Raw genomic sequence first — 57,671 nt, forward strand, 5'->3', positions numbered from 1 at the left:
TATGCCTTCGGTCGCGCAGAACTCCAGCGTTCCGGAGGTGAAACCGTTCCCCCCGCCGGCCCGCGTGTTGAACAGGACGCCCGCCTCCACCCAGTCCCGCCGGGCCAGGCTCATCTCGAGTTGGTCGACCACCAGCGGAACGTCCAGGTGGGCCCGGAGGAAGGCAATCTGCGGACCGCTCATGTTCGACACGCCGAACTGCCGGACCAGCCCCTGGGAACGCAGACTTGCGAAGGCCTCGGCGATCTCCTCGGGGTCGGCGAGAGGGTCAGGCCGGTGCAGGAGGAGCACGTCCAGGACGTCCGTGCGCAGCCGGACGAGACTTTCCTCGACCCGTCGCAGGATGCTCGCTCCGCGCAGATCGTAGTGTCCGGGTCGCTCGCCGTCGGGCAGACGGATGCCGCACTTGGTCTGCAGGACGATGCGCTCCCGCAGTCCGGGCGTCCGGGCGAGCACCTCACCGAAGACGGCTTCCGACTTGCCGTACCGGTAGATGTCGGCGTGGTCGAACGCCGTGATCCCGGCGGCCAGGGCCGCCTCCATCGCGGTCTCGGCGTGCTGGATGTCCTCGGCCGTGTACGGACGGCTGTCCCACCCGCCGCCCAGGCCCATGCAGCCGTACAGCAGCCTGTGGTCGCGTATGTCGGTCTGTGCTGGCATGACAAGTCTCCCTGGAGCGTGGGGCGGAGGAACGACGCGGTCAGGCGCGGAGGGTGTCGGCGAGCATCTCGGCGACGGCCAGGACCGGCAGCTGGGTGTTGGCGGCGGGCACGGTCGGCAGGATCGAGGCGTCCGCGATCCGCAGGTCCGCCACGCCGTGGACCGCTCCTCGCGCGTCCACCACCGCCTGCGGGTCGTTGGCCGGGCCCAGGGCGCAGGTCCCCACAGGATGCCAGTAGGTGCCCACCCGTGAGCGAAGGTCCGCGTCGGACAGCGTGTGGGCCGGTGGCCCCCCCGCGGGCGCCGCCAGCGGCCGCAGTGCCGCTGCCAGTTCCGCCACCTTCCGCAGCCCCGACCTCAGCACCGCCGCGTCGCGGCCGCCGGGGTCGGTCAGGAACGCGGGGTCGATCTCGGGGGGTTCCAGCGGATCGGCCGAGCGCAGCCGAAGGTGCCCACCGGAGACCGGCTTCATCAGGAAGGCGGAGATGCCTGCCTCGTACTGCCCGGGCGGGAGCTTGCCGAACAGCGGCGGACCGGCCGTGGGCAGCAGGTGCAGGTCCCACGCTCCGTCCGGACAGTACTCGCTGGCCGCGCGCACCAGCATGCGGCTGACATACAGCTGCCCGTCCGCTTCCTTGGCCGCCAGGGCCGCGTTCAGCTGGGGCGTGGGGGACAGGGGCACGAAGACACCGGGTTGGTCGGACAGGTTGGCGCCGACGCCCGGCAGGTCCGCCTCGCACCGGACGCCGATCTCCTTGAGGTGCGCGGCCGGCCCGATGCCGCTGCGCAGGAGCACGGCGGGCGAGCCGTATGTGCCGCAGGCCAGTACGCAGGTGTCAGCGGCCAGCGTCGTCCGCTCACCGTCCACCACGATCTGCACACCGCGTACCCGACCGTCGCGTACGACCAGCCGGTCCACCAGAGCGCGGTCGACGATCGTCAGATTGGGCCGCGACCGGGTCGCCGCGTCCAGGTACGCGAAGGCGGCGTTGAAGCGCCGCCCGTCCACCGCGTTGAGCAGGGGGCGGCCGTACCCCGGCGCACCGGGGCTGCCCATGTCCACCTCGGGGTAACCGAGTTCGCCCGCCGCCGCCAGCGCGGCCGAGGCCCAGGCGGACAGTTCCTCGTCCGGTCCCGTTCGCAGGTCCATGCGTTCCACGGCACGGCGCCGGTACGGCTCCAGCGCCCGGGCCGACCACGGTTCACCCCCGGCGCGTGTCCACTCGGCATGGTCGGCGAACGAACCCCAGGTGTTCCAGGCGCCGTTGATGCACGAGGAGCCGCCGAGGACGCGGGCCCGGATGCGGTAGAACGCGGTGTGCCGCTCCCACACGTCGTCGCGGGGCAGGGCGCGGGCGTCGCGCAGCTTTCGAGGCCACTCCTCCTGCACCGGCCCGTAGTCGGGGCCGGCCTCCACCAGGCACACCGACCGCCCGGGGTCCTCGCTGAGGCGGGCCGCCAGCACGCATCCGGCCACTCCGCCGCCGAGGACCACGACGTCGTGGCCGGACTGAATGGGTGATCTTGTCATCGTCGCTCCGCTGAGGTGTCGTCGGGGTACGGGCGGGAGAGGTCGCAAGGGCGTGATGCGCCGGGCTCAGAGCGGCCGTACGCCGAGTTCGGCGAGGAGCAGGTGGCGTTCGACGTGCCGGGCGGTGACTGTATCCGCGGCCGCATGCCAGCGCCGTACGGCCGTACGCAGCGCCGCGGTGTCCGCGCGGCGCAGCGCCGCGACGAAGTGCTCCAGGCCCTGCCCGCCGCGCGCCTCCTCGGGAGTCGGCACCGGGCCGGCGGCGGTAGCCCTCGCCGCGACCGGCTCGCCCGTCAGCGCGGGGACGAACTCCGGGGAGAACAGGGTGGACAGTTCCGCCCGGCGCTGCGGACCGGTCAGGGTTCGCAGCATCTTCACGGTCAGGGGCTCCTCCTCGTGTCCGCGCGGCGATCCCCATGAGGCGATGTCCGCGGCGGGCAGTGCGCTGAAGGACGCCAGCAGGGCCAGTCCCGACGCGGCAGGGTGGCCGCGCAGCACCTGACCGGCCCGGGCGCACCAGCGTGCCAGCCGCTCCGCTCCGGCGGGATCCGGTACGCCGGCCGGGGGCAGCGCCGCGAGCAGGATCCGCCAGCAGTCCAGATGGATGTCCAGGAGGGACTCGCCGAGGGCGGCTCCCTCCTGTTCCTGTTCCTGTTCCTGGGCGGCCAGCGCGGGAAGCACCTCCGTGTACAGCAGCCGTACGATCCGATGCGGGGTGCGCTGGACCCGCCAGCAGTCCTCATCGGCGTGGTCGGCCAGCACTTCCTCCACCGCGACCGGTTCCGCCGCGAGACCCGTGCGCACGCCCCCGTCCTCCGCCTCGAAGTAGTAGAGCTCGTCGAGGTGTTCACCCGGCCGCAGCGGGCCGGACAGCCGCTCCACCTCCGCCAGCACCTCGTCGCTGCGCGCCAGCAGCGCCGTTCGGTCTTCGGGCGCCGGGACGGTCGCGTACGGCTTGATGCGGTCGAGCTCCCGGGAGAACGCCTGGAGCAGGAACGGCGTGGTGAGCCGGTGGCTCATCGGCAGTCCCAGGTAGGGGAAGACCGCGCAGGTGCGGCAGGCGGGCCGGTGCCCGACCTCCTCGTCGCGCACCCGGAGCAGCTCCGGGTCCCGCACCAGGTCCCGGTACGGCCGCTCCGGGGCCAGCGAGGCGTCCCATTCGTGATAGCAGGGCAGCATGACCCGGCCGTCCGGACCGACGGTCAGTATGCGGGAGTTGGCCCCGCAGGCGGTGACCGTCGCCGGGTCGAGGGTGCGCAGATGATGCAGGAAGGCCAGGTTCACCAGGGTGCGCGGGGCGTACCTCTGCTCCGCGACCCGGTTCAGCAGCAGCGACGACGGAACGGTGGGCGGCGGTTCGGCCGTGGCGGCCGCGGAATCACGGCCGTTGACCGCCGCCAGCTTGAGCATGCGGACCGAGCCGGCCGGGCGTACCTCGCTCTGCGCGGCGAAGTAGCTGAACATGGGGGCCAGGTAGACGTCCACCTCGTGCCGTTGCGCGTAGGCGACCACGTCGTCCAGCTCTCCGACGTTCTGGTCGGTCACCACGCAGATCAGCTTGAGGTTGTCCGCCCCGTCGGCCCGCAGCTTCTCCACGAGGGTGAGCGTGCGGTCGAGCGTGTCGGTGCCCCGGATTCGGTGGTACCGCTCGGCGCTGAGCGTGTCCAGGGAGATGTTCAGCGTGTCGACGAGCGGCACGACCTCCGCGGCTTGCGGGGCGAAGCGGATCGCGTTGGTGGTGAGTTCCACGGTCATGCCCAGGTCGCGGGCGTGCCGTACCGCCGTGGTCAGTTCGCGGTGCAGGGAAGGTTCGCCGCCGGTGATGTCGAGATAGGTGACGCCCAGTGCGGCGAGTTCGTCCAGGCAGCGGCGCAGCCCGTCGGCCGTCATCTCCTGGTGGCCGTCGAAGACGGGGTCCTGCCAGACGTTGCAGTACCCGCAGCGGGAGTTGCAGCGGAAGGTCAGATACAGCCGGGCATGCCGAAAACGCGTGGGCGCTGTGGCCACGTGAGGCTCCTCGTACGGGTACGGAATCAGACGGCCGGAAAGGCGGCGAACACGGGCGCCAGCAGGCGCGCCCCTTCGCGCACCCCCCGGACGGTGACGTCTTCGGTGGCGGGCAGGGTCGCGAGCAGTTCGCTGCCGAGACAGGTGTTGACCGGGCGGGAGGCGTAGCGCGTACGGGCCCGCGGCACCGGTGTCACCAGGTCCGCCGGTACTCCCAGCGCCCGCGCGACGACGCCGGCCCACTCGGCCCGCGTGACGCGGTCGGGCCCGCCCAGGTGCAGCACCGGGGGCAGCGGATGCCCGGCGTGAAGGAGGGCAGCCGTCACCTCGACGACGTCGTCCAGCAGCACCGGTGTCGTCCACTGGTCGTCGGGGGCCTCGACGCGCTCGCCGCGGCGCAGACGGTGGGCGCAGGCGGCGAAGAAGTTCAGCCACTTGCCCGCGTCGGCCGCCTCGTGGCCGTAGACCAGACTGACCCGCAGCACGACGGCCCCCTCGGCCTTCGCGAGCAGCGCTTCCTCCGCCGCCAGTTTCGCCCGGCCGTAGGCATTCGCCGGTGACACGGGGGTGCCTTCGGTCGGGTGGGCCGCCTCGCCGCCGAAGACGTTGTCGGTGGAGATCATGACCATCCGCGCGTCGGGTGCCAGGGCGGCGAAGGTGTCGGCCACGGCGACGTGCGCGGCCCGTGCCTCGTCCGGGTGGTCCTCGCACCAGGTGACGTCGGACGGCCCGTGCACCAGGACCACCCGGCCGGGGCGCAGACGGTCGAGCAGCCGCCGGCAGGCCCTGGCGTCGGTGGCGTCCAAGGCGCACCAGCGGGCCCCGGACGCATCGGCGGGCACGGCGGGCGGGCGGCGCGAGACCAGGGTCACCCGCTCGCCGCCACACGCCAGCCGCCGAGCGGTCGCGGTACCGATGAGGCCGCTGCCCACGACGAGGGTGTCCTCACCGGTCATGACGCTCCCTGTGCGAAGGGGACCGGTGCGCGGTCCGCCAGCAGACGCCCCACGCCGATCAGTCCGTGGTCGTCGTCGGCGACCCCGAGCGACACCATGGTGTCGACCTGCCCGGGAGCGAGACCGAAGCAGCCCAGCCGCAGCAGCTCCGCCACCAGCAGGCGCCGGTACGGCTCTCCGACCGCCAGGGCGAAGCCGCCCACCAGGATGTAGCGGCACACCCCGATCGAGGCGAACACCCCGCCGATCGCCTGGGCCAGGGGGGTCATGGTGGAGCGCAACACCTCCGTGGTGAAGGGATCGCCCGCACGGACCGCCTCGGCGATGGCCCGGTTGTCGACGTGCTCCGGCCTGCCCCCGCACAGCGCGCCGAGCCGGGAAGCGCGGAACGCTGCCCCTTCGGCCCGTGCGGCCCGGTGTGTCGCGGCCAGCACGCCGCGCCCGGAGGCTATGGCGCCCAGGTGTCCGCGGCCGCCGCAGTCGCACAGGGGCGCGTCGGGGGAGGGGTCGCAGACCCAGTGGCCCAGCTCGCCGCCGTGGCCGTCGGCGTCGACGAGGACCTCGCCCCCGCGGAACACCTTGTTGCCGATGCCGGAGCTGACGGTGAGCAGGCAGACGTCCCCGGGTTCTTCGGCGGCGTACCGCCAGGCCGCCGCCGTCAGGTCGTTCACCACGACGGCCGGCGCGCCTGTGCGTTCCGTCAGCAGTTCGCCCAGCGGCAGGGGTTCGCCACGCCGCCCCCAGATGGTGGGGGCGGCCAGTACCAGCCCGGCGGCTGTGATCGGCCCGGCGAAGGCCACGCCCAGTGCCCTCGCCGGTCGTCCGCCCGTGTGGGCGCCGACCTCCCGCACGATCTGTTCCACCACCCGCTCCTGGAGCACGGGTACCGGTGCGCCGGGGTCGCGGTGCATTCCGTCGACGGGCACCCGCCGCACTCGGGACAGGGCGCCGGTGGCGGGGTCGTAGCTGCCCACCCGAAGCGTGGTGCCGCCCACGTCCAGCACGGTGAAGCCGTCGTCAGCCCGCACGCCGCTCACCCGGTTCCTCCTCCGCTTCCTCCTCGAAGACCAGCAGCCGCAGGTCCCGCTCACCGTCATTGAGCAGACCGTGCTCACCGTGGGGGTCGTTGACGACGACGTCGCCGGGGCCCACCCGGAACTCCTCGCCGTCCCGGTGCATCAGGCCGTCGCCGTCGAGCACGATGTAGGTCTCGCGTTCGGCGCCGTGCCGGTGCCGGCCGATCGACGTGCCGGGCGGCAGGACGGCCAGGTCGATGAAGTGCGCGCCCGGGCCGCCGGGCCGCCGGGCGAAGACGCGGTGGGCGAGGATCGTGCCGAGACCGCCGTGGTCCCGCTCCTTGCCGGCCAGCAGGTCCCGCAGGTTGACCACGGCCTCAGGCATCGTGCCGCTCCCCTTCCACCGCGAGCGCCTCCAGTGCGGCCGTCAGAACGTCCCCGGGCACGTCCTGAAGTTCCTCCACGAAGGCCGCCTTGCCGATGGCCGTCGGTACGACGAGGTGCAGTTTGCGGCCCCGGCGTTCCCAGGAGGCCCGCAGGGCCCGGGCCATCAGCTCCGGTGTGCAGGTGCCGGGATCGAACACCGGCAGTCCGATGTGCCGCAGCAGGCGGACGATCCGGTCGCAGGTCTCCTCGTCGGCGAGGCCGAGCAGCCGGGCCAGGTGCGCGGAGAGCGCCATGTCGACGGCGACCGCCTCGCCGTGCTCCAGGCGGTGCCCGCCGCCCGTCTCGACGACCGGGCTGAAGGTGTGGCCGAAGTCGACGAGCCGGGCCAGGTCGTGTTCTCGGAGGTTGGGGCAGAGCTCCTCCATCATCAGACGCATCGATGTGCGTAGAACGTAGGTCTCCAGGTCCCCGTGCGCACCCGCCCCGGCACCGGGGCGACGGAACGCGTCAGGGTGCCGTTCCAGGGTCCGGAACAGGTCCGCGTCCAGGATCACAGCCATCTTCACGATCTCGGCGAGCCCGCAGCGGATCTCCCGGTGCGGGAGCGTCGTCAGGAAGGCGGGGTCGTTCAGGGAGGCGTGCGCCGGGTGGTAGGCGCCGAACATGTTCTTCGTCTGCAGGGCGTTGACGCCCGTCTTGACGCCCACGCCGACGTCGACCTGACCCACCAGGGTGGTGTTGACCTTGATGTAGCGCACACCCCGGGCGTAGATGGACGCGGCGAAGCCGACCACGTCGGCGACGATGCCGCCCCCGACAGCGAGCATCACGCCGTGCCGGTCCAGCCCGTCCGCCTTGGCGAGCGTGCAGACCTGTTCCGCCGCACCGAGCGTCTTGCGGTGCTCACCCGTGGGGATGACGTGCAGGGTCCACTGACCGGGCCGGGTACGGGCCTGGAAGTAGGCGCGCAGCCGGTCGCCGTACAGCCTTTCGACGGTGGGGCCGACGAAGACCACCACCCGCCGGCCCTCCAGGCAGTCGGCCAGCAGCGGGTTGTGCGGATCGAGCACCCCGGAGGTGAGATCGACCCGGTAGCGGGTGCCGTCCGGTGCTCTCAGGTCGAAGCCGCCGGGATCCTCGCGGACCCCTGCCGGCGGATGGTCGACCCGCTCAAGAACCTGGCCTGACATCTGTCTCCTCAGTCTTCTCACGATGCCGCAGGAGGTCTGCGAACACCCGGGCGAGCGCGGCCGTCAGGGGCCGGCCGGGGAGGTCCTCCAGCGGTACGGGACGTCCCTGCGCGTCACTCACGGGCAGCCGCCAGTTGGGGTGCACCGAGGACGTGCCGGGGATGTTCTGGGGTCTGCGGTCGCCGGTCATGTCCGGCAGCCATACGCCGAGCAGCCGTGCCGGGGTGCGGCACAGGAAGCGGTGCAGCGCGACGACCTCGCCGTCCGCGTCGGGCAGCAGCCCGAGCCTTTCCAGTTCGGCCAGCCAGCCGTCGCGTTCGACGGCGGCCTCGGCCTTTTCCTCCTCCTGCGGCCGGGTCAGCAGACCCAGACGGGCCCGCAGCTCGATGTGCTCGCCGCTGAGCCAGGCGGCGGTCGTGGGCAGGTCGTGCGTGGTGAGGGTGGCCAGGCAGTCGCGCCGCCACTGCTCGGGTGGAAGCGGCCCGTGCCGGCCCTGCGACCCCCCGAGGTACTCGAAGCGCTGCACGGACGTGCCGAGGATCCCGCGCTCGTCGAGCGCGGTGCGCACGCCGGCCTCGACCGTGCCGAGGTCCTCGCCGATGACGGCCGCACCGGCCATGTGCGCCTCCAGTGTCAGCACGCCCAGCATCGCCTCGGCGTCGTAGCGCACGTACGTGCCCTCGGAGGGCGGCCGGCCCTCGGGCACCCACCACAGGCGGAACAGGCCCATCACGTGGTCGATCCGCAGGGCGCCCGCGTGCCGCAGTCCTGCCCGCAGCAGCCCGGCCAGCGGCCGGTAGCCGGAGGCGGCGAGCCCGTCGGGCCGCCACGGCGGCTGTCCCCAGTCCTGACCGTGCGGGTTGAAGTCGTCCGGCGGCGCGCCGACGCTCATGCCCGCGGCCAGGCAGTCCTGCAGCGCCCACGTGTCGGCACCCTCGGGCGCCACCCCGACGGCCAGGTCGTGGATCAGGCCGATGCCCATGCCCGCCTCGACGGCCGCCGCCTGCGCGGAGGCGAGCTGTTCGTCGGTGAGCCAGGCGAGCCGGCGGTGGTAGTCCACCTCGGCAGCCATCTCGCGCCGGGCGCGCGCCACGGCCGGGGAGCGCGCGTCGCGCAACTCGGCCGGCCAGGACCGCCAGGCCCCGCCGTACACCCCGGCCAGCGCGCACCAGGTGGCGAAGTCGGTCAGGTCCTCGCCCTCGCGTGCGACGAACCGCGCGAAGGCGGCGGCCCGCCCCGGCGGCAGCGGCACGTCGCACACCGCGCGCATCGCCTCGTGCTTGAGCGCGCGCACCGTCTCCCGGTCGATGAGCGCCTCGCCGCGCAGGACGCCCTCGTTGAGGGCCCGGGCCCGGGCGGCGCACCGGTCGGCGGTGCGCCGCGCCTCACCTGTGAGGTACGCGTACTCGGGTATCGCCTCGACCCTGAGGTGCAGGGGGTCCGGGTAGCGGCGCGAACTCGGCCGGTACGGCGACGGGTCCGGCAGGGGACCGGGCTCGACGGCGTGCAGCGGACCGAGCTGCACGAAGTCCGCGCCGAGACAGCGCCCCGACCAGGACGCCAGTTCCGCCAGGTCGCCCAGGTCGCCCATGCCCCAGGAGCGGTGGGAGAGGACCGAGTACAGCTGGACGAGGAGCCCCCAGTGCCGGCCGGATGGCACGGGCAGCCGTTCGGGTACGACCAGCAGGGGGACGGACGCGCGGCGCCCCGGAGCCTCGGCGTGCAGGACGTGGCGGCCGGCCGGCAGCGAGCCGGACAAGGAGGCGGAGCCGCCCCCCTCCAGTGCCACCTCGGTCGTCGCGTTTGCGGGCAGGGCGAGGCGTGGCACGGTGCCGCCGCGCACGACGACGCACTCGGGCAGCAGCCGGGCCGCCGAACGCTCGCGGTGGGCCGCGAGGGCTGCGCGGGCGGCCGCCTCGCCGCCCGCGTCCACGCCGCAGGCGGCGAGCACCGCCACCAGGGTGTCCGCGGACACCTCCACCCGGTGGCCGCGGTCGGTGGTGTAGGCGGTGGATATTCCGTGAGCGCGGGCCAGTTCGCGCAGGACGGCGGTCACAGGTCCTGCTCCGCGGTGCCGAAGAGGCGTTCCAGGACGACGGCGACGCCGTCCTCCTCGTTGCCGGGCGCGATCTCGTCCGCCATGGCCCGCAGCGCCGGATGAGCGTTGCCCACGGCCACCCCGTGCCCGGCCCACGCCAGCAGCGGGATGTCGTTGGGCATGTCGCCGAACGCGATGGTCTCGGCCGCGTCGCAGCCGAGCAGCCGCGCCGCCCGCTCTACGCCGGCTGCCTTGGTGGTACCGGGCGGCAGGACCTCGACCATGCCCTGCACCGAGTGCACGACGGTGACCTCGGCCCCGCACAACTCCCGTGTCACCGCCTCCACTTCGTCCTCCGGGACGCTCGTGTGGTGCAGAACCAGCTTGTCGATGGGGTCGGTCCACAGCAGCCCGCGGTCGGTCGTGACGTCCCAGCCGTGCCGGACGCGTTCACCGAACCGGGGAGTGACCTTGAAACGGCTCAGTGGCGGTGCCGTCACCACGCCCAGTTCCAGCTCCCCGAGCGCGGCCTCGACACGTTCGACGACCCGGCGTGCGACGTCGAGGTCGAGCGAGGCCGAGCTGAGCAGCCGGTCGGCCCCGGCGTCGTAGAGTTGGGCGCCCTGGCCGCACACGGCGAGACCGCGGTAGCCGAGGGCCGCCAGGTACTGCTTGCAGGCGGCGGCGGGCCTGCCGGTGACCACGAGGTGCCGGGCTCCTGCCGCGGCAGCCGTGGCGAGGGCGCGCAGGGTGCGCTCGGAGACGGTCTGGTCGTTGCGGAGCAGTGTGCCGTCGAGGTCGGTTGCCACGAGCCGGTACGGCGGGGAGCCGGCCGGGGCCTCGATCGGTACGGTGTCCCATGTGACGCGCCCCGACGCCAGGGTGAGCATGACGAGCAGGCGGTGACCGACGGGCGGACGCTCCACCACCCCCCGGAAGACGCCCTCGCCCACCGGAGTCAGGGGAGCCAGGACGACTCCGCTGCCCTCGGGCACGGCCTCGTCCGAGGCGATTGCTTCCGCCAGGGACTCCCGATCCGTCGGGCGGCCGGCCGCACCGGGCACCGCCACCTCCACGTGCCGCGCCAGCGGGTGCCGGTACTCGACGTGCACCTGGCCCGCCCGGTGGCTGCGCGCCCGGCACCGGTCGCGCAGCCGCGTGGCCCACTCCTCCCGCCCCGCCGCCCGCGCCGTCTCGGTACACCGGGCGACATCGGCCCGTGCGTAGGCGGTCTCGAAGAGACGCTCGAAGGCGGTGTCGTCGAGGGGTGCGCAGCGACCGTAGGCCGCCGTGTCGCCCAGGGCCGCGGCAGACCGGGCGATCAGTTCCCGGTGCTCGGTCCAGGCGGCGGCGGGCAGGGCGTCGAACCAGCCGTACCGGATCGCGTCCTCGGCCGGGAAGGGCGTGTGGCGTCCGCGCAGGACGTCCATGAAGGCCGCGAGCCGCCGGTCGGCGCTGCGGCCCCAGGTGAACTGGCGTGCGGAAGAACGGGAGTTCGCCGACAGTCGGGCATGTTCGTCGGGGGCCGCGTGCCGCAGCGCCGCGGCCTGGCGTATGCGCTCGGCCAGCGCGCGGGCGAGGTCCGGGTCGTCGTCGCGGAACGAACCGGGCAGCGCGAACCCGGTGGCCCGCGGATCGTCCGCCGGAAGGGCGTGTCCGAAGTGCGTGGTGACGCTCTGCGCGGTGGCGATCGGCACCGCGCCGCACGCCATCGCCTCCGCCTGGGCTATGAGGAACCCGTCGAGCTCGAACTTCGAGGGAAAGACACAGAAGTCGGCACAGGCCGCCTGCTCGAACAGTGTGTCCTCGTCGGCGAGAGACCAGTCCAGGTGGATGCGGCCGGGGTGGCGGTCGGCGACGCTCTGGAACCAGGCGTTGCCGACAGGCCCGGCCTGCCCGCCTCCGCCGGTGGCGAAGCGCAGCAGGAAGACGGCCTCCGTGCCGCCGGTCAGGACTTCGTCGATGGCGCGTACCAGTTCCACCTGCCCCTTGTGGTGTACGGCGTACCGGGCGGCGTGGTAGAAGACGGGCAGTTCGGGGTCCAGGCCCAGGGACCGCAGGACCGCCGCGCGGTCCACGGACCCCGGGTCGCGCGCCAGCCAGCTGTCGGATATGCCGCAGCCCCCCATGAGCAGCTTGTGCGCCTGCTCGCGCAGCAGCCGGGACACCGGCAACGTGTGGAACAGGCGCTCGAACGGGGTGTCCCGGAAGGTGCTGTAGTAGTCGCGCTGGCCGGGCGAGACGAAGTCGACCAGGTCGGCGTGGGCCAGGATGAGCGGCATCAAGGCGATGTGGTCCGGCCCGTGTTCGACGTGCATGCGGGTGCCGGCCAGCACCCGCGCCATGGTCGCCTCCGGGCTGTCCTCGGCGGGCAGCGGATCCTCGAACGCGTCCAGGTCCGCGTGGACGCCGAAGAGCTCCAGCAGGCGTTCCACCTGCGGGCGGTACACCTTCTGTGTGACGGGCGCGTTGGCGGCGATCGTGCTCACCGTCCGCAGTGACGGGTCGCCGGACAACAGGACCGGCAGCAGGTAGTGGTAGTACGGCTCGAAACCGTGCACCACCGCCTCCTCGCCCCGCAGGTACCGCTGGACGAAGTGGGCTCCCGCGACCTGGAACACCAGCGGTTTGAAGAAGGCGAGATCCCTGCCCTCGGTGCCGGGCGGCGGGTACAGCCGGTCGGGCAGCAGGTCCAGGCAGGTGTCGGAGAGGAAGTACACGTCGACGCCGTCCAGCCGCAGCCGGTGGGCGCGGGTGGTCAGCTCCAGGACGATCTCGGCCGGGTGGTCCGGCCACGCCTTGGGGTCGAGCACCAGCGGAACCCGGTGCTCGTGGACGTAGGGCAGTTCCTCGATGGGATGGTCCCGCCGCAGCGTGTCGAGGAGCCCGTGCGCGGGAGTGACCAGCGAGACGCGGTGGCCGCGCGCCGCGTACTCGCGCGACAGGTTCCACACCAGCGGGGAGAGCCCGCCGCGCATCAGCCGGTTGTCGAACCCGCCGCACTCGAAGGCGAAGTGGATGACGTGCACGCCGATCACCCGCTCGCCATGGCGCGCGCACTGGCCGCCCGCAGCCCCGGCAGGTCGATGAACTCCGTGTGGGTGCCCACGCTGCCGCACACGAACGCCCCGGCCACCGAGCCGGCCAGCACGCACTCCTCCAGGGACCGGCCCTCGAACAGGGAGTGCAGGAACGCGGTGACGAACGCGTCCCCCGCGCCGTTGCTGTCCACGACCGGCCGCTCGGGCCGTACGGCGGGGAAGTGGCGGATCGTGTCGTCACCGCGTACCAGCAGGTGGCAGCCGGCGGCGCCGTCGGTGGCGACGACGAAGCGGGCCCGGCCCTCGTCGATGATCGCCCGCAGGACGCCGGGCAGCCGGTCCTGCATCGCCGCGGCGCTGAGGAAGACGTAGTCGGAGTTGAGGGCGTAGTGACGGTGGTGCGGGTTGTGCCCGTCCCAGTCGTGCAGGTCGGTGGAGCTGGTCACGCCCAGGCGGTGGACGTCCTCGTACATGTCCTGGTTGTGGCCGATGATCGACAGGTGGACGTGCGCCGACCGCTCAAGGAAGGGCAGGTAGAAGTCGCGGGGCAGCCTGAGGCCGGCGGGGTGACGGCCGTCGTAGAAGGAGAAGCGGCGGCCCTGCGGGTCCACCAGGTTCGCCGAGCGCGGCGTGCCGTGCGGCGAGACCAGATGGCTGAAGTCGAGGCCGAGGCGGGCGTAGTGCTCCAGCACCATGCGGCCCTGCGGGTCGTCGCCGAGGAAGTCGACGAACTTGGTCCGCAGGCCGAGCGCGTGCCAGCCCAGGGCCACCCCGTTGCCGGTGTGCCCGACGTAGTCCCGCAACGGCTCCACGAAGACGGAGTCGCCCGGCGGCACGCGCAGCTCGTCCACCCGCACGATGGTGTCCACGCCGACGCCGCCGACGACCAGGACGTCGTAGTCGGCCGGGCGCCGGTCCTCGTCGGGGCGGTGGTGTTCGGTCAGGGTCATGCGCTCACTCCTTCGGCAACCTGCTGGATCTGTCCGTCCTCCAGGACGACCGCCCCGTCGATGTCGGCGCCGGGCGGTATCACCGCGCCGGGCAGCACCACGCTGCGTCGCACCCGCGCGCCTGCGCCGACCCGGACGCCGGGGAAGAGCACGCTGTCCGTCACATGTCCGGCGCTGACGAGGTCCGACGGGACGACCGACGCGCGCACCCCGGGTGCGTCGGCGACCCAGCGGCGTCCGACCGCGGGCCGTACCGTCCTGGGCATCAGCCCCACGGGCAACGGCGGCCGCGGCCCCGAGGCGAGGGCCAGGTGCGCCCGGTGGTAGCGCTCGACGGTGCCGATGTCCTCCCAGTGCCCGTGCACCTCGTGGCCGCGGATGTGCTCCCCGCCCGCGAGCATCGCCGGGATCACATCCCGGCTGATGTCGTGCTGCCAGTCGGTGCCGTCCAGTTCCGTCAGGTACCGGCGCAGCACGGCGGCGTCGAAGACACAGAACGCCGCGAACACCAGGTCCGAGGTGGGGTGCTCGGGCTTCTCCGTGAACTCGGTGAGCCGGCCGCCGCCGTCGAAGCGGACCATGCCGAACAGGTGCACCCAGCGCGGGTCGATGCGCTGGTACGTGATCGTCAGCGCCGCGCCCGAGGCCCGGTGGGCCTCGACCAGGGGGCCGTAGTCGTACCGGTAGACGTGGTCGGCGTGCAGGACGAGGACCTGCTCCGTGCCCTCGGCGAAGACGTACTGCGCCTTGCGGACCAGGGCGTCGGCGGTGCCGCGTTCCAGCGGCCAGGTTCGCTGCGGCAGTTGGGCGGGCAGTTCCCGGCCCCGGTAGGCGGCGTCGTACGGCCCGAAGTGCACCCGGAAGCCGGGTCCGCTGTTCCACACCCGGTGCAGGTCGTCCATCAGCAGCCGCTCCTCGTACTGGGACAGCAGCAGCACCTCCGGCAGGCCCGAGGCGCGGGCGTTGGCAAGGCTGAAGTCGATCAGCCGGCAGGTGCCGCCGTAGGGGACCAGGGGCTTGAGCCGTCCCGTGCCGAGGGGACCCATGCGGCGTCCCTCGCCGCCGGCGAGCAGCACCGCGCGTACGGCACGCAGGTCAGCCATGACGCACCTCGTCCCAGGTCACCCGGCCACAGGACAGGGTGAGCAGCAGCCGGCCGTCGGCGCTCGGAGCGTCGCCCGCGAAGACACCCGGCCCGGTGCGTTCCAGGGTGCGCACATCCGGCAGGGCCCGGGCCGAGCCCCGCCGGGCCTCGACCACTTCCACCCGTTCGGCGTGCGGCAGTCGGTATTCGAGCCGCCCTCCGGGCAGGACGCGGGCGCGTTCGCGCAGCCGGGCGGTCTCCTCTTCGGGCACCGCCCCGGGGAGGCGCTCGAGGACCCGCTCGCAGGTGGCGAAGTCGGCACGCTGCCACGCGGCGCGGAACATCCGCACGGCGGCGTCGGCGTCGAACGTGACGCGGCGCTCGTAGGCGGTGATGTCCCCGTGCTGGATTGCCGCCTCCGGTGGGACCAGGTCGTCCGCGAGGAGGTCGAACCAGCCCTGGCGCAGGGCCAGTTCGGTGGACAGGGTCGCGGGCTGGCCCTGCCACAGCCGCGTGAAGGCTGCCAGGTGCAGGTCGGCGCAGTGGTCCCAGGTGAACACCCGGGCCACGGTCGCGGCCCGTTCGGACAGCTCCCGGTAGCGGCCGGGATCGTGCGTCCACAGGGCCGCCGCCTGCCGGATGCGGTCGGCGAGGGCGGAGGTCAGCAGCTCGTCGTCCTCCGCGAAGGACCGGTTCACGGCGAATCCGGTGGCCGTCCCGGGGCCGTCGGCGTGCCGGAAGTGCTCCATGCCGCGCTGGTCCGTGGCGATCGGCACCGCGCCCGCGGCCATGGCCTCGCCCTGGGCGATCAGGAAGGTGTCCATCTCGAACTTGGAGGGGAACAGCGCGAAGTCGCAGGCGGCCGCGAGGGAGAAGACGCGCTCCTCCTCCACGCGCTCCCACTCGAAGTGCAGCCGGTCCGGGTGGCGCGCGGCGACCTCGTGGAAGTACGGGTCGTCGATGCCGTTGCCGGAGATGCAGCGGATCACGAAGTTGGCCTTGAGGCCCTCGCCCAGCACCCGGTCCGCGGCCCGCATCAGCTCCACCTGCCCCTTGTGGTGGACGGCGTAGCGGGCGTTGTGGAAGAACGTCGGCAGCGCGGGGTCGAGGCCGAGGTCGCCGAGCACCCCCGCCCGGTCCACGTCGGCGGGGTCCCAGGCCAGCCACTGGTCGGAGATGGCGCAGCCGCCGACGAACATCTTGTGGGCGTTACGGCGCACGACGTCGGCGATCGGCAGCCGGCGGAAGAGCGACTCGAAGGGGGTGTCCCGGAAGCCCGCGTAGAAGTCGAGCTGGCCGGGGGAGAGGAAGTCGATCAGGTCGGCGTGGTCGGCGGTGAGCTCGTAGATCGCCACATGGCCGGGCGGGTAGGTGTAGTGCAGGTGCGTGCGCTGCTGGTACTGCACGACGGCCGCGGGCGCGTCCGGCTCGGGCTCCGGGCCGGGCAGCTTCACTTCCACCCCGAGCAGGTTGAACAGCCGCTGCACCTCGGGCGCGTACACCTTCTTGCCGATCGGCATGTTGCTCTGCACGTTGCTGACGACCATCTTCGTCGGGTCGTCACGCAGGGCGGCCGGGAGCAGATAGTGGTAGTACGGCTCGTGTGCGTGAACGACGGCCCTCTCGTCGCCGAACCAGGCGCGCAGGAACCGCACACTGTCCACCTGGAACACCAGCGGCTTGAAGAACACCAGGTCGCGGCCCTTGGCCGAGTAGGGCGGGTAGAAGGTGTCCGGCAGCCGGTCCAGGTACTCGTTGGCGAGGAAGTACAGGTCCACGCCGTCCAGGCGGATGCGGTGGGCCGTGGTGCGCAGCGCCAGGTCCACCTGCTCGGGGAAGCCGTCCCAGACGCGGGGGTCGAGGGCCACCGGCAGCCGGTAGGTGTCCTCGTAGGCCAGGTCCTCCACCGCGTAGCGCCGGCGCAGGTCGTCGAGCCTGCCGTGCGCGGGGGTGACGATGGAGACGGTGTGGCCGCGGGCGGCGAACGTCCTGGACAGGTTCCACAGGTACACGGACGTGCCGCCCTGCAGGAAGGTGTGGTCGAAGCCGCAGCACTCGAAATACGTCTCGATGATGTGCATCCTGGGCGCGTTCACGACGCGGTCATCTCCTCGCGGGGGTGGTCGGGGCGGGGGAGGCCAGCGCGAGCGCGTGGCGCAGGTCGATTGCGGCGTGGTACGGGCGGGCGTGGTCGTGGTTGTAGGCCAGCTCGTGCAGGAGCCGGCGCAGGTACAGCAGCCGCCGCAGCGGACTGTCCGGGGTCCCTCCGAGCAGTAGACGCAGCACGTACTCGCGCCACGCGTCGGCGGTGCGGAAGACGCGTTCCAGCACGGCCCGCCCCGCCGGCGGCAGAGCGGGCGCGCCGTCGAGGGAGCCGTTCATGGTCTCGGCCGGGTCGATGCCGAGGCGGCGGGCGCTCTCGAAGGCGGCCTCGTCGGCCGCGAAGTACTCCAGCGCGCGCTGCACGGCTACGAGGTCCTGCAGCGGCGACTGCGCGGCGTACCCAGGTCCGTCCGCCGGCAGGGCGGGCGTGGACAGGTCGATGACGCTCATCCGCCAGGTGCCGTCGCTCTCCTCGGCGCACAGCAGGTGTGACAGGTGAAGGTCGCCGTGACAAGGACCGGCTCCCGGAGCTGTGGGCCGGCCCGCGAAGTCGTCCCGCAGCGCCAGGAGTTCGACCTCGATGGCGTCGAAGGCAGCGCGCCGGGCCGCGTGGGGGAGAGGAGCGTCGCGGGACAGGAGGTCCAGGCGGGCCGAGGCCCCGGCCAGGGCCTCGGCGACGGGGTAGCCCGTGGCGGGGGAGCCCAGGCGCGCCGCCAGGTCGCGGTGGAACGCACCGAGGAAACCGGCCGCGGCCCGCATCTTGCCTTCGAGCGGCCGCAGATGATCGCGCACGAGCCGGTCCGGTACGGCGCTGTCGGTGAGCCGCGGCCAAAGGGAGCGCAGGTTCGCCCGCAAGGGCGCGTCGATGCCGTGCCCCGGTGCGTGGCGGTACAGGACGCCCACCGGATGCCGCGTGCCGTGGACGGGGTCCGTGTATGTGCAGTCCCCCGCCCACTCGGGAGTGTGCCCGCTGCCGCTCATCAGGCGCAGCACCTCGGGCTCGTGGACGGCTCCGCCCAGCCGCCGGTACGTCTTGTGGAGGTACGGCGCGCCGCCTATGCCGACCAGGGACAGCGAGTTGGACGACCAGCCCTGATCGAAGGGCAGCCACCGCACCTCTTCCGTCGGTGCAAAGGGCGCCCGGCGGAAGTCCAGGTATCCGCCGCCTTGGGTGCGCAGCCGTGCGCCGGCGAGTACCCGGCGCACGGCTGCGAGTCCGAAGGTGCTGTCGCCCCGGGCCTCGGTGAGCGTGCCTGACGGCGCCCTGTGCACGGGGACGAAGACCCGCTCGCCCGAGGCGGGGCCACCGACGGCGACCACGACCAGCAGCAGCTCCTCAGGGCCCAGCTCGGCGTGGTCGGCCACTTCGTAGCGCTGGGCGGCGCGCAGGTCGCGCGGCAGCCAGTCCGCGGTGCGCAGCAGCGGTTGGAGAAGTTCGTCACGGATCACCGGCGTGATCAACTCCCGGTCATTTCATAGGCGTTGACGCCCCGCCGCCAGACGGTCAGGGCGAGGGCGAGGGCACCGGCCGTCACCAGCGGCAGCCAGCGCACCAGCCCGGTCGTGCCGGTCAGCAGGTAGACGCACGGCACGTAGGAGGTGAAGGCGAAGGGCAGCACCCAGGTCAGCAGGGCGCGCAGCGAGGGATGGTAGATGTCCAGCGGATAGGCGGCGAACTCGGACACCTGGTTCGCCGCGTACATCGACGGCAGGCTGGTCACGGTCCAGAAGGACAGGGAGGCGAACAGCAACTTCACCGAGGTGTGGATCAGGGCACCGCACAGCACCAGGAACGGCGCGACCGCCCACTGGAGCGGGGTGAGACGCAGTCCCAGTCGACTGCCGGACCAACCCACCAGGGCCGCACCGACGGCCAGTTCACCGAGCCCGTCCGGGTGGAAGAAGCGCTCCGACAGCAGGGAGAAGAGCGGGTTCACGGGCCGGATCAGATAACGGTAGAACTCGCCGCGCTGCACCAGTTTGCGGCCCAGCTCCCACAGTTGGTCGGTGAAGAGGTGGTCCAGTCCGCGCGGCAGCAGGGAGAAGCCGAGCAGGAACAGCACCTGGTGCACGGTCCAGCCGCCCACGACGGGAACCTGGCGGAAGACGAGTCCCACCACCGCGGTCTGCAGGCCCACTCGTACCAGGAACGCGCCGGCCCCCAGCAGGAAGTCCACCCGGTACGCGCTCAGCCGGTGCAGCCCGACCCCGCCGAGGAAGAAGGCCAGCCGCACATGGCGGCACAGCGAACGGGTCATCCGCCCAGCACCTCCAGACGGCTCAGACAGGCCCGCCACAGGGCCGCACCGATCAGGGTGAGCCCGGCCACCCAGCCGATCTGCCGGGCGAGCACGTCGGCCGCGCCTGCGATCCCGTCGTACCGGCCGAGCAGCAGGGTGAGAGGGCCGTCGACCATGCCTCTGAAGGGGAGTACGGACGCCACGGCCGCGAGCGGCCCCGGCATCAGCGCGAGCGGCACCAGCTGGCCGGCGAAGAAGGCGACCACACTCTGCTTCACCATCCGCACCCCCCAGGTGTTGGTGGTGACGAACCCGGTCATCCCGGTCAGCAGGTTCACGAGAAACGCGAGCAGGACGGAGAGCACGGTGGAGACCAGGAAGAGCAGGGCGTCCACGGGCCTGGGCACGGTGAGCGGCACGAGCAGCGGGAACAAGGCCAGTACGGGCAGGCCGACCAGGACGGCGTTGGCCGCGACGACCGGCAGGCAGGCGAAGAACCGCACCACCGGATAGCTGACGGGCCGGACCAGCATGACGGCGACGTCACCGCGGTAGACCTCGGCCGCGACCTCGTCGTCCACCCGGTTGGCGTGCAGGACCTGCAGCACCTGCGCCATCAGCAGGTAGGTGGTGATGCCCTCGGTGGTGAATCCGCCGGGACCGCCGCCGTGCGGGGATTCCGCGTACACGGCCCGCCACAGGAAGACGGTGACCGCCGCGCCGGCCGCCGCGGTGACCCCGGTCGTGAGGAACGTCGATCGGTACTGGAGGAGGGACTGCAGTCCGCTGGTGGCGAAGGGCAGGTAGTGCCCGACGCGAGCGAACGGTCCACGGCGCGGTGGCCTGTGCGGCGCGTATACGAGGTCGCCGCTCATGCCGCACCCTCCGCAGCCGGTGTCCCGGTCGCGACCGGACCGTTCCGCCCCCCGCCGTAGATCCGGCGCAGGACGTCCTCCAGATCGGGTTCGGGCGCGTAGCAGTCCGACAGGTCGAAGTGGTCGAGCAGGAACGCGAGCACCTGCCGCGAGGTGAACCGGTCGACGGGATAGTCGACCCGGATCCGGCCGTCCTCGGCGTACGACGCGGCCACGCCGGGCAACCCCTGCTCGATACGGGCACAGGCGCGCCCGGGATCCGGACCGTCCCGGTGGTCGAACACGACGGACCGCCGCTCGGCGGTGCGCAGCAGGTCCCGGATGCTCCCCTGGTGCACCACCCGTCCCCGGTCCACGACCAGGGCGCTGTCGCAGATCGCGGCGATGTCCGCGATGTCGTGGCTGGTGAGGACGACCGTCGTGCCCAATTCCCGGTGGACGTGGTTGACCAGGTGCCGCACCGCGTCCTTGAGCATCATGTCGAGGCCGATGGTCGGCTCGTCCCAGAAGACGACCGCCGGGTCGTGGAGCAGGCTCGCCGCGATCTCCGCCCGCATCCGCTGGCCGAGGCTCAGCTGGCGCACGGGTGTGGCGCCAAGGGCGTCGATGTCCAGCAGTTCCCGGTACAGGGCGAGGTTGCGCCGGTACACGGCGTCGGGCACGTCGTAGACGCGCCGCAGGATCCGGAAGGAGTCCGGCACCGACAGGTCCCACCACAGCTGACTGCGCTGGCCGAACACGACCCCGATACCGCGGGCGTTGGCCTGCCGGTGCCGGTAGGGCTCGATACCGCGCACCAGGCAGCGTCCGCTGGTGGGCGTCATGATGCCGGTGAGCATCTTGATCGTGGTGGACTTGCCGGCCCCGTTGGCGCCGATGTAGGCCGTCTTCGAGCCGGCGGGGATCGTGAAGGAGACGTCGTCGACCGCCCGGACGACCCGGTGCTCGCGGGTGAACAGGGTCGACAGACTGCCGACCAGGCCCGGCTTGCGCTCGGTGAGCCGGAACTCCTTGACGAGGTGCTCCACGACGATCACGTCAGCACCCGTTCCATGGCCTGCTCCAGGAGGCCGACGCCCTCGTCGAGCAGGGGCTCGTCGATGGTGAACGGCGGCGCCAGGCGCAGGATGTGCCCGCCGAGGGCCACTCTGAGCCCCAGGTCGAGAGCGGTGGTGTACACGGCCCGCGCGATGTGCGGAGCCGGGGTGCGACTCTGCCGGTCCGTGACGAACTCCAGCCCGTACAGCAGCCCCAGGCCGCGTACGTCACCGAGGTTGTCGAAGCGGGCCGCCAGGGCGGACAGTCTCTCGTGGAGCACCTCGCCCAGCGTTCGGACGTGTTCGAGGAGGCGGTCGCGTTCGACGACCTCGAGGGTGGCCCTCGCCGCCGCGATGCCGAGCGGGTTGCCCGCGTACGTCGATGCGTAGGCGCCTGGTCCCGAGGCCGCGGGATGGTGCAGGAGGTCTGCCCGTCCGGCCAGGACCGCGAAGGGGAATCCGCTGGCCAGGCCCTTGGACAGGGTGGCGAGGTCGGGCTGGACGCCGAACTGCTCGCTCGCCAGGAACGTCCCCGTCCGGCCGCCGCCGGTCAGTACCTCGTCAGCTACGAGGAGCACCCCGTTGGTTCGGCAGGCGTCGGCGATCTGCTCCCAGTAGCCGGGAGGCGGTACGACGACGCCGGCGGCGCCGAGCACCGGTTCGAAGACCAGCGCCGAGACGTTCGGCTTGTCGGCGATGTGCCTGCGCACCAGCGAGGCGCAGCGCAGCCCGCACGAGGGACGGGTCAGCTCGAGGGGGCAGCGGTAGCAATAGGGCGAGTAGCCCAGGACGCTGTTGCCGGCGAACGCCTGGTGACCGAGGTCCCAGTGCACCAGCATCCGCGCGCCCATCGTCTTGCCGTGGAAACCTCCGCGGAGGGCGCCGATCCGGTTGCGGCCCGGCTCGGCGGTCGCCTGCACCACACGCAGGGCGGCTTCGACCACCTCCGCGCCCGTCGATAACAGGGCGTAGGTGTCGAGCCGCTCGGGTAACAGCCGAGCCAGCAGTTCCAGCAGCGCGGCCCGGTCGGGGGTCGCCGAGTCGTGCACGTTCCACAGCCGTCTGGCCTGCGCGGTCAGTGCCTCGACGACCTCGGGATGCCCGTGCCCCAGGGACTGGGTCAAGGTGCCCGCCGCGAAGTCCAGGTATTGGTTGCCGTCGAGATCGGTGAGGACCGGGCCACGCCCTTCGGCGAACACCCGGCGCCCCACGGCCGCTTCCTCGGAAGCGCCTGGCGCCAGATGTCCGGCCTCACGCTCCAGCCGCTCCAGCTGGTGACGACCTGTCACTGCTGCTCCCCCGTACTCGGTGCGAACTGCCGTGCATCGCCCTGCCGTTGAGCGGGGCCGGGAGTGAGTCAAACATCAACCGGACGCCGACTGCAAGGAATTGCTGAAATTTTCAGAGCTACTTTGCGTGCTGCGGGGGTCTCTGCTGTGATCGGGGCATCGGGCGCATGCGGAGGACCCGACGTCGTGGGGGTGCGTGGGTGGGAGGGGGCGCCTGACCAGGTTGAAGTGCGGCCCGGCCCTTGTCGGGCGTCCATGCCGCAGACGTTGCCGTAGCTTCTGGCTGCTGCCCGCCCCGTGGTGTCGAGGGTGTCGGCTGCGAGAAGGGCCGGTCGCAAGGAGGGGTCGGCTGTGAGGAGGAGTCGAACAGGACACTCCGGCCCGGACGGCCGGGCGCGTAGGGGTGCGGCTCGCGGACCCCCCGGCCGACGGGCCGGAGTTCGTTGAAGGTAACACCGCTGAAATACTTGCGAAAGAGATTTCACAAGTCCTCCCTCACCTCTGGCTGCGGAACTCTTATTTCTGCGGCGGGGGTTGACCCGAGGTAGGTGGCGCCGTACGGTCTCGACCGAAAATTCTTGCTGCAAGAATCAATGAACGGCTGTCTCTGGCATGGCGCGTTGTCACATGAGGCTGTTCTCCGGATCACCCCACTTCCGAACTGGAGACACCATGGCCAGAAAGACCGTGGCCGCTGCACTCGCCCTGCTGGCGGGAGCCGCTGCGGCCGTCACGGCACCGACGCCGGCGCGGGCAAGCGCGCCCGGCGACAAGGACGTCACCGCGGTGATGTTCGAGTGGAACTTCGCCTCCGTAGCGAAGGCCTGCACCGACGAGCTGGGCCCCGACGGGTACGGGTACGTCCAGGTCTCCCCGCCCAACGAACACATCCAGGGCACCTCGTGGTGGACGGCCTACCAGCCCGTCGGCTACAAGATCGGCACCAAGCTGGGCGACCGCTCGGCGTTCAAGAGCATGGTCGACACCTGTCACGCGGCGGGCGTGAAGGTGGTCGCCGACACCGTCATCAACCACATGGCGAACGCCTCCGGCACGGGCAGCGCCGGCTCGTCCTTCAGCAAGTACGACTACCCCGGCACCTACACCGCCGCCGACATGGACGACTGCACCACGACCATCACCGACTACACCAATCGCTGGCAGGTCCAGCACTGCGAGATGGGAGGCCTGCCCGACCTCGACACGGGGGAGGAGTACGTCCGCAAGACCATCGCGGGCTACCTCAACGACCTGCTCTCCCTCGGCGTCGACGGCTTCCGCGTGGACGCCGCCAAGCACATCGCCGAGGACGACCTGGCCGACATCAAGTCCAGGCTCAGCAATCCCGGCGTCTACTGGAAGCAGGAGACCATCGGGGCCGCCGGGGAGGCGGTGCAGCCGCCGGAGTACTACAACACCGGTGACGTCCAGGAGTTCCACTACGCCTACGACCTCAAGAGGGTCTTCACCAACGAGAAGCTCGCCGAGCTGAAGAACTTCGGCGAGGCATGGGGTTACGTCTCCGGCGACAAGGCGTCCGTCTTCGTCACCAACCACGACAGCGAACGCAACGGAGGCACCCTCACCTACAAGGACGGCGCCGACTACACCCTCGCGCACGTCTTCATGCTGGCCTGGCCCTATGGCTCACCCGATGTGCACTCCGGCTACGCGTTCACCGACAACAACGCCGGCGGGCCGAACAACGGCCAGGTGAACGCCTGTTACACGGACGGCTGGAAGTGCCAGCACGCCTGGCGCGAGATCGCGAGCATGGTCACGTTCCGCAACAAGGCCGCCGGTGCGGCGGTGACCGACTGGTGGGACAACGGCAACAACCAGATCGCCTTCGGCCGTGGTGACAAGGCGTACGTCGTCATCAACCACGAGGGCTCCACGCTGACCCGCACTTTCCAGACCTCCCTGCCCGCCGGCAGCTACTGCGACGTACAGAGCGGCAAGGGCGTCACGGTCGACTCGAACGGGCGGTTCACCGCGACCCTGGGCGCCGAGTCGGCCCTCGCCCTGCACGTCGGGGCGACGAACTGCGACACCGTCACCCCGACCGCTCCCGCCCCCGCTCCGGCCGCCGGAGCCTCGTTCAACGTCAACGCCACCACGCAGTGGGGTCAGAACGTCTACGTCGTCGGCGACAACCCCGCCCTCGGCAGCTGGAACACCGCCAACGCCCCGAAGCTCGACCCGTCGGGCTACCCCGTCTGGAAGCTCGACGTGCCCATGCCCGCCGGGACGTCGTTCGCGTACAAGTACATCCGCAAGGACGCCTCCGGCAACGTCACCTGGGAGAGCGGGGCCAACCGTACGGGCACCGTGCCCGCCGGCGGCCAGGTCACGCTGAACGACACCTGGCGCAACTGACCGCCGTCCCTGACGTATCGAGGTCGCCGACCACGGACGGCGAACGCGGTACACGGACCGCCCGGCCCGTAGCGCCGGTGCCGGGCGGTTCCGCGGCCCGTGGCGCGCGATGTCCCGTCCCTTCCCACACCCGAGATCCCGAGGAGAAGTGTCACGTGGTCGGCAGAACCCTGCACCACTTATCCGCGCCGGCCATCGCGCTGTGCCTCATGGCCCTGCCCCCGCTGACGTCCCGGGCGACGGCCGACGGACCGCCCCCACCGCCCTCGGACGCCCGTCTCGCGCAGGAACCGATCCGTCCGGCCGCGAGCAGGGAGCAGTTCTACCTGCTGCTGCCCGACCGGTTCGCCAACGGCTCGACGGCCGACGACCGCGGAGGATCGACCGGGGACCGCACGGTCACCGGATACGACCCGAGTGACAAGAACTTCTTCCAGGGTGGCGACCTCAGAGGCGTCATCGACCACCTGGACTACATCAAGGGCCTGGGCACCACCGCCATCTGGCTCGCACCCGTGTTCAAGAACAAGCCGGTGACGGTCCGCGACGGCAGGGTTCTGGCCAACTACCACGGCTACGCCATCACCGACTTCACCCGTGTCGACCCGCACTTCGGCACCGAGGCCGATCTGTCGCAGCTGATCGACAAGGCCCACGCCAAGGGCATGAAGGTCTTCTTCGACGTCATCACCAACCACACCGCCGACACGATCGACTACGCCGAGAAGCGGTACGGATACCGCAGCAAGGGCGCCTACCCGTACCTCGACACCGAGGGCCGTCCCTTCGACGACACGGCCGGCATGCACCAGGCTGACGCGGCCGGCGCCCCCTACACGCCGCGGGTTTCCACCGACCCGCGGGACCGCAAGGTGCCCGACTGGCTGAACGACCCGGCCATGTACCACAACCGCGGCAACTCCACCTTCGCCGGGGAAAGCGCCCTGGACGGCGATTTCATGGGCATGGACGACCTGTGGACCGAACGGCCCGAGGTCGTGCACGGCATGGAGAAGATCTACGAGAAGTGGGTCCACGACTACGGTGTCGACGGCTTCCGGGTCGACACAGCCAAGAACGTCGACATGCCCTTCTGGACCCAGTGGGCCACCGCCCTCGACAAGTACGCGGCACGGCACGGACGCCGCAACTTCTTCCTCTTCGCCGAGGCGTTCTCGGCCGACGCGTCCCTCACCGCCCCCTATGTCACCCAGGGCCGGCTCGACGCGACGCTGGACTTCCCGTTCCAAGCCGCCGCCCGCAACTTCGCCTCACGGGGCGGCCCCGCCGACGACCTCGCCCATGTCTTCGTACAGGACTACCGCTACAGCACGGACAAGACCAACGCCTACAGCGAGGTCACCTTCCTCGGCAGCCACGACATGGGACGCATCGGCACCTTCGTCACCCAGGACAACCCGGGCGCGAGCGACTCCGAACTGCTGCGGCGCGACCGTCTGGCCCACGAGCTGATGTTCCTCTCACGCGGCAACCCGGTGATCTACTCCGGCGACGAACAGGGCTTCACCGGCTCCGGCGGTGACGTGGACGCGCGGCAGACCATGTTCGCGTCCCAGGTCCCCGCCTACCGGGACGACGACGAGATCGGCACCGACCGCACGGCCGCCTCCGACGCCTACGACCCCACCCACCCGCTCTACCGGGCCATCGCCGCCCTCTCCCGGCTCACCCGGAGGCACCCCGCGCTGCGGGACGGCGTCCAGACCGAACGCTGTTCCCAGGGCTCCGTGTACGCCTTCTCCCGTACCGATGTGCGCAGAGGACGCGACTACCTCGTGGCGTTCAACAACGCGACCGAGGACACGGCCGTCACCCTGCCCACCGGTTCGGCGGACGTGGCGTTCCGGGCGGTGTACGGTGCCGCCGGACGCGTGCAGAGCGACGCCGGCGGGAAGATCACCGTGACCGTTCCGGCGCTGTCGTCGGTCGTGTACGAGGCGGCACGGCCGCTCGCCCCGCCCACGACCGCCCCCTCCGTGGAACTCCACGCGCCGGAAGCGGGCGCCACCGGAACCGTCGAGATCTCCGCGGACGTCACCGGCGGCGCATACAACAAGGTCGTCTTCGCCGCCCAGACCGGTGACGGTGCCTGGCGGACACTCGGCACCGCCGACCACGCCCCGTACCGCATCACCCAGACCATCGCCGCCTCCGTCCAGGCCGGCACACCGCTCAGATACAAGGAGGTCGTCGTGGACAGCGTCGGCCGGACGGCGAGCGCCCTCGCCACCACCAGCTCGGGACAGACATCACCGGTTGGGGAACCGACGGCTCAGCGCCACTGGGCGGTCGTCCACTACGGGCGAGCGGACGGCGACAACACGGGTCTGCGTCTACGCACGGCCGACGGCCAATCCGCGGACTTCGTCGGCCGGGACGCCTACGGAGTCTTCGCCTGGTTCACCCCGCCCGAGGGCTCCACCCACGTCTCTTTCACCGTCGAGAAGGACGGCACGGCCGAAGGCCCCGAGCGTGTCCTCGACTTCGCCGCGGCACCGGAGGCATGGACCGAACAGGGGAGCGCGACGGTGACACGGTCACGGCCCCCGGACGCCTACCCGGCACAGGATCCGGCGAAGGCGATCATCCATTACCACCGCGACGACGGCGACTACGAGGGCTGGGGTCTGCACGCATGGACCGGAGCGGCGCACCCGCCGGAGTGGAACGAACCCGTCCAGCCGGTGGGCCGGGACTCCTTCGGCCTGGTCTTCGAGGTACCGCTCACCGACCACGCGGACTCCCTGAGCTACCTCCTGCACCGGAAGGAGGAGAAGGACGTCCCCACGGACGAGACGCTCGACTTCTCCCTCTACGGACACGAGGTGTGGCGCCTGGCCGGCGATCCCGCCTACCTCACCCCGTCCCTCGGTGGCGCGTTCGGCCTGGACCTCGGCACGTCCGCCGCGACCTGGCTGGACGACACCACCGTCGTGTGGCGGGGGACCGGCGCCGGGGTCGCCAGTCAGCAACTCGTCTATGCGCCGGACGGCGGCGTCAGCCTTGAGCACGGGTCCCTCTCCGACGAGGGCCGCTGGCTGCGCCTGGTCCCCGCCCGGCTGACCGACGCCCAGCGGGTCGCCCACCCCGAGTTCTCGGCCTACCAGGCCTTCACCGTCGACCCACGCGACCGCGGCCGTATCGCCGAGGCCCGGACGAGCCGGCAGGTGATCGCCACCCAACGAGGGGCGGACGGCGCCCTGCTGGGCGCGACCGGCGTGCACCTGCTCCCCACCACTGCGACAGCGCACTGACCGAGAGGAACGAGCAGCACAGTGACCACCTCATCCACCGCCTCCGGCGACCGGGACGGCCGACCGGCCGACGGCCGCATCCCGCAACGCACGGGACGCCGTCCGGGCGCCCTGCCCCGCGTTGCCACCGCGGCCGTCACCACCGCCCTCCTCGCCACGGCCCTGCACACGGCCGAGCCTGCGAGTGCGAACGGCCGGCACCCCGCTCCGCCGTCGAACGGCGCACTGGCCGCGGTGGCGGCCCGTCACGACATGACCCGCGAACAGTTCTACTTCCTCCTGCCCGACCGGTTCGCCAACGGCTCCACCGCCAACGACCGCGGAGGACTGACCGGGGACCGCTCCGCCACCGGCTACGACCCCACCGACAAGGGCTTCTACCAGGGCGGGGACCTCAAGGGGGTGATCGACAAGCTGGACTACATCAAGGGACTCGGCACCACCGCGATCTGGCTCGCCCCGATCTTCAAGAACAAGCCGGTGCAGGGCAACGGCGAGAGCGCCGGCTACCACGGCTACTGGATCACCGACTTCACCCGGGTCGACCCGCACTTCGGCACCAACGCCGACCTCACGGAACTCATCCGCAAGGCCCACGCCAAGGGCATGAAGGTCTTCTTCGACGTCATCACCAACCACACGGCCGACACCGTCACCTATGCCGAGAAGACCTTCGGCTACCGCAGCAAGGGCGCCTACCCCTACCTGGACACCGAAGGCCGCCCCTTCGACGACAGCAAGGGCATGCACAAGGTCGACGCGCGCGGCCTCCCCTACACACCTGAGGTCGCCCCGGCCGAACGGGGCGCCAAGGCTCCCGCGTGGCTGAACGACCCGACGATGTACCACAACCGCGGTGACTCCACCTTCGCCGGCGAGAGCAGTGAGTACGGCGACCACACCGGTCTGGACGACCTGTGGACCGAACGGCCCGAAGTGGTGCACGGCATGGAACAGATCTACGAGAAGTGGGTCCGGGACTTCCGCGTCGACGGCTTCCGCGTCGACACCGTGCGCAACGTCGACATGGCCTTCTGGACCCAGTGGGCGACGGCGCTCGACGCTTACGCCGCGAAGAAGGGGCGGAAGAACTTCTTCGTCTTCGGCGAGACGTTGTCCTCCGACCCCGCCGTCACCTCGCCCTACGTGCGGCAGGGCCGGCTCGACGCCACACTGGACTTCCCGCTCCAGGACGCCATCCGCCAGTACGCCTCCCAGGGCAGGGCGGCCGACCGGCTCGCCGGCGTCTTCGCGCAGGACTACCGCTACACCACCGACAAGGCCAACGCGTACGAGGAGGTGACCTTCCTCGGCAACCACGACATGGGCCGCATCGGCGGCTTCCTGCTCAAGGACAACCCGACGGCGGACGGCACCGAACTCCTGCGACGGGACCGCTTCGCCCACGAGCTGATGTTCCTCTCGCGCGGCAACCCGGTGATCTACTCCGGTGACGAGCAGGGCTTCACCGGCGCCGGGGGCGACAAGGACGCCCGCCAGACGATGTTCGCCTCCCAGGTCCCCGACTATCTGGACGACGACGAGATCGGCACCGACCGCACGGCAGCCTCCGACGCCTACGACACCTCGCACCCTCTCTACCGCGCGATCGCCGCACTGTCCCAGCTCACCCGGGAAAACCCCGCGCTGCGCGACGGAGTCCAGACCGAGCGATACGCCAAGGACTCGGTGTACGCGTTCTCCCGCACGGACACCCGCCGACGCAGCGACTACCTGGTCGCGTTCAACAACGCCTCCGCGGCGAGGACCGTCAAGATCCCCACAAACTCCCCCGAAATGGCCTACCGAGGGCTGTACGGCACGACCACCTCGGTGACCAGCGATACGGACGGTGGCGTCACGATCACCGTTCCGGCGCTGTCCGCCGTGGTCCTGAAGGCGACGAAGCGGCTCGGCACTCCGGCCGCACCGCCCGCCCTCACCCTCCGGGCGCCGGCGCCGGGCGCGACCGGGGACGTCGACCTCTCCGCGGACGTGAACGGTGGAGGGCTGAACCGTGTCGTCTTCGCCGCCCAGGTGGGCGACGGACCTTGGCGCACCCTCGGCAGCGCCGACCACGCTCCCTACACGGTCACCCAGCACCTGCCCGACACGGTGAAGCAGGGCACCCAGGTGAGCTACAAGGCAGTGGTGGCCGACCTCGCGGGCCGCACCGCGAGCGCCTTCGCCACGACCACGGTGGGGCGGCCCCCAGTGGCGCAGCCGCCGAGCGCGGTTCACCGCGACTACGCGGTCGTGCACTACCAGCGCGCGGACGGCGACTACACCGGCTGGAGTCTCACCTGCGCGGGTCGGTCGACCGAGTTCACCGGTCGTGACGCCTACGGCGCCTTCGCCTGGGTCAAGCCGGAGGAGGGCGCCAAGGCCCTGACGTACACGGTGACCGCCAATGGCGCCGCCGACGGCCCGCAGCGCACCATCGATCTGGCCAGGACGGGTGAGGTGTGGATCCGGCAAGGCACCGACGGCCAGTCGGAAACCGCACCGGAAGGCGTGTACCCGGCCCCCGACCCGACGAAGGCCGTCATCCACTACCACCGGGCCGACGGCGCCTACGACGGCTGGGGTCTGCACACCTGGACGGGCGCCAAGAACCCCACCGACTGGTCGGCGCCGCTCACGCCGGTGAAGAAGGACGCGTTCGGCGTGACCTTCGAGGTACCGCTGGCCGAGGGCGCCACGTCGCTCAGCTACATCGTCCACAAGGGCGACGAGAAGGACATCGCCGCCGACCGGTCGCTGGACTTCGGCACGTACGGCAAGGAGGTCTGGCTGATCGGCGGCGACGCCGGCTACCTGCTGCCTACCTCGGGCGGCGCCCCTGACCTGGACCTGGGTACGGCGCACGCGCGGTGGATCGACGCGGACACCGTCGTGTGGAAAGTGAAGGCCACCGACTCCACCAGCCGGCAACTCGTCTACAGCCCGCACGGGGGCATCACGGTCAAGGACGGCGCTTTGTCCGACGAAGGCCGCTGGCTGCGGCTCGTCCCCGCGAAGCTGACGGACGCACAGAAGGCTGCCCACCCGGAGCTGGCGGACGAGCCGGCGTTCACGATCGACCCCCGGGACCGCGACCGCATCCCGGCCGCGCTGGGGAGCGCACAACTCATCGCGACCCAACGGGCGGACAACGGCGCACTGCTCGCCGCCACGGGAGTGCGGCTGCCCTGACCCTGGGGCGACGTGCGGCAAAGAGCTTGCGAATATCAGCAAGAATCTTCAACAGGGCCGACGAGGACTCGCGGAAGCGAGGCTCGGGGCCGGCTTGGCTGATGTCCGGTCTCTGTGCCAGGGGTCTCGTCCGTCGCATGCCACGACGGCGGGGCCCTTTGGCGTTCGATGGCCCCTGCGCTGCAATTCTCGCTTCTGTAGTCCGACTTGAGCCTGCCTTCGTCCCGCGGCGTGCACAGGTAACGACCTGGGCGCGTCGAGGCGATCCCTGGCGCACCGGTCTTGCCGGACGGGCAACACCCCCCTACTGGCCGGTGCTTGGCGCCACCTGGCACGATGCGATCATGACGCAGGACATACAAACCCACGGAGAGGCGCTCGTCGCCGCCGCCCGAGCCGGCGACTCCGAGACCGCCCGCCGGCACACCGATTTCTTCGTGCTGCGCAGTCACGTGGACGAAGGCATCCCGTACTGGGAGCAGGCCGTGGCGGCCGGCGACGCCTTCTCGCATTACACCCTTGCTCGGTACCGGAAGATCCGGGGTGATCGGCAGGCCGCGGAAGCGCTCTACCGCGCCGTCGCCGACCGCCACGCCGGATGCGCCTACGGGCTCGGCGTACTGCTGCGCGAGGACGGCAATCCGGAGGCCGCCGAGTGGTTCCGCCACGGCTGGGAGCAAGGACGCCACCTCGATTGCAAGATCGAGCTCGGCAAGCTGCTTGCGGCCGAGGGACGACTCGACGAGGCGTCGAAGTTTCTGATGAGCGACATCGATCTGGGCGACATCGCGGTCTTCCGCTGGGTTCAGCTCTTCGAGTCGATCCGCGAGGACTTCGACGGTGTCGCGGCGGGTCTCGACGCCGCCGAGGCTGCCGGGGACGGCGACGCCGCCGCGGAGGCGCTGCGCCCGCTCTTCGCCCTGGAACAGCACTTCCGCGACTACCCGGGTCTGACGACCGAGGCCGCCGGTTACTACCGCAGGGCTTCGGCGCTCAGCGCATCCGCCCGCGTGGACCACGCTGTGTTCCTGACGGAGACCGGAGGCGAGGCGTCCTGGGCCGAGGCCCGCGGCCTGCTGCTCCAAGCCCACGATGAGGGCTACGAAGGCGCCTCGTACGTCCTCGGTGTCCTGCACGAGCAGCGCGGCGACCTCGGGGATGCTGAGCACTGGTACAGCCTCGCGGCCGCCCACGGGCATCAGGCGGCTCAGTGGAACCTCGGGCTCCTGTGCAAGCGGCAGCGGCGGTACGAGGAGGCCGAACGCTGGTTCCGGGAGGTCGGCGAGGACGACGAGGGCGTCGTCGAGCAGCTCGCCCGGATCGCCGCGATCCGAGAGGGTGGCACCGTCGCGCCCGGCAAGGACCTGCGCCGACTGCCAAGGCTGCGCGAGCGAGCCGAGGCGGGCGACGTGCACGCTTCGTACGCGTACGGGAAGATCCTCGGCGACTGGGGCGGCGCGGACGACCGCCACCTGGTCCGCTGGATCGAACCCGCCGCGCTGGCCGGGGACCCGCAGGCGGCGTACGACCTGGCGGAGCTGTACGGCGCGCTGCGCAGGCCCGCGCTGCGCGACCAGTGGTACCGGACAGCCGCCGAGGCGGGCCACCATGGCGCGTGCAACCAGATGGGGTGGCTCTCCGAGTACCACCGGGACTACCAGGAGGCCGAGCGCTGGTATGTGCGCGCAGCCGGTGACGGGTCCGCGCTGAACGCCATGCTCGCGGGCAAACTGAAGGCGCAGCGCGGCGCGTACGCCGAGGCGGAACCGTTTCTCCGCATGGCCTGGGAAGAAGGCGGCGACGCCGCCTACAGGACGGAGGCCGCCGGCTACTACGGTCTCGTCCTGCACCGGCTGGGCCGCCTCGCGGAAGCCATCGAGCCGCTGCGGACCGCCGTCGCACGCTGGGACGACGACGTGAGCGCCCGCTACAGCCGGGACGACCTGAACGTACTGTCCCGGACGGTCGACCCGGAGGAGGAACTGGCGAAGGTGGAGGCGGCGCTGACGGCGTGACCCCGTCGGCTGGACGGTCTGCGGGCATCCGGAGCGGACGTCCGCGGCACGAATGTCTTGTATGGGGACGTCGGTCTCGACCTCGTGGATGCGCAGGTGCACGCCGTTCAGCTCCTCTCATGCGTCTCGGTGGTGGAGGACCAGCGCGACCGCCCCGGCCTCCGTCGGACGGAGCTGGGGCGGCACGGAGCGTCCGTGACGCCGGATAGGGCGGTCGGAACTCCGGAGGACGGCGGTCTGGCGCCGAGGAGGCACCGGCGTGGGTGTTGACGGTGCTGAGGTGCGCGGCGCGGTCGGCGCCCTCGCCTCGGAATCGGGAGATGGCACTCAGGGCAGCCGCGCCACCCTCGCACAGGGACAGGTCCGAGCCCGGCTGCCAGGGCTGATACCGGGGGTCCCACCCGAATTCTGCTCAATGAAACCGCTGGTCGAGTGTGACGTGAGGTGCGCCAAGGCCACGGGCCGTCCAGACGCGGTATCACCGGGGTTGCTGCCCGGCAGGCGGGGATGCAAGGCACCGAGTGCTGGGCGCAAGACCACTTGCTTCTGGTGCAGGCAGCTTGGGCCTGCCTTGCAGTCGAAGGCCCGAGTCAGTGGAGCAGGCCGCCCACAGCGTTCACCTAGGGCTCCACTCGATGTGTACGACTCCGCTCGCCTGGCGCGACTCCCTGGGTGCCCCGGATCGCAACGTCAACTTCGTCGAGCGTCACGCCGTCGAGGTGACTATGGTCTCCGAGCGCCTCGGCAGGTTCACGCCGGCGGCGCGTGACAATGTTCGCCTGGCCCGTCGCCGGGCGAGCCGCCGGGTCGTTCAGGGCCTGCGGCCGTGGAAGGTGCGGCGCAGGTCGCTCACCCAGGCTTCGGGGTTCTCCCAGGGGATGAAGTGGCCGCCTTGGTCGTGGGCGTTGACGTTGACGTGGTTGAACCAATCGGCCTGCGGACCGGTCTTGAACGCCCGGACGCGTTCGTCGGCGGTGTGGATGCCGGGCGGGTTCTCGTACGTGACGAAGGTGAGGCCGACCGGGGCCTGAACGGCCGGGGTGCGGTCGTGTGCGGGGACCCAGGGGTAGCGGTTGGCGTTGGCGTAGTAACGCATCGACGTGGCGATGGAGTTGTTCACCCAGTAGATCGTGGCGTGGGTGAGCAGGTCGTCCTTGGTGAAGACGGATTCGAGGTCGCCGCCGTTGTCGCTCCAGGCGTTCCAGCGCTCCAGCAGCCAGGCGAGCAGTCCGGCGGGCGAGTCGCTCAGCCCGTGGGCCAGGGTGGCGCCGTCGAGCATGTGCACGGCGACGTGGGACGCCCAGCGGCGGTCCAGCTCGATGATGCGGGCGCGGACGTCGGCGGGCTGGTCGTCGGTGAGGGGCCGATTCCGTGCGAAGTCCCAGGCGCGGGGGCCGGTGAAGAAGTCGAGCGGCAAACCTGAGCCGATGTGGATGCCGTACAGCTCGTCGGCGTACTTGTGGCCGAGCTGGCTGGAGACGATACCGCCGATGTCGCAGCCTCCGGCAGCGTACTTCTCGTAGCCCAGGGTCTCGGTCATCATGGTGTGCCAGAGGTCGGAGACCTTCCAGAAGTTGACGTCCGGAAAGCCGGTGAGCGGGCCGGGGAAACCGAAGCCGGGCAGCGACGGCGCGATGACGTCGAACGCGTCGACGGGGTCACCGCCGAACGCGGCCGGGTCGGCGAGCGGGTCGATCACCTTCGACCAGTGCCAGAACGTCCACGGCCAGCCGTGGGTGAGGATCAACGGAATCGGGCGGGGGCCGCGGCCGGGCTTACGCATGAAGTGCACCGGGACACCGGCGACGTTCACCTCGTAGTGCTCGTAGGCGTTGATGGCGGCCTCGGCCTTCCGCCAGTCGTAGCGGTCCCGCCAGTAGGCGACCAGCTCACGGAGACAACTGGCCGGGACGCCGTAGGACCAGTCCTCATTCCCCTCGTCCAGCGGCGGACGGGTCAGCGTGAGACGGGCGCGCAGGTCATCGAGGACCTCGTCGGACACATGGATCGAGGTGGGCTCCAGAGGGAAGGCGTGCGGGATGGTCATGCCGTGATTCCTTACCTGACGGGGGAAGCGGTTCCGTCGGCCTGTTGGGTGGGTGGACAGCGAGCCGGGCTATTTCAAGGAGTGCGGGCAGCGGCGCGGCGAGTGCCTGCCGGTGGTGCGGGTCGAGCCGGCCAGACGACGCTCCTTTCGCCGCGACTCGACCATCTTGGCACCGGCGGACGCATCGGCCCCACGACTTCTGCGGGGGCTGCTTCGCGCCGTCCCGCCGCCTCGCAAGCCGACCGCCCTCTCCTCGAAGAGCGGCACGTGCCGCCGATAGTGACGAGCACAAGGCGTACCAGCGCGCATTCTGCGGGTCGGCGCGGATGGCGGCTTCCGGAGCGCCACATCCGCCGCAACGACACACGCACCGCAGCCGTCGGGTTGCCGAGAAGACCTCAATGCTCATCCGATCTGGAAGACCTGGTCGGTGTCTCTTCGTGAGGTCGCCGCCACGAACTGGAGGTTGCCGTGTTTCACGAATCCATTTTCTGTTTCGCCAAAGGTTTCGTACGTGGCCTCCATGGTCGCCAGCGCGTCACCGCGGTACTGCGTGGGAATGGTGAAGACGTCCGCCGTACCGGTGGAGTTGGAGAGCACCGGAGTGTCGTAGGTGACGATGTCGATGTTGCAGGGCAGTCCGCGGGAGAACCGTGCCTGGAGCGTCGAGTTGACCCCGTAGTCGCGGTTGCCGGTCAGCAGGGTCAGTGCGCCGGCCGTGAGGGTGAGCTGGTTGCCGGAGAGGGTGTCGTCGCGTCCCGCGACGAGCTGGGTGCTGCCTTGCCACAGGCCCTGGACGGTGGTGCCGTTCGCTGCTTGGCGTGCAGTCTCTCCAGGTGCGAGAACAGCTCAGGGGGCACGGCCTGCGGGTCTGTGACCTGCACGCAGCTACCGGCCGCCGGTATCGGCACGCCGAGGATCTACGCACAGCAGGTGGCGATCTCTCCGCGTGGCCTCGCTGTACCGCGCCGCCGTCATCGGCTGGTCGGCGGACGAGGCCGTGGCCCACGCTCCGCTCCTGGACTGCGCCGACACGCACGCACCGACCGGCCCGCTACCGAAGACACGACGCCCGCCCGCCCGCAGCGAGGGTTGGATCACGCGCCGGCCGCGGCATGGCCATACCTCCAGCTTGGCTGACACCGCACCACGGGCTGCCGCCACGTGGGCCGTTCGGCCCCCGGCAGGGACCTCGGGCCCCTGCCGTCCCACGATCTTGGCCTGGAGACTGACACGGCACCCCTGAAGGAGGTCCGCACATGTCCACCATCACCGTCGGTCTCGACGGCTCACCCGAGAGCCTCGCCGCGGCCGACTGGGCCGCCCGCGAAGCACAGGAACGCGAGGTGTCCCTGCGTCTCCTACATGGCGGGGAGCAAATGCGCTACCTGTACGCGCCGCTCGCCGGCGTCCCAGCGCCAGGCGCGCTGGATGCACAGCGCGAGTGGGCCGCCTACATGCTGCGCGAGACGGAATCCCGGCTCGCCCAGCGTCACCCGGAGGTGCGGATCACCACACAGCAGACCGAGGAGCAGGCCGTCCCCGCCCTGCTGGCCGCCGCCGAGAACACCGACCTGCTGGTCCTCGGCTCTCGGGGCCTCGGCACACTCGCCGGGTTCCTGGTCGGCTCCGTCGCCCTCGCCGTCGTGGCACGATCCCCGCGGCCCGTCGTCCTCGTACGAGCCGGCGCGAGCGCCGCGGACGAACACCGGCCGGACGCCACAGGGGCCGCGTCCACCGCGACCCCGTATCGCGAGGTGGTGCTGGGGCTCGACCTGGAGAACCCGGAAGACGCCGTCATCGGGTTCGCGTTCGAAGCAGCCCGGCATCGCGCGGCCGACCTGCGAGTGGTCCACGGCTGGTCGCTGCCGGCCGCGTACGGCTACGGCGCCGCCATGGACGCCGGGCTCAACGACGAGCTGACCGAGCAGGTACGGCACCGGCTCACCGATGTGCTGCGGCCGTGGAAGGACAAGTATCCGGGCGTCGAGGTGCGTGAGCAGGCCGTCGTCGGCGGCGCGGGCCGCCACCTCGTGCACGCCTCGCGGGACGCGGCCCTGGTCGTCGTCGGCCGCAAGAACCGCCGCTCGCCGGTCGGCGGCCACATCGGTTCGGTGACGCACGCTGCGCTCCAGCACGCCTCCGCGCCGGTCGCGGTGGTCCCACACGACTGAGCAACACAAATGCGGACGGGCCCGGGATCTCTTCCCTCGGCCCGTCCGCGTCTACGGCCCTCCCCATCAGCTGTCCCTTCCCCCAGCATGACCATGCCGTCGCGCACCGAGGCGCTGACGGTGAGGGGCGGCGGACACAGGGCGCGGGTCAGGGCGTCTGGCTGTGTCACAGCCCGTGGATGTCGTATCGGCGCGAGTTCGGAAGCCACTCCGGCTGCTTCTGCATGATCAATGTCGGTGAGAAGAGAAGTGATGTCGCTCTGGAGCGTGTCACGGCTCTGCCGAGCACGGGAACAGACCGCTGCGAGCTGGGCCGTGTATCGAAAGCAGATCTTGAGACGTGAAAGACCACGGTTCATGGGGCGGGGTGATCTCACGGATGAACAGTGGGCGGTGTTGGAGCCGTTGTTACCGAAGGGCACGCGGGCGGGGAGACCGCCCGTCTGGTCTCGGCGGCAGCTGATCGATGGCATACGCTTCCGAGTTCGTCGGTGTGCCGTGGCGGGACGTGCCCGTCGAGTACGGTCCGTGGGGCCGGATCTACGACCTGTTTCGCCGATGGCAGCGGGGAGGCACCTGGTACCGCATCCTCACCCGGCTTCAGTCCTTGGCCGACGCGAAGGGTCCGATCAGATGGGACCTGAGCGTCGACTCCACGGTGTGCCGCGCCCATCAACATTGCGGCCGGAGCCCGTAAGCAGGGCGACCTGCAGAAGGAACCGCCGGGCGGGATCTTCGCCGAGCCCAGTGATCACGGGCTGGGACGGTCGCGCGGCGGGTTCACGACCAAGCTGCACCTGGCCGTCGAGCAGGGCCAAAAGCCCATGTCGATCGTGATCACGGCCGGCCAGCGCGGCGACTCGCCGCAGTTCGAGCCGGTGCTGGAGAAGGTCCGGGTGCCCCGCATCGGACCAGGCCGGCCACGCGTCCGACCTGATCGGGTCCGCGCCGACAAGGCATACGCCTCCCGCAGAAACCGCGCCTCCTGCGCCGCCGCAGGATCCGCTGCACCATCCCGGACAACGCCGACCAGGCGCGCAACCGCCGGAAGCTCGGCTCCCGCGGCGGCCGGCCGCCGCACTTCGACCGGGTCGACTACCGCGAGCGCCACGCGGTCGAGTGCGGGATCAACCGCCTCAAAAGACACCGGGCCGTCGCCACGCGATATGACAAGCTCGCGGTCCGCTACGAGGCAACCGTCCTCATCGCAACCATCAACGAATGGCTGTGCCCCAAGCCTTCAAGACTCATACGGGCCGCCCCGGAAGTACATACTCCTGTGCGCTCGGGGACGGTCACCGCGCCCGTGCGCGGCATCGGAGCGGTCAGCAGGTGCCATCCGTTTCGCCAGCTCCCGCAGCGTCTCCAGACCGGCCAGCACCTCCGCGCGATTGTCCGACACCTTCATCCACGCCGGCAGCCGAGCGAACATCGACATCGTCGGCCGCGCTCCACCACGCTCCCGCAATCGCGCCCCGACGTAGGCGGACAGCTCGTCGACGTGCTCCTCGTTGTAGGCCCACAGGACGTGACCTGCGCAACGGGTCTGCAGCCACAGAGGCCGCTGGAAGAACGGGTCCGCACTGCCGCCCAGCACCGCGCCGACCAGCCCAGCCCCCCGCACCTCAGGTTCCCAGTCGGCGACCACACCGCATCCTCCACAAGCCAGACGACGCGGCTGGAAGAGGAGCTCGCTGAAGTATCTGGGATCAGAAAGGCCAGGCCGGGGGATCACGAGAGCACGGCCCCCGCATCGCGGACAGACCACAAACATCCGACCCGCGAACCGAGCCAACCAGCCTCCTGGGTCAAAGTGGCGAGCGAGATCAGTACGCGGCTCGGAATCCATGACAGACACCATCGCAGGTCCGCGATACGCGCAACTACCGGATTCTCGACATGCCGCACACCTCGCTACCAGCCACTTTTGATACACGGCCTAGGGGCGCATGAGGCGCGGCGGACTGGTGCGGGCGGGCTCACATCTCGAAGACGATGCGTGCCTTGATCTGTCCGTTCAGGACCTCGGCGATGGACTCGTTGACGGTCTCCAGTGGCCGCGTTTCGTAGATCACCTTGGTGCGTCCGGCGGCGTGGAGCTGGAAGACCTCGTCCAGGTCCTGGCGGGTGCCGACGATCGAGCCGATGACGGAGGTGCCGTTCAGGACGGTGTCGAAGATCGGCACGCTGATGGTGCCACCGGCGGGCAGGGCGACCATGACCAGCTTGCCGCCGCGCCGCAGACCGCCGTAGACGGAGGCGAATGCCTGCTCGTTGACGGCCAGTGCGATCGCCGCGTGGGCGCCGCCGTGCTGCTTGAGCACCTCGGCCGGGTCCTCCTTGCGGGCGTCGATGACGATGTCCGCGCCGAGCTCACGGGCCAGTTCGAGCTTGTCGTCGGTGACGTCGATCGCGGCGACGGTGGCTCCGGCGATCTTCGCGTACTGCACGGCGAGGTGGCCGAGCCCGCCTACGCCGGAGATGGCAACCAGGTGGGTCGGACGGACACCGGCGACCTTCAGCGCCTTGTACGTGGTGACGCCGGCGCAGGTCAGCGGCGCGGCGTCGCGCGGGTCGATGCCGTCGGGGACCACAGCGGCGAAGTCGGCGGGTGCGAGCATCTTCTCGGCGTACCCGCCGTCCACGCTGTAGCCGGTGTTCTGCTGCTGCTCGCACAGCGTCTCCCAGCCGGACAGGCAGTGCTCGCAGCGCCCGCAGGCCCAGCCCAGCCAGGGCACGGCCACCCGCTGCCCGACCTCCAGGTGGGTCACCCCGTCGCCGAGCGCCTCGACGATGCCGACGCCCTCATGACCGGGCACGAACGGCGGGGTCGGCTTGACCGGCCAGTCGCCGTGCGCGGCGTGGATGTCGGTGTGGCACAGCCCGGACGCTTCGAGACGGATGCGCACCTGGCCCGGGCCGGGCTCCGGGTCCGGGCGCTCCTCGATGACCAGCGGCTCGCCGAAGGACCGGACGACTGCTGCCTTCATGGAATGCTCCTCAATCTATCGGTGCGGTGCGGTTCCAGCGTCGGCCGCACCCCAGTGCTACGGCAGGTGCTGGACGTCCTCGCGGGTGGGGCCGGTCGGCCCTGAGCCATCGCGAAAACCGGCCCGCCGATCCAGGCGGTTCACTGCTGCGGGACGCACCAGTGAGGCGGTGTGACGCAGCGCGACCGGCTGACCTCGCTGACGCGCCCCTGTCGCGGTCGCGGGCGCCCTGGCTGCGAGGCTGATCCCGCCGGCGGGCACAGCCGTCCGGTGCCGTGATGCGCGGGACGGTGCCCACGGCCGGCCACCATGACTCCGGCCCCAGCGGTAGTCGGCAAGACGCCGAAGGTGTCACTGCGGCCGACTGCGCCAGGCGCCGACCCGATCCTTGTCCGGTAGCGCCCGGTCCCGGGTGGGCGATCCGACCGGGCCCCTCGTGGGACGTCGGGGCGCCGGCGCTGTAGGGCAGACCGACCCGGGCCCTTCGGCCCGGAATCACGCAAGATCTCCGGTAGGCAAGGAACGGTCACGCTCGGTTGCGGCGTCCGGGACAGGCATCACACGGCGCAGGACAAGGAGCATCCGATGGCGGACAGCGAACACCCCGGACCCGACAACCCGATCCGGTCTTCCTGCTGGACGACCACGAGGTGGTACGACGCGGGGTGCACGACCTGCTGAACGACGAGCCGGACATCACCGTGGTCGGTGAGGCCGGCACGGTCGAGCAGGCCCTCGTCCGCGTTCCGGCGCTGCGCCCGCAGGTGGCGGTGCTCGATGTCCGCCTGCCCGACGGCGACGGAGTGAGCGTGTGCCGCGAGCTCCGCTCGCGCATGCCGGAGCTGGCCTGCCCGATGCTGACCTCGTTCGACGACGAGGAGGCCCTGCTCGACTCGATCATGGCCGGCGCCTCCGGCTACGTGCTGAAGCAGATCCAGGGCTCCGACCTGGTCTCGGCCGTACGCACGGTGGCCGCGGGCCAGTCCCTGCTCGACCCGAGTGCGACCACCCGGCTGATGGCCCGGCTGCGCCAGGACCAGCAGCGTGCAGGTCAGGGCACATTCTTCCGTGACGCCGGTGCGCTCGGCCGCTCCGTGGTGAGCAAGGTGACACCTAGGACGCTGAAGAGCAGACCGAGCGCCGTCATCGCGGCGGCCTGCCCGGCGGAGGCGTCGGGGCCGTCCCGCAGCCATGCACTGATCGCCATGGCTGCGACGGCCGGACCTACCAGTGCCAGCCAACCTGACAGCGCCAGCGCCAGCTTGCGGGCCCACGCCCTGCCGTGGCGGACCCCGGCTGTTGCGGCGATGGCGGCCGGCAGGCCCACGCCGAGGTCGAGCAGGGCGATGGTCCAGAAGTAGCCGGGGCCCTCCCGGTAGTCCGCGGCCGATGGGTGTGTGGCGGCGGCGTCGAGGATCGCCGGAACGTACCGCGTGAAGGTCACGATCGCCAGGAGCGGGATCAGCGCGCCGCCGATGATCCGTTCCCGTCGACCGGGCGGTGCCCAGGCGGCTGGATTGATCTGCTGCCAGGCGAGGAGGGCGGTGGTCCAGCCGAGGACGAACAGCGCCAGCTGCAGGGGGAAGAACGCCTCACTGTTGCCGTCGTAGCGCAGGTACTGCGGTCCCAGCACATACTGCGGAACCATGTACGCCGTATACACGCTGGGTGCGATGGCGACCATGCCGCTGAGCCGATGCCGGCGCAGCACGAGGACGGCCGCGCACACGGCGAGCGGAGCGATGACCGCGACCGCGAAGACATCCAGCGCCACGAGCTGGCTCATGAGGGTCCCGTCGTCGGGGATCGGGTAGTCGATCACCGCGGACCCGGCGGGGCCCAGCAGGGTGTTGGTCACGAGCAGCGCGGCCAGCACGAGCAGCCCCGTGCCGAGCAGCCGGGCAGGGGTGTGTGCCCCGGTCGGCGTGTCCGCTGTGGTGGAAGTGCTGCGGGGGATGTGCAGGTCGGCCATCGGGCACCCCTTTCCCGCCCTCACAGTAGGTAGCCCGCCAGGGCGCTGAGCAGTGCCGAAGGTCCCCGAAAGAGGGCCGGGTGCCTGCCGTCCACCAGCCCGGCCGGCGGGCAGAATCGCTTGGTGACGCCCGCATCGGCCGCGATCCCCGCCGGCAGGAGCGGCCCCCGGCGTGCGGCGCAGTCCGCAATGCCGTCGAGGCTCATCGGACCCGCCCCACGGCTCCGCCCCTACGGTGGAGAGGTGATGAACCGCCCACGGCAGGAGAGCACATGGAAATCATCGCGTACGGCGTCCTCGCGGACGAGGAGCCCCTGCTGCGCGACGCATTCGTCCGCGAGGTCGGCGACCGCCATGAACTGCGCTGTCTGCGGCTGTTCCTGAACCGGGACACCGCCCCGACCGCGGCCGACCACGAGGTGGTGCTCAGCAGCGTCAACGACACCCTGGATGCGGAGGTGCTGCACGCACTGGCCAAGGGCGGCACGAGGATGATCGCCCAGCGCTCCACCGGCTACAACAACATCGACCTGACAGCGGCCGAGGTACTGGGGCTGACCGTGGCGCGGGTGTCGTTCTACTCGCCGTACTCGGTGGCCGAGTTCGCCTGGGCGCTGGCGCTCGCCGTGGACCGCCGGATCGTTAGGGCCGCGCACCGGACCCGGGAGTTCGACTTCCGGCTCGACGGGCTGATGGGCCGGGACCTGCGCGGCCGGACCGCGGGGGTGGTGGGCACCGGGAAGATCGGCGCCGCCTTCGCGCGGATCGCCCACGGCTTCGGGATGCGGCTGCTGGGCTGGGACGTGGCCGAGAACCCAGACTGCCTGGCCCTGGGCATGAAGTACGTCGAACCCGAGCGGCTGTTCGCCGAGGCGGACCTGGTCAGTCTGCACGTGCCGCTGCTGGAGGACACCCACCACCTCGTGGACGCCCGCATGTTCGCGCTGATGAAGGACGACGCGATCCTGGTCAACTCCAGCCGCGGCGGCCTGGTGGACACCGACGCCCTGTTGGAAACCCTGCGCGCGGGACGGCTGAGCGGCGTCGGCCTGGACGTCTACGAGGAGGAGGCCGGGGTGTTCTTCCTCGACAAGTCGCTCGAGGTGATGACCGACGAACGGCTCGCGAGGCTGATGACCTTCAACAACGTCCTGGTCACTTCCCATCAGGCGTACTTCACCCGGGACGCCGTGGGGCAGATCGCCGAGACGACCGCGGCCAACGTCATGAACTACTTCGCCGGCCGCACCAGCGACAACACCCTCGTCCGGCCGCCGGCCGCCTGAAATTCTTGGAGGTTTCCGTGCCGGGTGCGCCGGCACCCGCCCTGAGCTGCGCGCCGGCGCCCACCCCGGCCTCCGGGCGCCGGCGCGCTCAACCGGCGCGGTGCGCAGGATCGTGGTGAAGGCGCTGGTGTGCCATGCCCTGGGGAGGCGTCAGCGCAATCTTGTCTTCCGGGCGGAGAAGGGGCGATCGGACCCGGCTTGGGGACGATGGGGGCCTTGCACGGCATGTTCTGCCGGGATGGGGTGGAACGCGGCGCCGTGACTGGCCGCGCCCGGGACTTCGCAGGACGGCGGCCTCCCGTCGGGAGGACACTGGGATCAGCCCGCCGGGTGCAGACCGACCGCCCCTGTGGTGTGCGGCGTCAAGCCGTGCACCCCGCTACTCAGTGGGGTACCTGATGGTGGGAGGCCCGTCACGGCGGGAGTAGACGAGGAGGCCGGCATGGGTTTGCGACAGCTCGACGACAAGACGGTGGCCATGCTGGTGGCCGAGGCCACCGCGGCCCCCTCCATGCACAACGCGCAGCCGTGGCGTTTCCGCTTCGCGGCAGACGAGCGTCTCCTGCTGCTGCGCGCCGATCCCGAGCGGGCCATGCCCCGCTCCGATCCCGGCAACCGGGCGCTGCACATCGGCTGCGGAGCGGCGCTGTTCAACCTGCGCGTCGCCGCCGCACACGCGGACCTCACCGCGGAGACAACGCTGCTGCCCCAGCCGCAGGACCCGCTGCTGCTCGCCGCCGTTCACCTCGCCGACCCGGCCGGCAGCGCGCGGGACGACGACCTGGCACGGCTGTTTCCCGCGATCCGGCAGCGGCACACCAGCCGCCACCCCTTCGCCGAACAGGACATCCCCGAGGCCATGCGCGCCATCCTGCAGGACGCGGCGGCGCGGGAGGAAGCCGCGCTGCTCTTCCCCGGCCCCTGGCATGCCGAGACCCTGCTCGACCTCGTCCGCGACGCCGAGAGCCGCGACGTCATGGACCCTGAAGCAAGCGAGGACCTGGTCCGCTGGACCCGGCTCGGTCCGGAGGCGGACACCGCCGTCGACGGCGTGCCTGAGTACGCGTTCGGACCGCGCAAACGGGACGGCAAAGCCCCCGTGCGGGACTTCGCCGGGCGCCGTGCCGTGGCCGACCGCGGCAGCACCACCTTCGAGTACACCCCCCACCTGGCCCTTCTGAGCACCCTCGGCGACGGCCCCGCCGACTGGCTGCGCGCCGGGCAGGCGCTGGAACGCGTCCTGCTGGAGGCCACCCTGGCCGACCTGGCCACCTCCCTGACCTCCCACGCCTTGGAGAACCGCGATCTGCGCCTGCTGGCCCGCGACCCGGGATCGGGCAGGGGCCAGGTGCAGATGGTGCTGCGCATCGGCTACGGCCCGAGGGGCCCGGCCACCCCCCGCCGCCCCGTAAGGGACGTCCTCGAGATCGCGTGAGCGGCTGACGAGCGGCCTGCCGGACGAAGCACTCCTGGCCGGAAACGTTCGGTTCTGCGTTCGGCTCCTCTGTCACTGGAGCGTCGTACGAAAACCAGGCCGACACTCTGATGTGGAGGGGCCGGCAGAGCCGTCCGGGCGGGCGCCGGGCGGTGACCGGGCCGAAGGGCTTGCAGAGTGTCCGGCCGCGCCGCCCGCCCGCGCCAGCCAGTACGTCCGCGTCCCGGGTGAAGATGTCCGACAGCATCGCTGCGTGTACTGCCTGCCCAGCCGCTTTTCACCGGCGTAGGACTGGGACCGGGAACGTGCAGGAAGGCTGGGCAGGAGCCGGAGGGGCTGGCGCCGCGTTCGTGCGTTCGAGGGTAGGTCGATCATTTGCGGGCAATCACGCAGGTATCGACTTTCGAGCCGCTGGAGGCCGCGATGGTCTATTCGCCCGAGCAGGACTACGGGTCTTTGGCGGGAGACAGTCCGGAGACGGCGGTGCGGACGAGGGATGTGGCGCGCGGCTTTCTGTCTGTGCTCGCACCTGACGGCGGGGCTGAGGTGGAGGCGGTGCTGCTGGTGGTGTCCGAGCTGGTCACCAATGCGGCGCGGCACGCCGGCGGAGTCACCGGGTTCGGGCTGAAGGTCGGTGCGGGGACGGTGACGGTCTCGGTGGAGGACGCCAGTCCTGTGCCTCCGTGGCCGCGGCTGCCCGATCCGGCCGAGCCGGGCGGGTTCGGCTGGCTCCTGGTGCAGGACCTGGCGATGGACGTGCGGGTCAGTGGCCGCGCGAGCGGGAAGACCGTGTCAGCGGTCCTGCCGTTGTCTCGTTGACTGCCTCGCTTCGAGGCGCGTCAACCTGGGGTTCCCGGGCGTCCGGCGGCGTGCTGGCCGGGGCCGGATGGGGGACGCCGAGATCCACCGATGAGTTCCGCCGGCTGGGCCGGTCTACCAGGACGTACGAACCACCGTCTGGAGACCCGCCATGACCACTCCCGCACACCCCGGCCGCATGCTGTTCGTGAACATCCCCGTTGCGGACCTTGAGCGCAGCAAGGCGTTCTTCGCCAAGCTTGGGTTCAGCTTCAACCCGCTGTTCACCGACGAGACCGCCGCCTGCATGCTGGTCGGCGAGCACGCTTACGTCATGCTACTCACCCGCGAGAAGTTCGCGGAGTTCTCGAAACTGCCGATGGCCGATCCCACCACGCACACGCTGGCGCTGTACTGCTTCAGCGTGTCATCCCGCGATGAGGTCGATGCGGTCAGCGCCAATGCGCTCGCGGCGGGCGGCTCCGAGGCTGATGACGCCGAGGACTACGGCTTCATGTACTCACGCAGCTTCTTCGACCTCGACGGCCATGGCTGGCAGGTCATGTGGATGGACCCGGCGGCGGTGGAGCAGGGCCCCGAGGCGTTCGCGGCCTCTATGCAGAACGCCGACGGCCCGGCCTGACCCACCACTGCTGGCCGTATGCCCCCGCGCCTCTGACCTTGCAGGCCATCGCAAGGCCAGAGGCGCGGGAGCTCCGCGCGTTGCTGTGCAGCGCGAAGGTCTTCTCAGGCGGCCCCGGGGCCGTGGTCGGCTTCACCGGCCCACCGGGCGGCGAGTTCGCCCGCGCGCCGGGCCGCATCGGCCACCGCTTGGGGTCCGCCGCCCGCCCGGCCCGCCGCATAGCCGACCAGGAAGGTCGTCAAAGGGGCGGCGGGCCGGGCGACGCCGTGTGCGGCATCGCCCGCAAGGGCGAGGAGCAGGGCCCGGTCGACTTCGAGATCGATGCCCAGGTCGGCCTTCACCGCGGCCGTCCATTCCTTCAGCACGTCGTCCATGATCATGTTTTCTTCCGTCTGCTGACCAGCGAACAGGTGGTGCGGAGCGCGGTGGCCGGCTACACCAGGCTGCTCCAATACGGCCAGAAGCGGGTGAGGACGAGGAGTGCGATCACCCCGTACCAGGCGCCGAGCAGCATCCAGTGCGTGTCACGGACGACCGCCGGCACACCCCGGGGCACCGGGACGATTTCCTGCTCCAGGCAGTGCATGGTCAGGTACCAGAACAGCCCGATGGTGACGACCCAGACGACGGCGCAGTAGGGGCAGAGCTTGTTGAGCTCGTAGAGCGACTGACCGATCAGCCAGTGCACGAAAACGACCCCTGCCAGTGCCCCTGCGTCCAGTGCGAGCCACAGTCGAGGGTGCAGGCACGCCCCAAAGAGCACGGCGGTGCCCAGGGCGGTCACGGCGGCGAAGGCACCGAGTCCGAGCAGCATGTTGGGGAAGCCGAACAGACTGCCCTGCGAACTGGACATGACGCTGCCACAACTCACGATCGGGCTGATGTTGCACGGCGGTTGGTAGGCCGGGTCCTTCAGGAGGCGCCAGTCGTCCACGGTGAGCTGGAAGGAGGCGAGCCAGCCGACGATCCCGGTGACGAGCATGACCAGGCCCGTTCGGCGGCTCGCGCCCACCGCGTTAGTGCGCCGGGCGGATGTGGCATCCGGCGCGAGCGCGGGTGTGTGGCTCACGCTCGCCGGGAGCCGGAGGCCGACCAGGGCCGGCCCCCTGCCGACTGAGCCGACGCCGGCGTGGCCCGCCGCCGGTAGACCAGGTACGGCCGGGCGAGGTATCCGACAGGAGCGCTCCACACGTGGACGAGGCGGGTGAAGGGCCAGGCTGCGAAGAGCAGGCAGGCGGTCAGGGCATGCAGCTGGAACAGCAGCGGGGCGCCGGCGATGGCTTCCGGTTGCGGCTGGAGGACGAACAGGCCGCGGAACCAGACGGAGACGGTGGAGCGGTAGTCGTAGCCGGGTCCGAAGACGTTGTGGGCGGCGGTGGCGGTGATACCGAGCAGAACAGTGGCGGACAGCAGCGGGAAGAGCAGTTTGTCGCTGCGGTCGGTGCCCAGCCGGATCGATCGTGTCAGCAGCCGGCGGGCGCACAGCATGCCGAGTCCGGTGACCATGGCGACGCCCGCCACGGAACCCGCCCAGACGGCCGTGGTGTGGTAAGTGTGCTCGGTGATCCCCACGGCTTCGGTCCACGTGTCGGGAACGGCGAGGCCCACGACATGTCCGGCGATCACCATGAAGGCGCCCAGGTGGAACAGCGGGCTGCCCCAGCGCAGCCAGCGGTGTTCGAGAAGCTGGCTGGTGCGCGAGGTCCAGCCGAACTGGTCCTGCCGGTAGCGCCAGACGTGCCCGACGACGAACACCGCGAGACAGATATAGGGGACGGCGACCCACAGGAGGAGGTTCGCGCCGCTCGTCGACGCGGCGGCCACGGCGGAGAGCGAGGCGTTCATCGGGGACCTTCCGTACGGCTGGTCGGAGCGGGTGGCACGCAGGTCGACGCGGCTGCGGCCGGCGGCACGAAGGTGCCAGGCGGGGCGAACTCGCCGTCTCCGTACGTTCCGTAGGGGTCGAGGCCGACCTCCTCGTTCGGAGGGCCCTCGGCGACGAGCCGGGCCACCGCCGCACGGTCCGCGTCGGTGGGCGGCGGCAGCAGGGTGAGCAGCGCGGCCAGGACGTGCCGGTACGACGAGTCGGCGTCGGTCAGCGCCTGGTGGATCAGCTCCAGCCCGCGTCGGTGCTGGCGCAGTGGAGCCTCGCCACCACCCGGGCCCACGAGGGCGGCGAACTCCAGGACGACCGGCAGGTGGTCGGGCAGTTCTCCGCCGTCGGTGTCCCAGCCCGCGGCCTTGTACCGCTGGTTGAGGGTGAGCAGGGCCATGCCGCGGCGGCGGGTGTCGCCGTGCAGGTAGTAGGTGAGGTAGAGGCTGCTCTTGCGGCGCAGGTCGAACATCTCGACGTAGTGGCGCTCCAGCACCTCGGGATCCTGTGCGGCGAACCAGTCGGTGAACCGGGCCAGGTATTCCGCCGCGGGCGAGGCCGGAAGAGCTTCCACGACGGTCGTCAATTCCGTCCGGGCTGAGGTCAGTTCGGAGTCGGGGTACTGCAGGAGCAGTGACACGAGCCGCAATATCAGGGCTCGGCCCGCCGTCTCCTCGGGCGTGAGCCGGGCCGGGCGGCGGACGGCTGCCCGCACGCGGGTGCGGACGAGGCCGGGAATCGATGGGGGTCCCCCCAGGCGTCCAGCACTGGGGGAGGGCAGCGGGCTCACGGACGGCCTCCGGCGGGGGCTTCGGGTGTACGGCGGCGCAGGGTGGGGATGCCGAGCATCACGCGGCGGCCGTCGGCGGGCTGCGGGTCATCGGAGGACTCGACCGGGCAGTGGTTCTCCATCGCGCTCAGCGCGGCGGCGTCCTCCTTGTGCGCGGCCGGGACGACATACCGGTCGGCGTACTTGGCGACGGCGAGCAGCCGGTGCATGTCCTCCGCCTCCCGCGCGGTCAGACCGACGGCCTTGAGCACGGCCTCGTCGCCCTCCTCACCGAGGGTGTGTTCGCGCATGTACGAGCGCAGGGCGGTGAGCTTCATCAGGACGCCGGCGACGACGTCGGTGTCTCCGGCGGTGAACAGCTCCGCCAGGTACTCCAGCGGGATGCGCAGCCGGGTGACGGCGGCGAAGACGTGGTCGGGGTCGTCCTGGTTGCCACCCGCCGCGTCGACCGCGTCCAGCACCGGGGAGAGCGGGGGCACGTACCAGACCATCGGCATGGTCCGGTACTCCGGGTGCAGCGGCAGCGCCACCTTGTACCGCATGACCAGGTCGTACACGGGCGAGCGGCGGGCGGCGTCCAGCCAGTCCTCCGGGATGCCCGACTCGCGTGCTGCCGCACGCACTTCCGGGTCGTGCGGGTCGAGGAACACCCCGCGCTGGGCGTCGAGGAGGTCCTTCTCGTCCGGGGTGGCGGCGGCCTCGCCGACGCGGTCGGCGTCGTAGAGGAGCAGGCCGAGGTAGCGCAGCCGGCCGACGCAGGTCTCGGAGCAGACGGTGGGCTGTCCGGCCTCGATGCGCGGGAAGCAGAAGGTGCACTTCTCGGCCTTGCCGGTGGCGTGGTTGACGTACACCTTCTTGTACGGGCACGCCGTGACGCACATCCGCCAGCCGCGGCAGCGGTCCTGGTCGACCAGGACGATGCCGTCCTCGACTCGCTTGTACATGGCGCCCGACGGGCAGGCTGACACGCAGGCCGGGTTGAGGCACTGCTCGCACAGGCGGGGCAGGTGGAAGAGGAAGGTCTGCTCGAACTCGAATTTGACCTTCTGCGCCCATTCCCCGCTCAGGTTGGGGTCGGCGCCGGCGTTCTCGGGGGCGCCGCCGAGGCCGTCCTCCCAGTTGGCGCCCCAGGTGATGGCGGTGGGCTTGCCGGTGAGGACGGAGCGGGGGCGGGCGACGGGCATGTCCTTCTGTGCGGGGGCATTGACGAGGTTGTCGTAGTCGTAGGTGACCGGCTCGTAGTAGTCCTCGATGCTCGGCAGGTCGGGGTTGGAGAAGATCGACAGCAGCCGCTTGATCCGGCCCCCGGAGCGCAGGACGAGGCGTCCGCGCTTGTCGAGCATCCAGCCGCCCTTCCACTGCTCCTGGTCCTCGTAGCGGCGGGGGTAGCCGACGCCGGGTTTGGTCTCGACGTTGTTGAACCAGGCGTACTCGACGCCGGTGCGGTTGGTCCACGTCTGCTTGCAGGTGACCGAGCAGGTGTGGCAGCCGATGCACTTGTCGAGGTTCATCACCATCGCGAGCTGTGCCATGACGCGCATGTCAGTACTCCACTTGCTGGCTGCGGCGGCGGATGACGGTGACTTCGTCGCGCTGGTTGCCGGTCGGGCCGTAGTAGTTGAAGGCGTAGGTGAACTGGGCGTAGCCGCCCGCGAGATGGGTGGGCTTGAGCAGCAGCCGGGTCAGGGAGTTGTGGATGCCGCCGCGCTTGCCGCTGACCTCGGTCTTGGGCACGTTCACGTTGCGGTCCTGGGCGTGGTACATGTACACGGTGCCCTCGGGCATGCGGTGGGTGACCACGGCCCGGGCGGCGACGACACCGTTGCGGTTGTACGTCTCGATCCACTCGTTGTCCTTCACGCCGATCTTCTCGGCGTCGCCGGTGGACATCCAGATCGTGGGTCCGCCGCGGGACAGGTCGAGCATGTACTTGTTGTCCTGGTAGTTCGAGTGGATGGACCACTTCGAGTGCGGGGTCAGATAGCGGACCGTGACCTCCGCCCGGCCGTCCTCGTGCAGATGCTCGTCGCCGTAGTGCCGGGGCGTGTTCAGCGGGGGCCGGTAGACGGGGAGCTGCTCGCCGAGTTCGCTCATCCAGTCGTGCTGGACGAAGAAGTGCTGGCGGCCGGTGAAGGTGTGCCAGGGCTTCTTGTGCTCGGTGTTGATGACGAACGGGGAGTAGCGGCGCCCGCCGGTCTCCGAGCCGGACCACTCGTAGGAGGTGATCACGGAGCGGGGCTGGGTGCGGGTGTCGGCGAAGGTGATCCGTTCCGCCTCGCGCTCGGCGGCGAGTTCCACCAGGCCCTCGCTGCCGGTCTGCCGCTCGAGCTCCTTGAAGCCCTCGGTGGCCAGTCGGCCGTTGGTGGTGCCGGACAGGGCGAGGATCGCCTCGCACATGTGGGACGCGGTCGCGAGCGAGGGCCGCCCGGCCGCGACGCCGTCCCGGACGGTGCCGTTGCGGTGCCGCAGCTCGTCGATCTCCCGGTCGGGGTGGACGGTGACGCCCTTGGTGGTGGTGCCCAGGGTGTCCAGCAGCGGGCCCACGGCGCGCATCTTCTGCGCCACCGCCGCGTAGTCACGCTCGATGACCACCAGTTTCGGCATGGTTCGCCCGGGGACGGGTTCGCACTCGCCGCTCTTCCAGTCCTTCACGACCCCGCCCGGCTGGGCGAGTTCGTCGGGGGTGTCGTGGAGCAGCGGAACGGCGAGGACGTCGGTGCGCGTGCCGAGGTGGTCGGCGGCCAGTTCGCTGAACTTGTCGGCGATCGTGAGGAAGCTGTCGTAGTCGGTGCGGGCCTGCCAGGGCGGGGCGATGGCCGGGGTGAAGGCGTGCACGAAGGGATGCATGTCCGTGCTGGACAGGTCGTCCTTCTCGTACCAGGTCGCGGCCGGCAGGACGATGTCGGAGAGCAGGCTGGTGGAGGTCATCCGGAAGTCCATGGTGACCAGCAGGTCGAGCTTGCCCTCGGGCGCCTCCTCCCGCCACACCACATCCTTGGGCCGGTGCTCGGGCGGGCTCTGTTCGGAGCGGACGGCCGCGTCCGTGCCCAGCAGATGGCGCAGGAAGTACTCGCTGCCCTTGCCCGAGGAGCCGAGCAGGTTGGCCCGCCACACCGTCAGGACCCGCGGGAAGTTGGCGGGGTCGTCGGGGTCCTCGACCGCGAACCTCAGCCGCCCGGACTTCAGCTCGTCGACGATGTGCTCAGCGACCGGACGGCCCTGGGCGGCGGCCTCGTCCGTCAGGTCGAGCGGGTTGCGGTTGAAGCCTGGGTGACCGGGGGTCCAGCCCAGCCGCACGGCCTGCGCCAGACAGTCGGCGAACCCCTTGCCCTTGAAGCGGCCCTCACCGAGGGGGGAGGCCAGCTCCTCGGGACCGAACGCCTCGTAGCGCCACTGATCGGAATTCAGGTACCAGTAGGAGGTGCCCGCCATATGACGGGTGGGCCGCTGCCAGTCGAAGGCGAACGACAGGTGCTGCTGCCCGGTGACCGGGCGGACCTTCTCCTGGCCCACGTAGTGCGCCCAGCCACCACCGTTGACGCCCTGACAGCCGGTCATCGTCGTCAGCGCCAGAAATGCCCGGTAGATGGTGTCGGAGTGGAACCAGTGGTTGGTACCCGCCCCCATCGCGATCATCGAACGGCCGTTGGTGCGCTCGGCGTTGCGGGCGAATTCCCGGGCGATCCGGGCCGCCTGCACGGCCGGCACGGACGTGATCGTCTCCTGCCAGGCCGGGGTGTAGGGCTCCGACGCGTCCTCGTACGACGACGGCCAGCCACCCGGCAGGCCGGGACGCTTCACCCCGTACTGGGCGAGCATCAGGTCGAAGACGGTGGTGACGAGGCGGCCGCCGACCCGGCGGACCGGAACGCCGCGCAGCATCACGGATCCGCCCTCGGTGGTCCCCTCGTCGAATCGGGGCAAGGCGACGGTCACGGTGTCCTCGGCCGACTCCAGCAAGCTCAACTCCGGCACGACATCGCCCAGGTCGAGATTCCAGCGGCCCTGTTCCTCCTTCGCCCAGCGGAAGCCGAGCGAACCGTTCGGGACGACGGGCTCGCCGCTGACGCCGTCGAGGACGACCGTCTTGGACTCGGCGTGCTCCTCGTCGTGGCCCAGGTCGGCCGCCGTGAGGAAGCCGTCCGGGACGAGACCGCGCTCGTGCTCGCGCAGGGTCACCAGGAACGGCGCGTCGGTGAACTTGCGCAGGTAGTCCTGGAAGTAGGGCACTTCGCGGTCGATCAAGAACTCGCGCAGGATGACGTGGCCCATGGCCATCGCCAGCGCCCCGTCCGTGCCCGGGTGCGGGGCCAGCCACTCGTCGGCGTGCTTGACGTTGTCGGCGTAGTCGGGGCTGACCGCGACGACCTTGGTGCCGTTGTAGCGGGTCTCGGTCAGGAAGTGCGCGTCCGGGGTGCGGGTGACGGGGATATTGGAGCCCCACATGATCAGATAGCCCGCGTTCCACCAGTCCGCTGCCTCGGGCACGTCGGTCTGGTCGCCGAAGACCTGCGGGGAGGCGATCGGCAGGTCGGCGTACCAGTCGTAGAACGACAACAGGGTGCCGCCGATCAGCGACGTGTATCGGGCGCCGGCCGCGAAGGACGCCATCGACATCGCCGGGATCGGGGAGAAGCCGGCGACCCGGTCGGGGCCGTACGTCTTGATGGTGTGGACCTGGGCGGCGGCGATCAGCTCGGACACCTCGTCCCAGTCGGCGCGCACCAGGCCGCCCTTGCCGCGGGCCCGCTTGTACGCCCGCGCCTTCGCCGGGTCGGAGGTGATCTCGGCCCAGGCCGCCACCGGGTCACCGAGCCGCTTGCGGGCCTCACGCCACAGCTTCAGCAGTGCCCCGCGCACGTACGGGTAGCGCACCCGGCTCGGCGAGTAGGTGTACCAGGAGAACGACGCCCCACGGGGGCAGCCGCGCGGCTCGTACTCGGGGCAGTCGCCACCGATTGAGGGGTAGTCGGTGGCCTGATGCTCCCAGGTGATGATGCCGTCCTTGACGTACACCATCCACGAGCAGGAACCGGTGCAGTTCACGCCGTGCGTGGACCGTACGACCTTGTCGTGCGCCCAGCGGTCCCGGTAAAAGCCTTCCCACTTGCCGTCGTTTGCGCCGAACACGGCGCGCCCGTCAGCCGACACCTCGCTGCGCGTGAGCAGCCTGCGGGCCGCCAGCGGCCAGCCTTCACCTGCGCTCGACGCCTGACGCCGTGCGTTTTGATCGTTCTCCATGGCCAGGAACGCTAAGTGGCGCGGACCCTGGTGCACCTGGGGCTGGCGGTCCCTGCCGGATGGCCTTCCGGCCCAGTCCGGGGCGTTCTCAATAGGGACCAATGGCCCCGGTGCCGGGTCCGGTCGGCTGGGGAGTCGGGCAGGCCCGTCATGCATGCTGGGCACTGATCGAACCGCAGATGCCCATCTGTCGGGTACGACCGCATCCCGCGCCTGTCCTGGTGGCCGATCCCCCGTCCCTGGCTGCCGCAGGCGCAGCGGGTAAGGCGCGTGTCGCCCGGTTCGGTCGTGCGTCCGGCCGCCCGGTGCGGCCGGACGCGGCATCCGCCCCCGGCGCCGGCACTACCGGATGCCGTTCCCCGCCGCATGGGCCGGCTGAGCCGGCCCGACCTGCTGGAGAGACCGCCATGAGCGAGCTGACCCTTGCCTCGGACCCCGAGGACGCCACGGCCCTGCAATCAGCCGCAGCACACCACGCCCGACTGGCCGGCGAGCTGTCCGGACGGGTGAAAATGCTGCTCACCGCCGTGGCCCGCAACCCGAGCGCCGCCGAGAAGATCCACGCAGGTCTCGTCGCCTTCTGCGACCGCTCGCTCCTGCCGCACGCCGCAGCCGAGGAAGCCGCGCTCTACCCCGCCGCCCACCGCATGCCCGAGGCCTGCCTGCTCATCGAGAGCCTGATCGGTGAACACCGCTGCCTCACCACGCTCGTCGACGCCCTGCGCGACGCCCCCACTCCGGCGGATGCCGCAGCCGACGCCCGGGCCCTGCAGGTCCTCTTCGAGGAACACACCGCCAAGGAGAACGGCCTCGTGCTGCCGCTGCTCGCCATGACGCCCGACGTCCGTCTGGCGGAGCTGCTCACGGACATGCACCAGCGGCTCGCAAACGATGCGTCCACCCAGGGCGCAACCCACAACCAGCACCACGAGGAAGGCCACGACATGGACGAACGGCAGAACCAGGAGACCGGCGGCTGCGGCGGAGTGTGCGGCTGCGGCGGGGAGGAGGAGAACGAACCCCAACTGGACGTCCGGGACGTGCCGCACGCCATACGGCACGCCACGGTCTTCGGCGCCCTCGACGCCGTCCCCGCGGGCACCGCGATGGTACTGGTCGCCCCTCACGACCCGCTGCCGCTGCTCGCGCAGATCGAGCAGCGCAGCCCGGGCGTGTTCTCGGTTCAGTACCTGGAACGCGGCCCCGAAGCCTGGCGGCTGCGGCTCAGCCACCGCTGACCCGGCGCCTCTCACCCCGGCGGTGCGTGCATCCGGCTCCAGCCGACGCGCACGCGTCGCGTCGCCTCGCATCGCAGCAAAGAAAAGAAGGAAGACACGTCATGGACGGATCGCACCGCCGGGCCGGCACCCTGCTCGGGACGGTCGGCGCAGCGCTCGTAGTCGCCGGACCGGTCATGCTGTGGCGCGGCCGCAGCGGCAAGAAGGAGATCCGTACCGAGCTGGCCGCCCAGAAGATCGCCTTCCCCGAACGCGGGCTGCCCGCCGACCTCGCCGCCTACGCCGGCCGCCGGGTGGAAACCGGCCCCGAGGCGCACGCCTACGCCGAGTTCATCAAGGGCAACCTCGCCAAGGCCACCGGCGGCCGCACCTACGCGGAGATCACGACTGAGTTGCACGCCGCCGGAGGCGACGACGAGAAGCTTTCCCAACTGCGCCAGACCGCGTTCATGGGCCAGTCCCTGCGTGCCTCGCTGATGTCCGCCTACCAGGCATGGCACCTCACGACCCTGGTCACGGGCCTGGGCGCCGCGCTCACCGGCCTGGGAGGCGCGCTGATGGCCACCGCGGACGCCCTGACATCACGCTCCTCGAACCCCACCTGACCCTGCCGCGGCTCGCGCGAAGAGGGACTGTCGGCCCTGCCAGTGAAGACCATCGGCCGCCGCGCCGACCACCGCCGCCGGTGGATGCTGACGGCGACCGATCCGGAGGTAATCCCGTGCACGACCACATCGACCGCACCCGGGTCCGATTCCACCGCTGTCGCTCGCGGTGGGTGCCGCGCACGGTCCGGCCCGGCCATCGTCCGGCCGCCCGCCTCGTCTGCCCTGACTCCAGGGCGGCCGGACACAGCGCGAGAGCGCTGGGAAGGGCCGCGCGATGAGCACCACCGCCCACGCCATCCGCCGCCAGCGGCACGACGCGGCAGAGCGCCCGTTCATCGTCATCTGGGAGTCCACCCGGGCCTGCCCGCTGGCCTGCCTGCACTGCCGCGCCGAGGCCGTGCCCGACCGCGACCCGCGGGAGCTGGACACCGAAGCCGCCAAGGACCTGCTGCGCCAGGTGGCCGCCTTCGGGCAGCCCGCCCCGCTGTTCGTGATCACCGGCGGCGACCCGTTCCAGCGCCCCGACCTGTGCGAACTCATCGCGTACGGCAAGGAGATCGGGGTCCGAGTGGCCGTGTCCCCGTCCGGTACGCCGACGCTCACCGAGGAACGGCTGCGGGAAGTGCACGCGGCGGGCGCGTCCGGTCTCTCGCTCAGCCTGGACGGCTCCACCGCCGAGATCCACGACGCCTTCCGCGGGGTACCCGGGGTGTTCCGCTGGACTTTGGACGCCTGGGGCGCCGCCCGCGCTCTGGGCATGAGAGTGCAGATCAACACCACGGTCGCCCGGCACAACCTGCACGATCTGCCTGACATCGTCCGCCTGGTCGCCGACCACGGGGCGATGCTGTGGAGCGCCTTCTTCCTGGTGCCCACCGGCCGCGGCCGCACCCTCGGCGCACTGACCCCCGACGAGGTCGAGGACGTCCTCAACTTCGTCTACGACGTCGGCCTGACGGTGCCCGCCAAGACCACCGAAGCTCACCACTTCCGCCGCGTCGCCCTGCAGCGCCAGATCCTCGCCGCCACCGGCGACGACCATGTGGCGGTGCTCGGACTCGGGCCGCTGTACCAGGAGTTGACCGACAGGGCCGCCGTCCTGGGCCTGGACGGCGGTACGCGCCGGGTCCGGCGTCCGCCGCTGGACGTCAACGCGGGCCGCGGCTTCGTCTTCGTCTCGCACACCGGCACCGTGCACCCCAGCGGCTTCCTGCCGCTGAGCGCGGGAAGCGTGCGCGAGAGGTCGCTGACGTCGATCTACCGCACCTCACCGCTGTTCACCGGCCTGCGAGCGGACGGCATGCTCGG

At 71.0% G+C, this 57,671-nt stretch carries 36 protein-coding genes and 6 pseudogenes (2 of these 42 cut by a window edge); 14 read left to right on the plus strand and 28 right to left on the minus strand.

What is annotated here, in order from left to right; all coding sequences use genetic code 11:
• The 17 genes from ACF1GV_RS35705 to ACF1GV_RS35785 form a co-directional block, all read right to left on the minus strand.
• Positions 1 to 660 carry the 5' portion of an aldo/keto reductase family oxidoreductase gene (locus ACF1GV_RS35705; protein WP_391689546.1) on the minus strand. The gene continues 285 nt to the left of window position 1, outside the view, so the window shows 660 of its 945 coding nt (coding positions 1–660); its start codon is at positions 658 to 660; its stop codon lies beyond the left edge, outside the window.
• A 40-nt stretch (positions 661 to 700) separates the two neighbouring features.
• Positions 701 to 2,191 (minus strand): GMC family oxidoreductase, encoded by a 1,491-nt coding sequence (locus tag ACF1GV_RS35710; protein WP_391689549.1) that lies wholly within the window; start codon positions 2,189 to 2,191, stop codon positions 701 to 703.
• Positions 2,192 to 2,257: 66 nt separating this feature from the next.
• Complete coding sequence (locus ACF1GV_RS35715) at positions 2,258 to 4,198, minus strand: radical SAM protein (RefSeq protein ID WP_391689552.1); 1,941 nt, start codon at positions 4,196 to 4,198, stop codon at positions 2,258 to 2,260.
• Positions 4,199 to 4,224: 26 nt separating this feature from the next.
• Complete coding sequence (locus tag ACF1GV_RS35720) at positions 4,225 to 5,154, minus strand: SDR family oxidoreductase (RefSeq protein ID WP_391689555.1); 930 nt, start codon at positions 5,152 to 5,154, stop codon at positions 4,225 to 4,227.
• Complete coding sequence (locus ACF1GV_RS35725; RefSeq protein ID WP_391689558.1) at positions 5,151 to 6,191, minus strand: ROK family protein; 1,041 nt, start codon at positions 6,189 to 6,191, stop codon at positions 5,151 to 5,153. The genes ACF1GV_RS35720 and ACF1GV_RS35725 overlap by 4 nt, the downstream gene beginning before the upstream one ends.
• Positions 6,172 to 6,555, minus strand: coding sequence for a cupin domain-containing protein (locus tag ACF1GV_RS35730; protein ID WP_391689561.1), 384 nt, complete (start codon positions 6,553 to 6,555; stop codon positions 6,172 to 6,174). Before ACF1GV_RS35730 ends, ACF1GV_RS35725 begins: the two co-directional genes overlap by 20 nt.
• Positions 6,548 to 7,747 (minus strand): sedoheptulose 7-phosphate cyclase, encoded by a 1,200-nt coding sequence (locus tag ACF1GV_RS35735; protein WP_391689564.1) that lies wholly within the window; start codon positions 7,745 to 7,747, stop codon positions 6,548 to 6,550. The genes ACF1GV_RS35730 and ACF1GV_RS35735 overlap by 8 nt, the downstream gene beginning before the upstream one ends.
• On the minus strand, positions 7,728 to 9,803 hold the full coding sequence (gene malQ / locus ACF1GV_RS35740) for a 4-alpha-glucanotransferase (RefSeq protein ID WP_391689567.1): 2,076 nt from the start codon (positions 9,801 to 9,803) through the stop codon (positions 7,728 to 7,730). Before malQ ends, ACF1GV_RS35735 begins: the two co-directional genes overlap by 20 nt.
• The gene (locus ACF1GV_RS35745; RefSeq protein WP_391689570.1) at positions 9,800 to 12,814 is read right to left on the minus strand and encodes a Cof-type HAD-IIB family hydrolase; all 3,015 of its coding nucleotides are present in this window, start codon (positions 12,812 to 12,814) and stop codon (positions 9,800 to 9,802) included. The genes malQ and ACF1GV_RS35745 overlap by 4 nt, the downstream gene beginning before the upstream one ends.
• Before the next feature lie 5 nt (positions 12,815 to 12,819).
• Entirely contained in the window at positions 12,820 to 13,776 is a 957-nt protein-coding gene (locus tag ACF1GV_RS35750; protein ID WP_391689573.1) for a carbohydrate kinase family protein, read from the minus strand.
• The gene (locus ACF1GV_RS35755; protein WP_391689576.1) at positions 13,773 to 14,879 is read right to left on the minus strand and encodes a sugar phosphate nucleotidyltransferase; all 1,107 of its coding nucleotides are present in this window, start codon (positions 14,877 to 14,879) and stop codon (positions 13,773 to 13,775) included. The genes ACF1GV_RS35750 and ACF1GV_RS35755 overlap by 4 nt, the downstream gene beginning before the upstream one ends.
• On the minus strand, positions 14,872 to 16,956 hold the full coding sequence (locus tag ACF1GV_RS35760) for a glycosyltransferase (protein WP_391689579.1): 2,085 nt from the start codon (positions 16,954 to 16,956) through the stop codon (positions 14,872 to 14,874). Before ACF1GV_RS35760 ends, ACF1GV_RS35755 begins: the two co-directional genes overlap by 8 nt.
• A gap of 7 nt (positions 16,957 to 16,963) precedes the next feature.
• Positions 16,964 to 18,412 carry a hypothetical protein gene (locus ACF1GV_RS35765; protein ID WP_391689582.1) on the minus strand — a complete coding sequence of 483 codons (1,449 nt, stop codon included), beginning with the start codon at positions 18,410 to 18,412 and terminating at the stop codon, positions 16,964 to 16,966.
• 8 nt (positions 18,413 to 18,420) lie between these two features.
• Entirely contained in the window at positions 18,421 to 19,221 is an 801-nt protein-coding gene (locus ACF1GV_RS35770; protein ID WP_391689585.1) for an ABC transporter permease, read from the minus strand.
• Positions 19,218 to 20,078 carry an ABC transporter permease gene (locus tag ACF1GV_RS35775; RefSeq protein WP_391689588.1) on the minus strand — a complete coding sequence of 287 codons (861 nt, stop codon included), beginning with the start codon at positions 20,076 to 20,078 and terminating at the stop codon, positions 19,218 to 19,220. Before ACF1GV_RS35775 ends, ACF1GV_RS35770 begins: the two co-directional genes overlap by 4 nt.
• A complete protein-coding gene (locus ACF1GV_RS35780) occupies positions 20,075 to 21,115 on the minus strand; it encodes an ATP-binding cassette domain-containing protein (RefSeq protein WP_391689591.1) in 1,041 nt (346 codons plus the stop codon). The genes ACF1GV_RS35775 and ACF1GV_RS35780 overlap by 4 nt, the downstream gene beginning before the upstream one ends.
• Complete coding sequence (locus tag ACF1GV_RS35785; RefSeq protein ID WP_391689594.1) at positions 21,112 to 22,404, minus strand: aspartate aminotransferase family protein; 1,293 nt, start codon at positions 22,402 to 22,404, stop codon at positions 21,112 to 21,114. The genes ACF1GV_RS35780 and ACF1GV_RS35785 overlap by 4 nt, the downstream gene beginning before the upstream one ends.
• 672 nt (positions 22,405 to 23,076) lie before the next feature.
• Here ACF1GV_RS35785 and ACF1GV_RS35790 point away from each other — a divergent pair.
• The 4 genes and pseudogenes from ACF1GV_RS35790 to ACF1GV_RS35805 all read left to right on the plus strand — a co-directional run bounded on the left by ACF1GV_RS35790 (position 23,077) and on the right by ACF1GV_RS35805 (position 33,268).
• On the plus strand, positions 23,077 to 24,783 hold the full coding sequence (locus ACF1GV_RS35790) for a carbohydrate-binding module family 20 domain-containing protein (protein ID WP_391689597.1): 1,707 nt from the start codon (positions 23,077 to 23,079) through the stop codon (positions 24,781 to 24,783).
• A gap of 209 nt (positions 24,784 to 24,992) precedes the next feature.
• Positions 24,993 to 28,025 (plus strand): annotated as a pseudogene (locus ACF1GV_RS35795) (alpha-amylase family glycosyl hydrolase); the annotation flags it as partial.
• 144 nt (positions 28,026 to 28,169) lie between these two features.
• A pseudogene (locus tag ACF1GV_RS35800) lies at positions 28,170 to 31,244 on the plus strand (alpha-amylase family glycosyl hydrolase); the annotation flags it as partial.
• A gap of 353 nt (positions 31,245 to 31,597) precedes the next feature.
• Positions 31,598 to 33,268, plus strand: a complete 1,671-nt coding sequence (locus ACF1GV_RS35805) for a sel1 repeat family protein (protein ID WP_391689600.1) — start codon at positions 31,598 to 31,600, stop codon at positions 33,266 to 33,268.
• 811 nt (positions 33,269 to 34,079) lie between these two features.
• On the opposite strand, the gene ACF1GV_RS35810 is transcribed toward ACF1GV_RS35805, so the two are convergent.
• The gene (locus ACF1GV_RS35810) at positions 34,080 to 35,315 is read right to left on the minus strand and encodes an epoxide hydrolase family protein (RefSeq protein ID WP_391689602.1); all 1,236 of its coding nucleotides are present in this window, start codon (positions 35,313 to 35,315) and stop codon (positions 34,080 to 34,082) included.
• A gap of 510 nt (positions 35,316 to 35,825) precedes the next feature.
• Positions 35,826 to 36,125, minus strand: a pseudogene (locus tag ACF1GV_RS35815) (X2-like carbohydrate binding domain-containing protein); the annotation flags it as partial.
• A gap of 449 nt (positions 36,126 to 36,574) precedes the next feature.
• Between ACF1GV_RS35815 and ACF1GV_RS35820 the strand changes: the two are divergent.
• Positions 36,575 to 37,489, plus strand: a complete 915-nt coding sequence (locus tag ACF1GV_RS35820) for a universal stress protein (protein WP_391689605.1) — start codon at positions 36,575 to 36,577, stop codon at positions 37,487 to 37,489.
• A gap of 357 nt (positions 37,490 to 37,846) precedes the next feature.
• Positions 37,847 to 38,717 (plus strand): annotated as a pseudogene (locus ACF1GV_RS35825) (IS5 family transposase); the annotation flags it as partial.
• 12 nt (positions 38,718 to 38,729) lie between these two features.
• On the opposite strand, the gene ACF1GV_RS35830 reads toward ACF1GV_RS35825, so the two are convergent.
• Together ACF1GV_RS35830 and adhP are read right to left on the minus strand one after the other, a co-directional pair.
• Positions 38,730 to 39,137: a hypothetical protein gene (locus tag ACF1GV_RS35830; RefSeq protein WP_391689608.1), complete on the minus strand. Its 408-nt coding sequence runs from the start codon at positions 39,135 to 39,137 to the stop codon at positions 38,730 to 38,732.
• Between the two features lie 331 nt (positions 39,138 to 39,468).
• A complete protein-coding gene (gene adhP, locus ACF1GV_RS35835) occupies positions 39,469 to 40,479 on the minus strand; it encodes an alcohol dehydrogenase AdhP (RefSeq protein WP_391689611.1) in 1,011 nt (336 codons plus the stop codon).
• Positions 40,480 to 41,064: 585 nt separating this feature from the next.
• Between adhP and ACF1GV_RS35840 the strand changes: the two are divergent.
• Positions 41,065 to 41,525 (plus strand): annotated as a pseudogene (locus ACF1GV_RS35840) (response regulator transcription factor); the annotation flags it as partial.
• A 5-nt stretch (positions 41,526 to 41,530) separates the two neighbouring features.
• On the opposite strand, the gene ACF1GV_RS35845 reads toward ACF1GV_RS35840, so the two are convergent.
• On the minus strand, positions 41,531 to 42,451 hold the full coding sequence (locus tag ACF1GV_RS35845) for a hypothetical protein (protein WP_391689770.1): 921 nt from the start codon (positions 42,449 to 42,451) through the stop codon (positions 41,531 to 41,533).
• Between the two features lie 272 nt (positions 42,452 to 42,723).
• Between ACF1GV_RS35845 and ACF1GV_RS35850 the strand changes: the two genes are divergently transcribed.
• The 4 genes from ACF1GV_RS35850 to ACF1GV_RS35865 all read left to right on the plus strand — a co-directional run bounded on the left by ACF1GV_RS35850 (position 42,724) and on the right by ACF1GV_RS35865 (position 46,613).
• Positions 42,724 to 43,737: a 2-hydroxyacid dehydrogenase gene (locus tag ACF1GV_RS35850; protein WP_391689614.1), complete on the plus strand. Its 1,014-nt coding sequence runs from the start codon at positions 42,724 to 42,726 to the stop codon at positions 43,735 to 43,737.
• Positions 43,738 to 44,179: 442 nt separating this feature from the next.
• A complete protein-coding gene (locus ACF1GV_RS35855; protein WP_391689617.1) occupies positions 44,180 to 45,172 on the plus strand; it encodes an Acg family FMN-binding oxidoreductase in 993 nt (330 codons plus the stop codon).
• A 375-nt stretch (positions 45,173 to 45,547) separates the two neighbouring features.
• The gene (locus ACF1GV_RS35860; RefSeq protein ID WP_391689619.1) at positions 45,548 to 45,991 is read left to right on the plus strand and encodes an ATP-binding protein; all 444 of its coding nucleotides are present in this window, start codon (positions 45,548 to 45,550) and stop codon (positions 45,989 to 45,991) included.
• A gap of 151 nt (positions 45,992 to 46,142) precedes the next feature.
• The gene (locus ACF1GV_RS35865; RefSeq protein ID WP_391689622.1) at positions 46,143 to 46,613 is read left to right on the plus strand and encodes a VOC family protein; all 471 of its coding nucleotides are present in this window, start codon (positions 46,143 to 46,145) and stop codon (positions 46,611 to 46,613) included.
• A gap of 104 nt (positions 46,614 to 46,717) precedes the next feature.
• On the opposite strand, the pseudogene ACF1GV_RS35870 reads toward ACF1GV_RS35865, so the two are convergent.
• The 6 genes and pseudogenes from ACF1GV_RS35870 to ACF1GV_RS35895 all read right to left on the minus strand — a co-directional run.
• Positions 46,718 to 46,978 (minus strand): annotated as a pseudogene (locus tag ACF1GV_RS35870) (DUF6457 domain-containing protein); the annotation flags it as partial.
• Positions 46,979 to 47,046: 68 nt separating this feature from the next.
• On the minus strand, positions 47,047 to 47,682 hold the full coding sequence (locus ACF1GV_RS35875) for a vitamin K epoxide reductase family protein (protein ID WP_391689625.1): 636 nt from the start codon (positions 47,680 to 47,682) through the stop codon (positions 47,047 to 47,049).
• Positions 47,679 to 48,458 carry a respiratory nitrate reductase subunit gamma gene (narI, locus tag ACF1GV_RS35880; RefSeq protein WP_391689628.1) on the minus strand — a complete coding sequence of 260 codons (780 nt, stop codon included), beginning with the start codon at positions 48,456 to 48,458 and terminating at the stop codon, positions 47,679 to 47,681. The genes ACF1GV_RS35875 and narI overlap by 4 nt, the downstream gene beginning before the upstream one ends.
• Complete coding sequence (gene narJ, locus ACF1GV_RS35885; RefSeq protein ID WP_391689631.1) at positions 48,455 to 49,276, minus strand: nitrate reductase molybdenum cofactor assembly chaperone; 822 nt, start codon at positions 49,274 to 49,276, stop codon at positions 48,455 to 48,457. The genes narI and narJ overlap by 4 nt, the downstream gene beginning before the upstream one ends.
• Entirely contained in the window at positions 49,273 to 50,817 is a 1,545-nt protein-coding gene (narH, locus tag ACF1GV_RS35890; RefSeq protein WP_391689634.1) for a nitrate reductase subunit beta, read from the minus strand. The genes narJ and narH overlap by 4 nt, the downstream gene beginning before the upstream one ends.
• 1 nt (position 50,818) lies before the next feature.
• Complete coding sequence (locus ACF1GV_RS35895) at positions 50,819 to 54,517, minus strand: nitrate reductase subunit alpha (protein WP_391689637.1); 3,699 nt, start codon at positions 54,515 to 54,517, stop codon at positions 50,819 to 50,821.
• Positions 54,518 to 54,924: 407 nt separating this feature from the next.
• On the opposite strand from ACF1GV_RS35895, the gene ACF1GV_RS35900 reads away from it, so the two are divergent.
• From ACF1GV_RS35900 to ACF1GV_RS35910, 3 genes are all read left to right on the plus strand, one after another.
• A complete protein-coding gene (locus ACF1GV_RS35900; RefSeq protein ID WP_391689640.1) occupies positions 54,925 to 55,755 on the plus strand; it encodes a DUF2249 domain-containing protein in 831 nt (276 codons plus the stop codon).
• Positions 55,756 to 55,856: 101 nt separating this feature from the next.
• Positions 55,857 to 56,360, plus strand: coding sequence for a hypothetical protein (locus ACF1GV_RS35905; protein ID WP_391689644.1), 504 nt, complete (start codon positions 55,857 to 55,859; stop codon positions 56,358 to 56,360).
• A gap of 277 nt (positions 56,361 to 56,637) precedes the next feature.
• Positions 56,638 to 57,671, plus strand: partial view of a TIGR04053 family radical SAM/SPASM domain-containing protein gene (locus ACF1GV_RS35910; RefSeq protein ID WP_391689646.1) — the 5' portion only. The gene runs 241 nt beyond the window's last position; only the first 1,034 of its 1,275 coding nucleotides appear in the window; the start codon lies at positions 56,638 to 56,640; its stop codon lies beyond the right edge, outside the window.

It is taken from the genome of Streptomyces sp. NPDC014006 (assembly GCF_043088925.1).
Classification (GTDB): domain Bacteria; phylum Actinomycetota; class Actinomycetes; order Streptomycetales; family Streptomycetaceae; genus Streptomyces.

Excerpts from the sequence above, each read along its gene's own strand:
- ACF1GV_RS35805 (WP_391689600.1), top strand. The coding sequence starts at position 31,598 with ATGACGCAGGACATACAAACCCACGGAGAGGCGCTCGTCGCCGCCGCC.
- ACF1GV_RS35735 (WP_391689564.1), bottom strand. The coding sequence starts at position 7,747 with ATGTCAGGCCAGGTTCTTGAGCGGGTCGACCATCCGCCGGCAGGGGTC.
- adhP (WP_391689611.1), bottom strand. The coding sequence starts at position 40,479 with ATGAAGGCAGCAGTCGTCCGGTCCTTCGGCGAGCCGCTGGTCATCGAG.
- ACF1GV_RS35855 (WP_391689617.1), top strand. The coding sequence starts at position 44,180 with ATGGGTTTGCGACAGCTCGACGACAAGACGGTGGCCATGCTGGTGGCC.
- ACF1GV_RS35775 (WP_391689588.1), bottom strand. The coding sequence starts at position 20,078 with ATGAGCGGCGACCTCGTATACGCGCCGCACAGGCCACCGCGCCGTGGA.
- ACF1GV_RS35865 (WP_391689622.1), top strand. The coding sequence starts at position 46,143 with ATGACCACTCCCGCACACCCCGGCCGCATGCTGTTCGTGAACATCCCC.
- ACF1GV_RS35710 (WP_391689549.1), bottom strand. The coding sequence starts at position 2,191 with ATGACAAGATCACCCATTCAGTCCGGCCACGACGTCGTGGTCCTCGGC.
- ACF1GV_RS35750 (WP_391689573.1), bottom strand. The coding sequence starts at position 13,776 with ATGACCCTGACCGAACACCACCGCCCCGACGAGGACCGGCGCCCGGCC.
- ACF1GV_RS35845 (WP_391689770.1), bottom strand. The coding sequence starts at position 42,451 with ATGGCCGACCTGCACATCCCCCGCAGCACTTCCACCACAGCGGACACG.
- ACF1GV_RS35810 (WP_391689602.1), bottom strand. The coding sequence starts at position 35,315 with ATGACCATCCCGCACGCCTTCCCTCTGGAGCCCACCTCGATCCATGTG.
- ACF1GV_RS35770 (WP_391689585.1), bottom strand. The coding sequence starts at position 19,221 with ATGACCCGTTCGCTGTGCCGCCATGTGCGGCTGGCCTTCTTCCTCGGC.
- ACF1GV_RS35820 (WP_391689605.1), top strand. The coding sequence starts at position 36,575 with ATGTCCACCATCACCGTCGGTCTCGACGGCTCACCCGAGAGCCTCGCC.
- ACF1GV_RS35720 (WP_391689555.1), bottom strand. The coding sequence starts at position 5,154 with ATGACCGGTGAGGACACCCTCGTCGTGGGCAGCGGCCTCATCGGTACC.
- ACF1GV_RS35755 (WP_391689576.1), bottom strand. The coding sequence starts at position 14,879 with ATGGCTGACCTGCGTGCCGTACGCGCGGTGCTGCTCGCCGGCGGCGAG.
- ACF1GV_RS35790 (WP_391689597.1), top strand. The coding sequence starts at position 23,077 with ATGGCCAGAAAGACCGTGGCCGCTGCACTCGCCCTGCTGGCGGGAGCC.
- ACF1GV_RS35850 (WP_391689614.1), top strand. The coding sequence starts at position 42,724 with ATGGAAATCATCGCGTACGGCGTCCTCGCGGACGAGGAGCCCCTGCTG.
- ACF1GV_RS35905 (WP_391689644.1), top strand. The coding sequence starts at position 55,857 with ATGGACGGATCGCACCGCCGGGCCGGCACCCTGCTCGGGACGGTCGGC.
- narI (WP_391689628.1), bottom strand. The coding sequence starts at position 48,458 with ATGAACGCCTCGCTCTCCGCCGTGGCCGCCGCGTCGACGAGCGGCGCG.
- ACF1GV_RS35895 (WP_391689637.1), bottom strand. The coding sequence starts at position 54,517 with ATGGAGAACGATCAAAACGCACGGCGTCAGGCGTCGAGCGCAGGTGAA.
- ACF1GV_RS35730 (WP_391689561.1), bottom strand. The coding sequence starts at position 6,555 with ATGCCTGAGGCCGTGGTCAACCTGCGGGACCTGCTGGCCGGCAAGGAG.
- narH (WP_391689634.1), bottom strand. The coding sequence starts at position 50,817 with ATGCGCGTCATGGCACAGCTCGCGATGGTGATGAACCTCGACAAGTGC.
- ACF1GV_RS35900 (WP_391689640.1), top strand. The coding sequence starts at position 54,925 with ATGAGCGAGCTGACCCTTGCCTCGGACCCCGAGGACGCCACGGCCCTG.